The following is a 57,671-nucleotide window of genomic DNA, read 5'->3' as shown; positions in this document are numbered from 1 at the left end:
CGCTGATTTTTTAGGATAATATTCATTTAAAATTTGCTTGAAATGAATGATGTTTTCTTCCCTAAAGTCCCCATCATCATTGACACAAAGCAGTTTTTTACGTCTATCTGTAAAGATAGATTCCAGCTTATCCACTTGATTTAAACCAATTGTTTCTCCGAAATTTTTAGACATAGGATAAAACTGATTACTTTCAATTTGCCAATTAGAACAAACTTATTGATTGACGTCTACTCCATAGTCTCTAATTTTATTTCGTGACGTTTTATCTAATGTTGCTCCCTCAATTTCCCACAAATGTGCCAAAGTACTCTTCTTCATTGGAACAGGTAAATGTTGGTTCACGTATCCTGTCGGACCCCAAGGCAAGAGTAACAAGTTTTTCAAAACCAAGGAACCATAACGGAAATTAAAGAATTTCCAAGGCGAAGATTTCAAAGCCTTCTTATTAGGAAAATGCCGATAGATTAATTCAACGTTATTGTGATAAGTGTTCGTAAATGGTGACCATGGAACTAAAGCATCGTATACTGCTAAAAGCTTGGGTTGACCATTTTTATAAAAATCTGAAGGTTGACTATCTCTAATCAAGTACATATCATCATTGAAATACAAATAGTTCTCCGACAATCCTTCAATCCGATGAAGATTAAGCTCAATAGCCGCTGAATTATAGGTAGGTAGATATTCATTAGGCATAAATTCCTTATGAGTGACCAATTTAAGTTTTGGATGCTCCAAATTTAACCAGTCAGGCTTTTGCCCGTTGGTAATTAGATAAACATTATTCACCCAAGGAGCATGCTTTTCAATCATTCGAAACCAGTAATTAAAAATACCGTAATCACGATAACGTTGCTCTCCGTCGATTTCTTGGTCTATTTTTGACATTTGACCTGTCACGGCTTGTTTCTCGCGGATAAACTCAGTATCACTTCCGTCGACCCAAAGAACCACGATATCAATTTTTTCTTGTGTCATTTAATAAATTCTTTCTCAACGACTTCTAGAGCACGCTCAATAACCACATGCATATCGTAGTATTTATAGTCTGCTAGGCGTCCACAGAAGATGACCTTGTCATTTTTGGATGCTTCTTCTTGGTACTTGGCAAACATCGCATTATTCTTTTCATCATTGATTGGATAGTAGGGCTCATCGCCTCGTTTCCAATCAGCTGGGTATTCACGGGTAATCACCGTCTTCGGTTGAGTCCCATACTCAAAGTGCTTGTGCTCGATGATCCGAGTGTATGGAATTTCACGCTCGGTGTAGTTGACCACAGCATTACCTTGATGATTTTCCTCATCCAAAACTTCGTGTTCGAATCGAAGGCTACGATATTCCAACTCTCCATGCTTGTAGTCAAAGTACTGGTCGATCATCCCTGTGAAGACAATTTTTTCAGCTGAAGCTTCCAGTTCTTCACGATTAGCAAAGAAATCAACGCCAAGCTCTACTTCTACATCACCCAGCATGTTTTCAATGATGACATTATAACCACCAATTGGAATCCCTTGGTAACGGTCGTTAAAGTAGTTATTATCAAAGGTCAAACGCACTGGGAGGCGCTTAATGATGAAAGGAGGCAGGTCTGTTGCAGAACGTCCCCATTGCTTCTCCGTATAGCCCTTGATCAACTTTTCATAGATGTCCAGACCAATCAACTTGATCGCTTGTTCTTCCAAGTTCTTAGGCTCAACATCTTTCATATCCGCCGTTTGCTCCGCAATCTTGTTTTTGACTTCTTGAGGAGTCTTTGTCCCCCACATGGCATAGAAGGTATTCATGTTGAAGGGAAGATTGTAGAGTCTGCCCTTGTAATTAGCTACCGGTGAATTGATATAGTTGTTAAATTCAGCAAATTGGTTGACATAATCCCAAACCTTTTTGTTTGAGGTATGGAAAATGTGGGCACCGTACTTATGAACATTGATTCCTTCAACTTCTTCACAATAGATATTACCACCAATGTGGTCCCGTTTATCAATCACTTTTACTTTTTTGCCACGTTTGGTTGCCTCATGAGCAAAAATTGCCCCCGATAGACCAGCACCAACAATCAGATAATCGTACATAGTTGTCTCCCTATTTTTTTATTAATTGCTGTTTCAACTCTTTCACATTCACTACTTTGAGGAGCAAAATCAAGGTCCCATAGATGACCCCACCTAGGCCAGCATACAGAACGACATTCAGCGTCGGCGAAAGGTGGACGATGGACTTGACTAGTAGCAAAAGACCATACATGAGGCCTGAAGCGAACACAATCTTCATCATTGAGCCCATAATCGGCACTTCTTTAAGATACGTTCGTGTGAAGTAGAGTTGAATCCCCCATACCAAAGCTTCTGTCAACACTGAAACAATCGAAGCTCCAATAAAGCCCAGTTTTGGTAGGAAGATTAGGTTCAATCCGACACTGACAATGGCAGGAACAGTTGTCGAAATCATAAATTCTTTATTTTTATTATGAGGGATTAGAATTTGAATCCCCATGATATTGGTCCATCCGATAAAGAACATTCTAAAAATCATGATGGCAATGGCATAACGTGCATCCTGGAAATCCTTCCCTAGGAAGAATTGAACAAAATCATCATTGACAATCAGCATGCCGGCAATAATCGGGAAAATGACCAAATTATAAATCAAAAAGGACATTTGATGCATCTTGTTAACCGCTTTGTGGTCCCCTGAGGATAAGAGGCTCGATACCCGAGGCAACATGACACTCCCCAGTGAAGTCACCAAGGTTAACAAAATATTGACCAATTTTAAGGCCTGGTCATAGATCCCTACATCCTTTGTAGATGCGAGAGCCCCCAGCATGGTTCGGTCCAAAGTGACATACAAGGAAATGGCAATCTGCGGTAAAAAGAGCAGAATGACCGGTTTTAAATGCACCCGTGCATAAGCTAAATCAAAATGTGCTTTCCCAATAAATTCACGAGCGGGTAGCCACATACTGAGCTGACCTAAAAGCTCAAAGATCGTTAATAAGAATACATAGAGATACAGATCATTGGCAGATTTGACAAACAAGAAGATGGAGGTGACTCCAACCAGTTTGACCGTGATATTCCGAATCGTAATCTTACGGAAATCCTCTAATCCCTGAAAGAGCCAGGAAATGTCGAGTCCCTTAGAAATCAAGCTAAGTCCTAAGATATAAGCGACAGGATTTTGCATAGAAGATAGAGTTACACACAAAAGAACATAGAGGGCAAGAGATAAAATCGTAGCCCCCAACTGGAGAGTATAAATCCCCCAGAAATTCTTTTGGATGTCTTTTCGGTGTCCTGAAATCTCCTTAGTTCCATAATTAGCCACTCCTAGCGTCGCCAAAAGGAGAAAATAAGTAACAATGGAGTTGAAATAGCCATAGGTCCCCAAGTCATTTGAACTAAAGACCCGCGTCACATAAGGGGTGGTGATAATCGGCAAGATAATCACCAGTAACTGGTAGGAGAGATTATAGGCGTAATTTTTAAGAACTTTCATGATCATTCAATTCTATCTTTTATTTTGTATTGAACTGGCACAAGGCTAGCAAAAAGTGTAAAAATAAAAATATTATATCCTGGTCTTATCCAAAAAGCTTCTATCATACAATTAATTGTAATAAGCGATAATAAAGCTAAGAATAGGAACATACCCTGTTTATAAATTCTCTTTGATGCAAGTACATAAATCAATACCAGTAATACTACAGGAACAACTCCGTAGTAAAATAACATTTGAATATAAGAGGAATCTACATAGTTATAACTGTATACTGATTCTGTTGTGCCACCATATCCTATAAACTTAACCCCGGTTGCTCCAAACAAATGTAATCCATAGGTCTCTATTGCATTTTTCCCTAAAAATAACCTCATACTGAATAAGTTGTTCAAACTCACAAATAATGAAGAAGACCAGGTAAAGAAGTACGATAAGTAAAACATTAAGAAAGAAAATATAGCTGCAAAATAAGGTAGGATCCCATAAATTTTAAATTTTCTTTCTTTAGTAACATACATAACAATAAAAATGAAAGTTGCTACAAGTACAGAAAGGGCATTTAACCTAGCATCACAAAATTTGATGATAAAAAATGCTAAACTAATACCTACCAAGGTTCGTAGTATGATGAACCTTTTCCGTAGTACATATCCCCAAGCAATAAATAAATAAAAACAGTGAGACGCAAAGTCAGTTGGATAAATGAAACCAAAGGAATTTCTAATCACAAGGCCAGACGAACGGACCTGAGCAAATTGTAAATTAGGAATAACTCCCAGAATTGAAAGTAAGAACACTCCGAACACTATCGTTCCTGACACAATAACGTATGTTTTTAAGATAACATCAATATCTGCATCATATAATAACAAAATCAATAATGAATAAAGTAGGAAATTAGTCCCGCCCGTATGCATGAATACGATAGAACTTGTTAGTAGTAATAAAATAGCAGTTAAGATATAAAAGAACGTGAATTTTTTTATATACAAAAATCTAAAACATAATAATAATGAAAAACAGATTAATAAAACAACCGGAAGGTTTGGGATTATTCTGTTTAACATTGTTGTCATAAGAGTATCGTACCCAACAATGAGAGTCAATACTAGAATAACCAAAAGGTTCTCAAACTTAATTTTTAACATAATCCCTTTTTCTCTTAATAAAATAGCTACACCTATTTAAAAGCAATTTTACGTAAAATTGGATTCATTTTCATTTTTTCAATAAAGATGACTGTCCGAAATTTTTTTTGGGTGAGAAGATCAATACTCAATCTTCTAAGAAAAGAAGAAATATCTCGCTGTCTTAATAAGGTCTTATAAGACCCAATCATTTGATTCCTATTTCCTGAAAAAATATGATCAAAAGCTTTATTAGTAATAATAGATTGCAGTAATTCTATCTTTTCTTTCCTTCTCGCATTTAAATTAGAAATTTGAAAGGCTGCACTTACAATAATTTTTGTCTTAATTTCTTGAATTAATGTGGCATCTTCTATTTGGAACTTTTCAAGTAATTTTTGCAATGCTTGAAGTTCATCTAATTGTATTTCGATTCTTCTAGGATGAAAACTGGTCAATGCTGAACCGCTTCTACCAGCAATATAATTATAAAGAGTCGATTCAATAAAAAGAATGTTATCTAAATGTCGATAAACTTGAAAATTGAATGAAGTATCCTCTCCTATTGGTTTACTAGGAAACTGAATATCGTGTTTTAAAATAAATGACTTGTTATAGATTCTTGACCAAACATTATACATCATATCAGTTTTGAATAACTCTATAAATTGATTTCTAAATTCATTCTTTCCAAGAAGACCACAATGCGTATACAAATGAGGGCGACAAGACAAAATAGTGTCCTTATTTTCTTTAATTTCGTTGTAGCCAAAACAAAGAACATCCCATTTATCATTGAGGTTAGGAAATATTTTTTCAAAGAAATCCTCAGATACGAAGTCGTCAGGATCCATAAAAAATAAATAATTACCTCTCGACAAAGAAATACCTAAGTTCCTAGCTTCTGACACTCCGTTATTTTCAATATGCCTAACACAAACGTTAGAAAAATTATTTTGATACTTATCACAAATCGCACCGCTATTATCACTTGAACCGTCATCAATTAACACAATTTCATAATTGATTGGCGACGATTGCATAAGTATGGAATCTAGGGCTCTTTTTAAATAACCTTCAACATTAAATACTGGAACAATAATACTCAAATCTATATTATTCATTACTCTTCATCCTTAATTTATGACGAATAAATTCTAGTGTCCATTTTTCTTTTTTTAATTTCTTTAACATTGTTGATCTAATATATTCCCAATAGAATTTATTTCTTGTTACCTCTACTAGCTCTTGCTTAGAAATTTTCTCTCCAATAACTAATTGATTTGGTATAACATAAAATGAATCAACCAATTTAAACTCAGGACATTTAATCATCCTCTTTTGGAAATGTGCATATAGAGGACGCTTAACCACTATATCACCATCGATTAAATTTATCGATTCCAAACCATTTTCCTCTGACCAAAAATAATAGCGTTTCGGTTCATTTTCACCATATTCCCTAAATGAGAAATGACTAATATCAATATCATCAAAAAACTTATCTTGCAGTTGTTTGAAATGACATTTTTCAAAAAGCTTTTGGATGCCTTCTGCCTCATCAAAAATAAAATTTTGTTCACTAGTATAGACATTGTGATAATCTAATCGATAGTATGAACCTTGCCCAGACATAAAAACACGATTAACTTCTCTTGAATTCTTAAAAATTTGAAGATGACCTAAAAGACCATATCGAGCATAGTCATTCTCAAAAAAGCTATGTTCTTCCAGAAATTGATAAATATCACCAAGTAAGACGTCTGTATCACAAAATCCCCAGTAGTCGTATCCCTTCAACTCCTCTTCAAAGATAAACCCATAAGCAACTTTATAGTCACATAATTTATAAGGTGTTTTGAGAGAAATTTCAAAATCAAATTTAGACTGTACTTTTTTTCTTAAATCATCAAACGAAAGAGTCTTAAATTCAATATTCTCAGCGTTCAAAATTTCCAATTGGTCAATATTTTGATCCGTATAAATTAAGAAATCAATCTTTTGATTACGTTTGGCGGTCAACAAAAAATATGGGAAAAATTTTGGAAGTCTTCCGAAATATGGAATAATAAGTCTTATTCTTTTCATTTAGTTAGATCCTCTCCACCCTTATTCAACCAAGTAACAGCATTAAAATAACGGTGGTACGTTTTCAAATCGATGCCAACGTGTCCTTGCTTTTCAGCTGATTTAAAGTGGACCAATGAAGGTAGGTCACTATAATTCTTTGAAGAGAAAATCACCTTACTCTTGTATGGAAGCTCTTCAAACTCTTTCATCAGCTCATAAGTACAAGCATCATTGTCATTGAACTTGAAATACAAATTATCCCAATGCATTCTCTTCAAACGACGATTCCATTTTTTAGTAGCTTCTTCTTCATCTGCATAATGCAAGAAATGAAGTTCAATATCATCAAGGAGTGCTAGAGGATAGGCATTATCAAAGTCTTTGATATATTTTGATTCCTTAACAAATTTCAAAGGGATGTTTCCGCTCAAATAATGTTTTAAATTCTTAAGCATCTTAATGTAATCAGGTGAAAAGATAAACATCCCTACAAATGGCGTTTGGTAAGGCAAACCCAATTCTTGATAAACTTTTCCTGCCCAACAATTATCACAAATAATCGTGAAATTCTTATTCTTGAGTCTTCGCCGAGGAATAAAGTTAATGATTGGATAAACGATTGGTTTTAACTTGTTCTTAATTGTTTCAGTATTCATCTTAATAGTTCTTATACAACTCCGAAAAATTCCGAATATAACTTTGTAATGAGAATAGTTCTTTTTGGCGTTTAACAGATGCCTTTCCAAATTGTTCTCTCTTCTCAGTGTTCTCAGCCAATTCTTGAATAGCCTTGGATAATTCAGAAGGTTGATTTGGTGTGGCAAGAAGGCCGTTTTCGCCTTCCTTAACCATTTCACAGACACCACCATGACGGTAACCGACTACAGGTTTACCACAAGCCATCGCTTCTAGTACGACTGTTGGTAGTGGATCTGGATTGGTACTTGGCAAGACAAAGATATCAAACATATTATAGAGTTCTGTTGTCTTGCTATAATAGTCAATTCGCTTGATTTGTCCAGCTACTGGTGAGTCTGATATAGCCTTCTCCAACTCCTCCACGCGCCACTCTTCACCTTCAAATGCACTTCCTGCCAAAAAGGCTACTGCTTTTGGATTAGCCTGTAAGATTGGCGTCACAGCTTCTAGGAAGTCGCCTTGACCTTTCCAAGCATTCACTCGACCAACCATTCCGATCACCAAAGCATCCTGGGCGATACCAAACTGATCACGGACCGCACTAGCATCCATCACCTGATAAACAGCATTGTCAACACCATTATAGATGACTTGAACTTGGTCATCTTTTACAAAACGAGACTGCTTGACATGATTAGCAACAGCATTTGAAACTGTCACAATCGTATCCGCATAGCGCCCCATCAAAAAGTTGATGAAATCAGAGATTGCTTTTGGTTTGACGATAATTTCATGCACATGCCAAATCAAAGGTAATTTCAACTTACGTTTAAGATAAATCCCCTCAAGTACCGCAGTCGTATTATTGTGAATAAGAGTAATGCCATTCTCCTTAGCGTATTGAGCAATTTGTTTGGAGTAACGGTTATAGGAACCAAAGTACTCAAGGATTCCTTTTGGATTAAAATATTTCCGGCGCAAGATTGGGTAATCAATGACTTTAACCTTAGCACCGACCTCTTCCAATGCACCAACTAAGACACCATCATTGGGTAAGATAACGTGTGCCTCAAAAGCATCTTTATCCAAACCCTTAATAAGCTCCAACAAAACCTTGTCAGCACCATACATTTCGGCACCAGCGTGAAGATATAAAATTTTCTGCATTTCTATCCTTTAAATACTTTCTCGTAGTCTGTAACAATTTTTTCCCAAGTAAAGGCTTCAGCAATCCGTTGACTTGATTTTTGATTGAGATCTTCGATTGCTTGAGTATCCATTTGTTCAGCCTGATCGATGACATGTGCCAATTGATCTTTCTTCCAATAGAGCGCCCCATCTTCACCGACTTCACGGTTAAAGCCAACATCCAACAAGAGATTGAGCTTAGTAGACTCAAGAGCCTCAAGAAGGGATGGATTGGTACCACCTACTTCATGACCATGGAAGTAAGCAAAGGCATTCTCACGGATGTATTTGAGCAATTCTTGATCATAGACCGTCCCGACAAACTTCACTCGAGGATCTTGATCAAATCCTGTATCTTTACGCAACTGTTCATAGAACTTGTTTTGTTCTACATTGGTAATTAGAACAAAATCTTTTTGGGAGTTTGACTGCATAAAGCCACGAATCATGGCCTCATAGTTGTTTTCCGGTACAAAACGTCCCACGACAAGGTAGTAATCTCCTTCAGTAACTTGCTTATCTGCAAACCAAGTCCGTACTTTCTCGTCTTCTTTACTCAGGATAGACTTGCTTGTATCGGTTCCATAAGCAATATAGGTCGTCTGTGGCTGATACTTAGCATAATCCTTCTGAATATAAGCTTCGATGTTCTTACTATCACAAATCAAAAGATCAGCATGTTTGACCATGAGTTGCTCAGAAAACTTCCAATACTTGCGGACTGGAAGACTCCACTTGGCACGAAGCCACTCATGACCATCCGGATTGACCATCAGAGTTCCTCCGATAGCCTTGATTTTCTTTTTTATCCTTGAAATAAAGGGACCAATCCGACAAGCCAAGACATAAAAGATTGGTGCCTGGTCCTTGTTTTCCTTTGCGATTTCAATCGCCTTATTAAGTGCTGCAATATCGTAAGCAATGGCACGTGCAGGACCAATATTAGGGACATCAATGTTGTAGCAAATTGCACCGTTATGTTCAAAAGTATCTGCAGTAATCCCTGATTTGGCTGAATTCTCCCGCATACAAGCTACATAATACTGGATATCTTTATCTTGTTGGAATTCTGTCAACTTTTCAACAAAGGTCTCAAAACCACCATATTTTGCTGGAATCCCTTTGGAACCAACGATATAAATTGATTGTGTCATTTTTCTCCTAACATGGAAAGGACGAAGTAGGCATTTTCCTACTTCGCTCCTTCTTTTCTAAGTACAACCTTCACGGTCTTGAGCAGGATCTGAATATCTCTCCAGATCGTCCAACCATCCATGTATGCAACGTCGAGTTTGACCACTTCGTCAAAATCTGTAATCTCACTGCGTCCGCTCACTTGCCAAAGGCCTGTAATCCCGGGCTTGAAGCTGAGGCGGCGTTTTTGGGCTGGCGTATAGTCTTGGTATTCGTCTACCGTTGGAGGACGAGTTCCGACTAGACTCATATCGCCGATCAGAACATTGTAAAATTGTGGCAATTCATCCAGACTGGTCTTACGGATAAAGCGTCCGATTGGTGTTACCCGTGGATCGTTTTCCATCTTAAACATCCCACCAGTCATGGTATTTTGCGCCATCAGATCTTTTTTAATCTCTTCGGCATCCACGCGCATAGAGCGGAATTTATAGAAGTTAAAATACCGTCCGTTCTTTCCGACCCGCTTCTGTACAAAGAAAGCAGGTCCACCATCTTTGCGGATTAGAGGGACCAAAACGATACTCACTAGTCCACAAATCAAGAGACCAAAGAGGGCGCCTACAACATCTAAGAGACGTTTAGCAAAGACGTGACTTGGTTTATAGAAATTGGTTGAGAAAGTGACGACACTTAGTCCCCCGACTTCTCGAACCCGTTTATTGCCCAAGGAAGCGAAGTTAAAGGCATTGAGATTGACCGATACATCGATCCCCATACTCTCAAACTCCGAGACGAAATCACTAATATTGTAGTCCTCACTTGGCAGATTGATAAACACTTCATCCACCACTTCCTTGGTCACAAAGTTCATCATTTGATCTGGCTGCACCACCCGTACACCTGAATGAGCAAAATTCGTATCGTCCATGACAGTGACACCGATTAGTTCTCCATGATAAAGGCTAGGCGAATGCAAAATATCAAATACCTTTTCCATCCGGCTAGTCGCTGTAATCAGGAAAATCTTTCGCGAGCTTTTCCGCCGTGGTGAAACAGACTTCCGGTATCTCTTGAGCAAGAGATCCATGACATAGACAGAAAACGTATTGAAAAGAAAGAAGTAGATCATCCCCCGACGAGAGATGGAAAAGACCCCATCCAGCATAAAAGAGGTAAAGGTGATCCCAACAGCGAAAAATACATTGTATTTCAAGACCTGAAAGAGCCCATCTAGATAGCCTCTGCTGTAAAAACGATAGGCAGTATTGCTAATGTAAAAGGATACAAAATGTAAGAGATAGAGAATAGCGATTGTCTGCGACGTGTATTCTGCATCCTTAAAAAGACTCACAATGTAAGCTGAAAATAGGACAGCCAAACTTTGAAAGAGAACAATATTTAGTTTTTCCAGTTCGATTCTTTCTTCTCCCATTTTCCCTCAATCCTATTCTTTACTTTTTCCCATACTCTCCGTAAGATCCATATCCACCATACGAACCATATTCAGCAGCTTTAATGTTGAATTTGTTAAGCACTACTCCCAAGAAAGGTGTGCCTGTTTGTTCTAATTGGTCCTTAGCCTTTTGGACAGCCTTGCGTCCATTGGCGCCAGATTCTGTGATCAAGACAGTTCCATCACAGCGTTGGGCGATAATGGCCGCATCGATCACGACCCCGATTGGAGGCGTGTCGACAATGATGTAGTCAAAATGCTCACGCAGGGCATCCATCATCACGGTGAAGTTCTTGCTTTGCAAGAGACCCGTTGGGTTTGGCGCTACCTGTCCAGACTCGATGATATCCAAGTTTGGAAAATCAGTCGCATACAAAATGTGGTCCAATTGGCTACGACCAGATAAAAAGTCGGTCAAGCCTTGGATCTTAGTACGACTACGGAAAATCCCTGTCATGACAGAGTTTCGGATATCACAGTCGACCAAAAGGGTCTTGTAACCCGCACGCGCAAAGGCAACGGCCAAGTTGGTTGAAGTGGTTGATTTCCCTTCATTTTCTTGAACAGATGAGATGGCGATGACTTTTAAGTCTACCCCACTCAATTGGATATTCGTCGCCAGGGCATTAAAGTACTCTTCGACCTTCCGAACTTCTTGCAATTTGTTTTTTGAAATTTCTAACGTATTCATGCGATCCCCAGTCTACAGTTTCTTAATATCTGGCACAATACCAAGTAAGGTTAAGCCCATCAACTCTTCGATATCTTCTGGTCTCTTAACACGATCGTCCAAGACTTCTACTACGACCATGAGCACCACCATGAGGCCTGCTCCAGCAATAAAACCAAGAAGGACATTGCGTCGGATATTTGGTGAAGAAGGTGTTTGAGGCACTTCTGCTTCATCCAAGGTCGTAACATCTGACACCTTGGTCACAGCAATGATCTTTTCAGCTGCTACATTTCGAAGGCCATTGGCAATACGAGCCGCTTCTTTTGGATCTCCGTCCTTAGCCGTGATCGAAAGGATACGAGTATCTGTCGGAACGGACACACTGATCTTTTTCGACAATTCAGCAGGTGTCAGATCGAGTTTCAATTCTTCGATGGCTTGGCTCAAGACATTCTGAGAAAGAATGATCTCACGGTAGTCCTTAACCAAGTAAGAACCCGCCTGCAAATCAGAGTTTGTCAAGGCATTGTTGTCTTGGTTTTGACGACTGACCACGTAGATCCGGCTAGTACTTTGGTATTCTTTCTTGGCTAAAAAGGCACTGTAGCCAAATGCTGCAATGGCAAAGACAAGAGCGACCAAAACGATCGAAAACTTGCGTTTCCATAGGGTCTTCAGCATAGCGAAAACATCAATTTCCACTGCTTGATTTTCTTGATTGTTCATTTCCTAATTACTCCTTCATGTGGATCTCTCCACCTGTTTCCTGGTTAGATTAATTCATCCGCTAACAAGAGTTCTTGATTGCTGACAAAGAGAGCTTGTGCTCGTTGTTCTCCGTATTCTTCCTTGATCAAGCGATAGGCTTCTGCCATATAAGGCGGTCGTTTATCCACATTGTGCATATCACTGGCCACAAAGTGCACTAAGTCTTTTTCTAAGAAGTACCGAGCTCGTTTTTTGAGTTGTTTTTGCTCATCCCCAAAGAGGCGAGGCTTGAGAACGCTGGAACTATTGATCTGCATGTAGCAGCCCATGTCAATCATCTCTTGCACGCGCTCCTCATTTTTCTCCAAGCACTTGTAGCGCTCAATATGGGCCACCACCGGTGTCACACCTAGATGGAGCAAACGGTCCAAGGCCGTATGGATGTCCTTGTAAGGCGTTCCCATACTGAATTCAATCAGCGCAAAGCGCGTCTCTGCCAAACGTGGAATGATCTTTTCTTCCAGTTTTTTCAAGACATCATTGGTAAAGTAGATCTCTGCCCCGTAATGAATCGTTAAATCTGGCGCGACCTCTGCCGCAATTTTTTTCACTTCTTGAAAATTTTCAGAAATCTTTTCTTCTGGAGTTTCAAACATTCCCTTGCGACGATGAGAAGTGGAGATAATGGTCCGTACCCCTTGGCGATAGCTTTCTTCCAATAAGGCACGCGTATCTTCTCTTGTCTTTGGTCCATCATCCACATCAAAGACGATGTGCGAATGGATATCAATCATTTTTCTTTTCCTTCCATTACTTTTTGAATGGTTTCCTTAGCCTTGGTCAAGCTGGCTTGATCCAACTCCATGACATAGAGGTTGTAACCAGGCATAGCATAAGACGGCAAGTCATTTCGTCCTTGACCGGTGATCGCTTGAGATGTCACCTCATAAGAACCACCCGTTTCTAGCTGGGTATTGATCAAGTTCATCATAGTTGGCAACTGCATATTGGTTTGGACAGAATCTTGGAGGTTTCCGATAATCTCGTTGTAGTTGCTTAAGACCTTAGTAGAGGTCAACTTTTTGATAATGGCCGCAATGACTTTTTCTTGGTTTTTCCCACGGTCATTGTCACCACCTTGAAGAGAGTAGCGTTCTCGGACAAAACCGAGTGCTTGCTCTGAATTCAAATGGACCTTTCCTACTGGGAAATGGAACTTCCCGTGCAAGCTCGTGAATTCTTGGTCATTTTCCACATCGATCCCCCCTAGAAGGTCAATCAACTTGAGGAAGGATGTGAAATTGAGACGAACATAGTAGTTGAGCTTGATATCATACAGATTCTCAAGGGTATGAATGGAAGCATCCACACCGTAGATCCCCGCATGGGTCAACTTATCATTTTGGTTGTTCCCACCATCTGCAATCGGTACATAGGCATCCCGCGGCGTCGTTGTCAACAGAACTTGCTTGGTCTTCCGATTGACGGTCATGATGATATTGACATCTGATCGAGAAACCGAAGTTACTGGGCCATAGGTATCGATCCCGCTGACATAGATGTTAAAGACATCCGCATTGGCAGACACCTTGCTCGTCGCTGCTACTTCTTTTCGAATCTTGTAGGAATAGATTTTCTTCAACTTCTTCGCATAGTCGGCATCTTCAGCAGCGATAGTATCTTCAAAGGTACTGTTGAGCACCATGGCAGAAGCATTCCCTTCTTGCAGGCTCTTATAGGCATCTAGATAAGTCGGTGCATCCACTACAGAAATTTCCTGACCCTTAGTCTTTTTGATATTGTCCAAGAGGGCCGTGAGATTGGCTTCATTATTGTTGCCCTTTGGTGCCACCACTTCCTTGATTTCTTTGATGTCTTTGATGTCACTGTCTTTCTTGACATAGACAGCCATCTCAAACTCTGTATAGTTAGAGTGGCCATTGACATTACTGGTCAGATTTAGTAGCTGTTGACTAGCAAATAAAACTCCTGAACTCGCCAATAAGCCGACAAGAAGCAGGACCAAAGTTGTCTTTTTGGCCTGATTTTTGATCACAAACCAAGCTGACAAGAGCAAGAGAACAACTAGTAGTACCATCACGAGAACATTAACATAGCGAAAAGCCAAGATGTTATTGGCCAACATGGTATAGGTCGCCCAACTTGCAGTCATAAGCAAAAAAATAAGCAATACGGAATTAATGATTCGCAATTGCCCCCACTTATGCTCTGAACGACGACTCCGTCTCCTTTGTGACATAAATACCTCCAATTAGTCCTAATCATATTTATTGTAACATATTTTTAGCAAAAAATGCATTAATTATCACTTTTTTGTCCATTATGGACATTTGAAAAGTAAGCGTTTTCTGAAATAAGCAAAATCCCTTGTATACTTATGCAGAGAATCCAAAAAAACCGGGTGAAAAACCCGGTTTTTTGAAGATCCTACAAAAGATCATCTCGCTTGACCTGCTCAAAGCTTTCCTCGCCGTCATTGAGCTTGTCCCAGATGACGACTTTTCCTTCTTTGAGGGATTTTTGAACATCAATGATCCGCTGGTTAGAAGACCCTCGGAACTGCAACATGAGGTTGCGTTTGCTCTTATCATAGCGGCCATCGACCAGAATATCAATCAGCGAGAGAAGCTCTAGTTTGTCTGGTGTCTCTAGCATCATTTCTTCCCAGGTGTATCCTGTCCAAGACCAAATATCTTTGTCGGGCAACTCTTTTCTCACGCGCTTGACCAAGGGCAGAAGGATGCCAGTGTTGAGAAAGGGTTCCCCCCCAAGTAGGGTCAAGCCCTGGACATAAGGTTGGGCCAGATCTGCCATGATCTGCTCTTCTAACTCTTTGGTATAGGGAATGCCTGCATTGAAAGACCAGGTCGCTACATTGTAACAGCCCTCACAGTGAAACATGCAGCCGGCCACATAAAGGGAGTTGCGGACTCCTTCGCCATCGACAAAGTTAAAAGCCTTGTAGTCGATGATGCGCCCTTGACTCAGTTCCTCACTCTTCCATTCACCTGGTTTAGGTGTATTCCATGTCATCCTTCTACTCCACTTCTATCCAATAACGCTCCGTTCCATTTCGAACATCTTCAAATTGACCGCCATTAGCTAAGATAACCGCTCGGCTGGCAGGATTTTCCGTGCTACAAGTCACCAGAGCACGATGGATGTTCTTTTCTTTAGCTACTTGCAGACCTTGACGGAGAGCTTCCTTGGCATAACCTTTTCCCCTTTCAGAAGGACGGATGGAATAGCCGATATGGCCACCCTCCTCCAGGAGATAAGCACTCAGGCGCAAGCGGAGATTAAGAAAGCCAACCGCTTGACCGTCTCTTGCAAAAGCGACTAACTGAACAGCAGGCACCCAACCTTCCGGAATTCCTAGCCCCATTTCCATGTCACGATTACTTTCCAACCAGGCTTCGTAAACAAAAGCTTCCGCATCCCAAAAGCCACCGTTATGGGCTGATCGGGTCTCTTCGAACTCTGCCATCATCTTTAGAATGGTTTCTTTATCTGCTAAAGTTGGTCTGCGTAATTCCATCATTCCCTCCCCATAAGAGAAAAGCGAGAGCGGACTCTCACTTTTTCTTATTTTTATTTAAAAATTGTTCTCTCAGGCTGGCTACTCGGTCTTTTTTATTGATTCCACCCTTTGAATGCTTCTCGTGGAATCGTTGAACCTGAGCCTTACCCTTATCATCTAATTGGTATTTTCCCATAATATCCTTTTCTAATCTGTCACTTGGTGCCCAGCTGATTTGATCGTAGATCCATTCATGTGTTTGACCCGCGCAGCGATTTCCTTATGACGGCCATTGACCATGGGACGAGCTTGTGGGTTTCCGAGATAACCACAGGTCCGTTTGACCACATCAACCGTCTTAGGATCGCTATTGCCACAGTTTGGACAAGCAAATCCGCGCTCAGTCGGCGTGAAATCTCCCTCAAAATCACACTTGTAACAACGGTCAATCGGCGTATTGGTTCCGAGATAACCGACCCGGTCATAGGCATAATCCCAAACCGCCTCAAGGGCTTTTGGATTTTGTTGGAGCACAGGGTATTCACAATAGTGGATAAAGCCACCAGACGCCCCAGCTTCAGGATAAACTTTTTCAAAATCTAACTTCTCAAACGGCGTTGGGTTCTTACGAACATCGTAGTGGAAACTATTGGTGTAGTATTCCTTGTCTGTGATATCCGGAACCTTGCCAAATTTCTCCGTATCCAGGCGACAGAAGCGGTCTGTCAAGCTTTCTGACGGTGTCGAATAGATGGAGAAGTGGTAATCATACTGGTCAGACCATTCTTCCACGCGCGCTTTCATATCCTTGATGATATCGATCGTGAATTGTTTGGCTTCTGGATTGTGTTCCCAATTTGGCCCATAAAAGACGGTTGCGACTTCATAGAGCCCGATATAACCAAGAGAAACGGTTGCTCTGCGATGACGGAAGAGCTGATCTACCTGGTCATATTTACCCAAGCGTTTCCCGAAAGCCCCATATTGATAGAGGATCGGCGCATTGGCTGGTGTTGCTTCTTCGGTGCGTTCCACCCGGTAAACCAAGGCATCTTCAGCGATGTTCATCCGTTCATTAAAGATTTGCCAGAACTTCTCCTTGTCTCCGCCAGATTCCAAGGCAATCCGAGGTAAATTGACTGTCACAACCCCTAGGTTCATCCGGCCAGAATTAACTTCCACACCATTCTCGTCCTTCCAACCTTGAAGGAAAGAGCGACATCCCATCGGCACCTTGAAGGAGCCTGTCAACTCGACAATCTTGTCATAAGACAAAACGTCTGGATACATACGCTTCGTTGCACATTCCAAGGCCAATTGCTTGATATCATAGTTAGGAGTTCCAAGTTCTAGGTTGAGCCCCCGCTTAAGGGTAAAGATCAGTTTTGGAAAGATAGCGGTCCGATGTTCCGATCCAAGTCCCTTGATTCTGATTTCCAAAATCGCCTTTTGGATTTCCCGCTCGAAGCGATTGGTTCCAAGACCAAAACCAAGCGAAGTAAAGGGAGTTTGTCCGTTCGAGGTAAAGAGGGTATTGATCTCATATTCCAGCGATTGCATGGCATCATAGATGTCTTTTTGAGTCTTGCTCCAAGCATAGTCCTCTTGCTTTTCAGGAAGCACCCACTCTTTGGCATCTGCCAAGTGTTTTTGGTAGTTCTTTTCTGCATAAGGGGCCAGGACCTCATCGATCCGGTCAGCTGAACAGCCCCCGTACTGACTAGAGGCTACATTGGCAATAATCTGCGAGATTTGAGCCGTCGCAGTTTGGATGGACTTAGGACTTTCTACTTCTGCATTCCCAATCTTAAAGCCATTTCTGAGCATGCCTTCAAAATCGATCAAACAGCAGTTGGTCATCGGTGTATAAGGGCTATAGTCCAAATCATGGTAGTGAATGTCCCCTTTTTGGTGGGCATTGGCTACGTGTTTGGGCAACATTTTGAGACCAATAGACTTACCAACAATCCCTGCTGTCAAGTCCCGTTGCGTGTTAAAGACATCACTGTCCTTGTTGGCGTTTTCATTCACGACGGCTTGGTCCTTATTGAGGAGTTTGCCAATCGTAAAGTTGATATCCGTCGCTTTTGAGCGCTCAAAATCACGCTGGGTGCGATAAGTAATGTAGCTCTCTGCAATCGCATATTCATTAGCTTGAAGCAATTCATGCTCGACGACATTTTGAATCTCATAGATCTTCACGCCATTTGGAAAACGTTCCAAAATCTCTGCGATCACACGATCGACAATGGCTTCTAGTTTGGCTTCCATCACGGGAGTGAGAGAAGTCACTTCTTCTGTTGCCTTCAACAAGGCTTTATAAATTTTTTCAACATCGAATGGAACACGACGGCCATCTCGTTTTTCAACAAAAATATCCGGGGCCATTCTCAGTTTTTCTTCTCTCAAGGTGATCATACCAAACATGCCTCTCTTCATTTATTTACATACAAGTTGTATTATACCACTCCAAAAATAAAAATCAATATCTTGTGGAAAATTTTATAAAAAACTTTCTAAAGCACAAGATATTGATTTTCTTAAGAGCGTTGATAGAGTTTGAAATGACGGTATTTCTTCTCAACGAGATGATAATTTTCTTTGAGCAAGTCCTTCATATTGGAGGTCAATTCTACCTGATTGTTGACCACAATATACTTGGGTTCAGACCGATCGATTTGTTGGATCACATTGGTCCGATTTTCATTAATTCCCAGATAAGACGTTGGGGTCAATAAGGCAGAAGCTGCCAAACGATCGCTTTCTTGATAGAGAGTAGCTGTCGTATCCCAAGCATAGATGGTATCTTGCGACTTGGTGTGATGTTTAATGTAGCTGGCAATAGCGCTCCGTTCACTCGATTGACCAGACTGAAGCACGACATCTTGAACCACTGGATTCGCCAACAGATAGACAAGGGCTACTAGCGGTAAGAAAACTTGGCTCGTAAAGTAAGCGGCCCAAACTTCCTTGTTTTTCTTCTTCCGACCACGACGTTCGATCCCATCGTTTTCTTCCCCATCTCGTGAGAACCAGATCGCAAACAAAGGAAGAACAAATGGCAACATCGGTAACAATTGGTAAGCGCCTTGTTCAGGAAGACCAATCGACACAATGAGGACCACCAAGCTACCTGCCCATCCCATAAAGCGGAAGATCCGGCGAGCACTGCTATTTTGCTTCGTAAAAGACATCAAAAAGGCAGAGACTAGGCCAAAGGCCAGCGCCAACAGTCCATAATAAATGGCATTACTGAAGGTCTGTCCATTGCTAAAATTCAAGGCATTAAAGACATAGGTTACTTGGTTAATGGCATAGCCAAAAGTCTGATTCAAAACGGTGATATAGCCAATTGGATAAAAGACGAGTGAAAAACCAAGGAGAGCTGCTAGCAGTTGATAAAAGCCACGCGCCCATCTCTTCTGCTTGATGTTAAAGGCTGTTAATCCAAGGAAGGCCAACAAATAAAACAAGGCACTGGTCATCGGATCAATCAAGAAAGCCACAGCTGCAATCGCACCATAAAGGATAAAGCCTTCATCCTTACGATGCCCAATCAAATAAGCCAAAATGAAATTCATGCTGGCAAATAGGATTGGAAGGCTAAAGAGAGTCACGTAAGTCCCTCCAAAACCAAGGCCTAACACCAAGAAATAAAAGAGTAACTGGACATTCTTCGCTGTATCTTTATCAGACACCAGCAAGCGCACAACCCGATAGAGGTAAGTACCCGCAAAGAATAGGGCAATCGCTTGGAGGATCATCAAGATCCAATGTCCACCAGCTAAACTTCCCAACCAGTTGATTGCATAATAGAGCAGACCATTGGTTCCGTAAAAATCACCAAACGGTACTTGACCCTTGGTCATTGCCCAGCCAGCATACAAGTTTTGCGATTGTTGATTGGTGGCAAAACGGGTTAAAAATGGCACCCCGACATGCAGTAAACTAATCAAGAGACTCAACACAAAAGGAATCGCTAGGGGCACTGGACGCTTGGAGTGACGACGGATCGGCTCAACTGCCACATCTGCTTCTAGCTCTTCCGTATTCTCTTCTACCTTGGATGCTTCCGCTTTTGCCGCTTCAACTCCCGCCTTACGCGAACGACGACTCATCCGACTAAGAGGTTGCTCCGCTTCCTGTTCCGATTCTTGTGTAGGTTCTGCTACTGCTTCTGGCTTGGCATCACGAATTTCCTCTGATGCCTCCATTGCAACCGGCTCCTCCAAGACTTCTGCCTGCTGGCTATGAGTCGGCTCTTCTTCACGAAAGACTGATTTATCTAGCACTTCGCGAATTTCACGTGTATCCTGAAAACTATCTCCCACGTGAATCCCTAATTTTTTCGAAGTCATTTCTTGCTCTTTTTCGCTCATTCTGTTTCCTTTTTCTAGATCTTTGCTCTTTCCTTTTAGAAAAAAGCCCATTATCTTCTCTAGTATACCAAATTCTGCTGACCCTGTCAGCCTCTTATCACATAGTCCTATGGAAAAAGAGTCAGATCTCTCAGCTTCTGACTCTTTCTTCTGTATTCCCACACCTATTACAACATCGGTGCGAACAATTGCATAATTTCCTTGATTAAGCTTTGGTGCCATGTAAAGCGGAAGGTATCCTCTGTAATTTCTTGAGACACTTCAAAGATATGGTCAAAGTCCTCCCGAATCTTTTTCAAGGCAGGCGTCCGATACATCCAGACCGCATTTTCATAGTGATGGACCAAACTGCGGTAATCAAAGTTAATCGACCCTACAACCGCCATTTCATCATCGGCAAGAACTTGCTTGCTATGGACAAAACCAGGCGTGTACTCATAGATTTTCACACCAGCATCCATCAGATCCAAGTAAGCCCCACGCGTAACAATTTGGATCAATTTTTTATCCGGAATATGCGGGGTCACGATGCGAACATCCACCCCACGAAGGGCTGCATTGCGGATATCCTCTGTCAAATCATAATCGATGATCAAGTAAGGAGTCGTGATATAGACGTAATCTGTCGACTGGTTGATCATATTTTGATAGACCGTCTTTCCAACCTGCGACTTGTAAATCGGTTTAGGACCGCTTCCATAGGGAATGTATAATCCTTCACCTTCGACCGCCTTGTTTTCAATATGGTAACGGTCAAAATCTTCTATTTCTCCACGGTTGATGTACCAGTTCATGAGAAAAAGTCGGGTCAAGGCCTTAACAGCTCGTCCATCTAAACGGATGGCACTGTCCTTCCAGTGACCAAACCGCTCAATGTGATTGATGTACTCGTCTGCCAGATTGACCCCACCCGTATAGCCGATCTGCCCATCAATGACCAGAATCTTTCGGTGGTCTCGGTTATTATAAGCCACCGTTAAGCGGGGAATCACCTTGTTAAACTTATGGGCATCAATCCCCATCTTTCTCAATCGTTTGGTATAGTTTCCAGCCAAGGTTGCCATACAGCCGATATCGTCATAAAGGAGTTTGACTTCGACCCCCTCTTTCACTTTCTGCTCTAAAATTTCTAGGATACTGTTCCACATCAAACCCTCATCAATGATGTAAAACTCGATGAAGATAAATTTTTTCGCCGCTCTCAGATCCTCTAGTAGTTGCTCATACATCTCCTCCCCTAGAGGGTAAAAGGTTGATGCCGTCCCATTGTAGAGATCCGCATTGTGGTCCATGGATAAAATCGACTTGACCAAGCCATAAACCGCCTTGCTTTCTTGCTTGAGCTCCTTACGCAACTGATGACTATTGTCCTCTCGAAACTTCATGGACTCCATATTTTTCAGCTGGATCATTTCCTTTTTGGACAAACGCCGCTCGCCAAACATGAGGTATAAAAGCGATCCAAAGACAGGAATGACGGCAATCAAGAGCCAGGTCACCTTATTTTCAGGCGGGGTATTTCGATTAACAATAGCTAAGATTGTAGACACATATAAGAGCCCAATGACTGCAACAGATAGCCAATGAGGGAACCATCTATTAAGCCAGAAGAAGGCCGCAAAGGATGCCCATAGTTCAAAGCCCATAAACAAAATACTAAATCCATATTTGGACATTAATAGACGTAATTTTCGAAAGGTCACAGCATCCTCCTTTTTTCTTTCTACTAGTATACCAATTCTTTTTACCCGTTGCAACGACCAACCAAACCCCTTCTAGACAAACAAAAAGAGAGTGGGACAGAAGTCCTAGCCTCTCAATTATTTTTGGATTGTCGAGCAAGACGCAGTGGTTGAGTGGGCTCTACTACGCTGATTTCATCAGCTTTTACAGCCCTACTCAACTGTGCGGAGGTGGGACGACGAAATCGAATTCTAACGAATTACCGATTTCTGTCCCACTCTCTCTTGTTTCGTCCCTTATTGCTTGGTCAAAACGATAATCCCTTGATCATCCTCTGCTTGCTCTAGGTCTTCTAGCGACAACTGATCTCCTTCGATCCGATAGCGATAAGGCTCATCCCCGATACGCATGGATTGATTGACCGGATCAATGCTGACCTCTTTGGTCTCTTCTTCTCCATCAGCATCTTGTACCGTAAACGTGCCTTTTCGCCCCGTCACAACTAAGAGAATCGTATTTTCCTCGTCCTGTCCTCGATAACTGCCATCTATGGACACTCCTTCTTTCTGTTCTTCACTCGCCGAAGTCATAGTCTGTGATGAAGTAGACGTCTGTTTGCTCGAAGTCTGTGTTGCTTTTTCTTGCTGGCTACAAGCAGTCAGGAAAAGAGCTACCGCCAAGGTCAGTATAGACATGATTTTTTTCATTAAGATCGACTCCTTTCGCCATAACCGTATACTATCTACCACCAGTATACGCCAAGAAAGTCTTTAGGTCAATTGTTTACCCCTCTAATAAAAATGCCCTTACTTCTGCAATAAAATACAAGGAACCTGTCACAAATAAAACCTCATCTGGATGGCTCTGATCCATAAACTCTTTGATATAGGCCTTGTAGTCAGCCACATAAGGCAGGTCTTGTCGATCACCCTGCGCCACCACTTCACCGTAATGAAAGGTCGTCAAAATCAATTCAGCTTCTGGCAATCCCGCTTGAAGCGTTTGGAGCATCCCACTATAATCTTTTCGTTTGAGAGCACCGAATAAAATCTTCACGCGCTTTCCTGCTAAGCTATTGGCAAACTCGATCAAGCGCAACATAGCATGAGGATTATGAGCGCCATCCAGATACACCTGGTCGCCAAATAACTCTAGACGGCCCGGCCACCTTGTCTCTTGCAAGGCGTGTTTGACCTGCTCCATATCCACTTCTTGATCTAGGCCCTCCATATAGAGGAAAAAGGCCTCCAAAGCTACTGCAGCATTTTCCCGTTGGTAATCACCCTTCAAACCCAGAGACGGCAAGACAAGTTCCACGTTTTCATTCCAAAAACGATCCTGCTCTAAGCCAAAATCGTTCTGGAAGGCGTAGAGATCCACATCCAATTGCTTCGCTTTTTCTTGACAAACAGTTATAGCATCATCCGACAAGGGACCCACAACAGCTTTCTTGCCCTTCTTAAAGATCCCTGCCTTTTGCTGAGCAATTGCCGCAATAGTCCCTCCTAGCGTTTCTTGGTGATCCAGGCCAACCGAAGTGATCACTGCAATCTCTCCTGTCACTACATTGGTCGTGTCCAGAAGCCCACCAATACCTACTTCCAATAAGACCACGTCCACAGCTTGTTCCTTAAAATACAAAAGGGCCATGAGACAGATAATCTCAAAATAGGAGAGTTGGTCCTGGGTTTGGAGTAGGGTCTGCTCCATCTGCTGCACCTCTTGACCAATCCGAGTGAAATCTTCATCTGAAATTGGCTGATCCCCAATACAAATCCGATCATGGATACTGATCATATGAGGAGAAGTAAAGGTCCCAACTTTCTTCCCATGAACCATCAACAATTGGCGCATAAAGGCGATCGTCGATCCCTTCCCATTGGTTCCTGTCACATGAAGGATCGGATAAGACTTATCCGGTCTCCCTAAAAGGCTCAGCGCCTGCTCCATACGATCCAGTCCTGATCGGAAATTCAGACCGATCCGACTATTCATCCATTGCTCAATCTTATTCACATCTTCCTCCTAAAAGAAAAAAGCGACAAAACCTCTTCTGACGTTTGCGCTCCTTTCTTTTGTAGTTATTCTTTCCGTTCATCTTTACAACAAGTCCATTGGACTTACTTGCAATCTTGCTTTCTAGCGCAAGGCTAAAAACGTCCCCCGGACTTCCAACTCTTTCCAATTTCTGGGAGTTGGGCTGATACAGTCTCCCAGACTTCCTGCTTTTTCTTATTTCTTGAAGCAGGGCTAAAAACGTCCCCCGGACGTTTCAACTCTTTCTAGTTTCTAGGAGTTGAGGTGATACAGTCTCCCAGACTGTATCACTCCTCCATAAAGCTGTTGAAGACTTCTTCGATCATATCCCATTCTGCATCTGAGTCTTCTGGGATTGGTTGAAGGTCGCCTTCTGTTCCGTCTTCGTTTTCTGTAAATGAATAAGCTTGAATTTCAACTTCGCCATTTTCATCTTCTTCTGCATTTGCAGGGATCAAAAGGACATAGTTCTTTCCAAACTCTTCTTTGCCATCGATGGTCAAAAGAATTTCAAACAAGGTTTCATTTCCTTGTTCATCCACCAATGTGATTAATTCACGTTCTTCATGGTCGTGGTTATGATCATGTGCCATACTATTCTTCCTCGTTTTCTTTCTAAAAATTACGATCTAAATAATTTTGTAAAATGAGCTGCGCCGCTAACTTATCAATAACTTTTTTGCGTTTGCTACGGCTAACGTCTGCTTGCTCAATCAACATCCGCTCTGCGGCAACTGTTGTCAACCGTTCGTCTTGGTAGTCGACTGGCAAGCCAAACTTTTCAGCAATCATCGTGCCATACGCCTGACTGGCTTCCACACGCGGTCCGCTTGTGTTGTTCATGTTTTTCGGCAAGCCTACAACAAAACGGTCTACCTTGTATTGAGCTACTAATTCGGCTAATCGTTCTAAGCCAAATTCTTTTTTGTCCTCATCAATTTGAATGATTTCAAGACCCTGAGCTGTAAAACCGAGAGGATCACTCACAGCAACCCCGACGGTCTTTGAACCGACATCCAATCCCATAATTCTCATTAGAGGTCTATTCCTTGCCCTTTCAAATAATAACGTACCAATTCTTCCACGATCTCATCTCGTTCATATTTACGAATTTGGTTCCGTGCATTATTATAACGAGGTACATAGGCAGGATCACCACTGAGTACGTATCCTACGATTTGATTAATTGGATTGTAGCCTTTTTCATCCAGTGACAAGTAAACATCTTTCAAGGTCTCGCTAATTTCCTTACGATTTGAATCATCAAGATTAAAACGTACTGTTTCATCTGTAAATCCCACAAGAACACCCTCTTTCCTTAGAATATTACTATTATACCATAATTAAGAGTTTTCCACAACGGCCAAGCCCTTGATTTTACGGCTTTTTCAAGCATTTTTGAGCTATTTTAGCTAAACTGTTTTTTTATTTTTGCTCACTCGCTCCAGCATTGATAAGATTATCCGCAAATTGACTCGGTGTCAGCTTCAACAACTCTGGTAAGTGATTGTTTTTGAAGTAGGTCATGCCTTCAGCCTTCTTCACATCCATTGCTTCAAAATCATAGGTGATGGTTACCTTGTATTCATTCTCATTTTCCAAGGTTAAATCAGCTGTGAAACCTGGCACTGTCAAAGCTTCCTTAAAGGCATCGTCCTTGTTAAAGGATTCTCTCAATTGCTTTTGCGCTTCCTCGACTCCAACCTGTTGGATCCCTTTTTTCAACTCCTCATCGGTTGCCGTCACATTGATGGTCTCCAATTTTTTAAAGGTATCCCCCACATAGGTGACGATTTGCGTTTGTTGTGTCCCCTTGTCATCTTTTGGAAAAACAAAGGTTCTAGTGATGACTTTATTTTCTTCAGCTTTTTGCAAGATACTCTTATTATCCTTTTGCAGCTGCTCTGCTTTTGCTTGGATTGCCTTTTGTTCACTTGAAGTTGGCGTTTTCACTTGCTTTTTTTGACCGCATCCCGTCAAACACAAGGCAAGTACACCCAATAAGAAGATTTTCCTTTTCATTTTCCATTCCTTACTAGTTATTGTTTTCTAAAATATTGTATCATAGATTTCGTAAAATGGCGCAGTAAACTGCTTTTCATTCCAATTTTTAAAAAGAAAAAATCAGAAACAAATTGTTTCTGATTTTCAATCACTTTAAAGGGCTGCACGCATCCGCGCTTCTGCATTTTCTACATTTCGAACTGATCGTGGCAAGAAGGCACGAATATCATCTTCTTTGTAGCCCACTTGGAGACGTTTGTCATCTACCAAGATCGGACTTTTAAGAATACGAGGTGTTTCCATGATGATGTCAATGACTTCATTGACACTCAAGTCTTCAATGTCCACTCCTAGATTTTTAGCGTATCGATTTTTTGAAGAGACAATACTTGCCACTCCATTTTCAGTCTTTGTAAGGATATCCAATAATTCTTCTTTGGTGATCCCTTCTTTACCGAGGTTTTGTTCTTTATAAGTTAGCTGGTGAGCATTGAGCCAAGTCTTTGCTTTTTTACAGCTGGTGCAACTTGACACTGTATAAATTTTAATCATGCATGCACTCCTTTCGCTACACGATAATACTATCGTATTAAATTATAACACAAAAACCATCAGTCTAGCGACCTATTTTGAAAAAAATTAATCTTCAATTTCAATCGCATCATCTAAATCTAGAGTTACTTCTTCTACGACAGGAGCTGCTTCTTCAGTTTTATCAAGGGTTTTCACTGCTTCGTCTTCTTCGATCAAACCAAAATGAACCCGAACCTTGTGGTCGATTTCGTCAAAAATTTCTGGGTGGTCAGCCAAGAATTTCTTAGCATTTTCAGATCCTTGACCAATTTTTTCGCCGTTATATGAGTACCAGGCACCAGCTTTTTGGATGATATCCAAATCTGTTGCAATCTTCACCAATTCACCTGTACGTGAAATTCCTTCCCCGTACATGATTTCAACCATGGCTTCTTTGAACGGTGGAGCTACCTTGTTCTTCACAACCTTGATCTTGGTTTCCTTACCAACGTTGGTATCTTTTTGGTCCCCAGTCCCCTTGATTTGAGTGTTTCCACGAACATCTAGACGGACAGAAGCGTAGAATTTAAGGGCACGACCACCAGGTGTGGTTTCAGGGTTCCCAAACATGACCCCAACTTTTTCACGCAATTGGTTGATAAAGATGGCAATGGTCTTGGTCTTATTGATCGAAGCTCCGAGTTTACGCATCGCTTGGCTCATCATCCGCGCTTGCAAACCAACGTGGCTATCCCCGATATCTCCATCGATTTCCGCACGTGGTACCAAGGCTGCAACAGAGTCGACAACCACCAAATCAACCGCACCAGAGTCGATCAATTTACCAGCAATTTCAAGTCCTTGTTCCCCTGAGTCTGGTTGAGACAAGAGAAGTTCGTCGATATTGACCCCAAGAGCTGCTGCATAAGATGGATCCAAGGCATGCTCGGCATCGATAAAGGCAGCAATGCCCCCTTCTTTCTGTGCTTGCGCTACTGCATGGAGGGCAACGGTTGTTTTACCAGATGATTCTGGACCATAGATTTCGATGATCCGACCTTTTGGATAACCACCAGCACCCAAGGCAATATCAAGCGCCAAGGAACCAGAGCTCATGACTTGTACTTTTTGCTCTGCACGTTCACCCAAACGCATGATCGATCCCTTACCAAAGTCTTTTTCGATCAATTTCAGGGCATCATTGAGCGCTTTTTCACGCTCATCTCCAAATTTCTTAGAGATATCATCTAATTTTTTCTGTTTTTTCGCCATTCTTTTCTCCTATTTTTTACTATACAGGAAATGCATGCAACTCACTGACGTTTTCCGGTCTTTGAAAGGCTCATTTCCTATCCATTTTTAGAATTATTCTTCATTTGGCACAAGCTTCATTATACCAAATTTTCACCATTTAATACAGCCAAGCGTACCAAATTAAAGGCATGAAGAACTGCAATTTCGCGGACATCCGCCCGGCTACGTCCAGCGATATTAACTTGAACACTATCCACTCCGTTTGGAGTTGCAAGTCCGATAAAGACAGTCCCTGCTGGGTGCCCTTCTAGACTATCTGGCCCCGCAACTCCGGTCAGGCTAACACCATAATCGGATCCTGTTAACTTACGGGCCTGTGAAGCCATGGCTTGAGCTGTAAAATGAGACACCACTCCATGTTGCTCCAACTCTTGAGCTGGAATAGACAACATCTTGCTTTTTTCTTCCAGACTATAGGTGACAAAACCACCTGCAAAGATGCTAGACGCCCCTGAAAAATCTGCCAAAGTCGCTTGGAAGAGGCCAGCCGTCAGGCTTTCTGCAGCTGTAATGGTCTTACCAGTCCGTTTCAAGAGATCAAAGGCCACCTTGGCCATCGAATTGTCATCCCCATAACCGTAAAACAACTCTTGCAAAGGTTGATGATCCAGGGTGTGGCGTGATAAGATTTCCTTTTCTAAGACATCGAGCTTAGCATCTGCTGAAGCTTGATCCTTCGCCTTTGTAGACAGACGCAAGGTCACTTCTCCCGTCTTGGCATAAGGAGCCACCGTCGGATCACTCTGCTCCTCAATGATATCTGCTAGGATCGTAACCAGCTGGCTTTCCCCAATTCCAAAGAAGCGCAAGACTCTTGAAAAGAGCTGTTCCCCTGTTGTCAAATGAGGCACCAATTGTTCATTGACCATGGGTTTTAACTCACTTGGTGGACCAGGTAGAACGACATAGGTCACACCGTCGACTTCAATCAAACCTCCAACCGCGAGACCTGTACGGTTTTGAAGGGGGATTGAACCGGCAATCAATTGTGCTTGCCGCTCATTATTGGGCGTCCGGACATAATCAGGGCGACTGGCAAAGAAGGTGTCGAGTTTGGCAAGCGCTGTTGGATCAAAAACCAGTTCTTTCCCTAAAAACTTAGCAAGGGTTTGCTTGGTCAAATCATCCTCTGTTGGCCCAAGTCCACCACATAAAATCACCAAATCACTGCGTTTTGAAGCTGTCTCAATGGTCGAGAAGAGACGACCTTCATTGTCTCCTACCGCCACATGATAATAGACATCAATCCCTAAACTAGCCAATTTTTCAGACAAGAATTGAGCATTGGTGTTCACAATTTGTCCTGTTAGAATTTCTGTTCCAACTGCAATAATTTCCGCCTTCATGGTGCCTCCTACTTATACTATTCGTAATTTTCATTTCATTTTAACACAATTTCCTAAATTATTTAAAAATCAAATTGAAGATAAAGTCCATTTTGGACAACTTTCTTCAATCTTTTATTTTAGAGTATAAAGTAAAGGCTCTTAGAAATACCATTACATCAGCATGCCTAAGACTTTTAACTATGTGGCGATCAACTTCTAAAAGGGCTATTTTCTATTGTTGATAGAGCTTATCTCTATTCTGAAGAAACCATATCGAGTGGTTGCTTTTTTACTACTTTCTTGATCTAAAAGCCTTCTTCTGACTCTAATTCTTGTTGTTTTCCCTCATCTTTTGTGATACAATAGTATCAATTTTTTCTAGGAGGATAATATATGACTTCTACTATTGGTATTATAAGTTTATCTAGTGGGATTATCGGAGAAGACTTTGTCAAACACGAAATGGACTTGGGTGTCCAACGTCTCAAGGGCCTCGGACTCAATCCTATCTTTTTACCCCATTCGCTAAAAGGCTTAGACTTTATCAAAGAACATCCTGAAGCTCGTGCGGAGGATTTGATGCAGGCATTTTCTGATGAAAGCATCGACATGATCTTATGCGCCATCGGTGGAGACGATACCTATCGTTTATTGCCTTATCTTTTTGAAAATGACCAACTACAAAAGGTTATCAAACAAAAAATTTTTCTTGGCTTCTCGGATACAACTATGAACCACCTCATGTTGCATAAACTAGGAATCAAGACTTTTTATGGTCAATCCTTTTTAGCAGACATTTGTGAGTTAGACAAAGAAATGTTGCCATACAGCCTCCACTACTTCAAAGAATTGATTGAGACGGGAAGAATCTCGGAAATTCGACCTAGTGACGTTTGGTATGAGGAAAGAACTGACTTCAGTCCCAAAGCTTTGGGAATACCTCGTGTCAGCCATGCAAATACAGGTTTTGACTTGCTACAAGGAACTGCCCAGTTCGAGGGAAAAATCCTCGGTGGTTGCCTCGAATCCCTCTACGATATCTTTGACAACTCTCGATATGTAGACAGTACAGAACTCTGCCAAAAGTACAGACTCTTCCCTGACTTATCCGACTGGAAAGGAAAAATCCTCTTGCTAGAAACAAGTGAAGAAAAGCCTGAACCTGATGATTTCAAAAAAATGTTGCAGGCTTTAAAAGAAACTGGGATATTTGAAGTCATCAGTGGACTCTTGGTCGGAAAACCTATGGATGAAACTTTCTATGACGACTATAAAGAGGCACTATTGGATATCATTGACAGCAATACCCCGATTGTCTATAATCTAAACGTTGGTCATGCCACACCAAGAGCAATTGTTCCCTTTGGAGTCCACGCGTATGTAGATGCAACGGAGCAAGTCATTCGCTTTGACTATAACAAAGAAAGCTGAGATGAATTTCTCAGCTTTTTCTATATTCTCAAATACTTTCGCTATCTGTACTCACTACTTACCGCTTTTCCATTCACAATCATTCTCGTGGTCATCAACCAGACCTGCAGCTTGTAAAAATGACAAGATGGCGACTGGGCCTGTGAACTTGAAGCCTCGTTTTTTGAGATCTTTGGATAATTTCTCAGATAGACCTGTTTTGGCAGGCGCCTGGCTGTAATCAGGCACATCATTCACAATCGTCTTCCCACCGACAAAAGACCAAAGATAGGCATCAAAAGAACCATAGTCTGCTTGCACTTGTAGAAAGGCCTGGGCGTTGGCACGTGTCGCAAAAATCTTAGCTCGATTTCGGATGATCGCTACATTGTCCATTAAATCTTCCAATTCAGAGTCACTCATCTCTGCAACACGATGAACTTGGTAACCATGAAAAGCTTCCCGAAAGGCTTGGCGTTTATTGAGCACCGTTTCCCAAGACAGACCAGTCTGATAGGTCTCCATGCAGAGCAACTCAAAAAGAGCCTGGTCATCATGAAGTGGCTGGCCCCACTCTTCATCGTGGTAGGCTACATATAGAGGGTTGTTCATTTTAACCCAGCCACAACGTTTTGGCATAGACTTCTCCTATTTCACCAACATCTTAAGGGCAGACTTGATATAGTTTTCAGCAGTATCAGAAGTTCCTTCAAAGAATTTCTTGATTTTCTTGAGTTCCGTTGCCTTGTAGCCCAATGCCAACATGGCTTCCATGGCTTCTTCAAGGGCTTGGTTTTCTTCTACAACTTTGGCTTTGGACTGAGCCGGTGCATCTTCTAGATCAAGATTGATCTTACCTTCTAGGTCCAAAACCATCTGTTGGGCTGTTTTCTTGCCGATCTTCGGAAACTTGGTCAAGTAAGTGATGTTCTTGCTTTCGATGGCTTGGACAAGGCCTGCATTGTCATCTGCAGCAATGATAGCCAGAGCTGAGACAGGTCCAATCCCAGAGACTGAGATCAAGTTTAAAAAGAGCTGTTTCTCTTCTTCGGTCGCAAAGCCATAGAGAAGGTGAGCGTCTTCCCGAACCACTTGGTGCAGATAGACGTGCACCTCTTGATTCATTTTACCAGAGTAGGCATAGGGATTGGCCACATGCAAGAGATAGCCGATCCCAGCTGTCTCCACCACGATGTATTTGGCGGTGATTTTTGTTAAAATTCCTTTAATGTATTCGTACATAATCTTCCTTTATTGTTTGATTAATATTTGCCCAATTCCCGTAAACTGGTGTGATTTTCCTGAATGCGTCGGAACATCTTTTCCATATCTGACTTGGTAAAGTTAACCAAAACCGGACGGCCATGAGGGCAGTTATAAGGGTTGTCACATTGGGACAGTTGGTAGATCAGATCGCGTGCGGAGTAATCATCCAGCGTGTGGTTGGCCTTGATGGAGCGTTTGCAGGACATCATGATGGCCAACTCAGCCCGGTATTTCTTGATGGACACTTCCTTGGTCAAAAGGAGCATATCACACATTTCATAGATGCCCGACTCGATCTCTTCTTCCTTCATCCAGATCGGATGCTCCCGTAAGATCAACTGGTTAGCTCCGTATTCTTCTAAGTAGACGCCCACTTCTTCTAAGAGGTGCTTGCGCTGTTGCAGGCGGATCAGATCGTCTGTAGGGAACTCAAAGATATAAGGCACCAGCAGTTGTTGCTGACTGCCGTCTACGTCCCCGATGCTCTCCCGGTATTCTTCGTATTTGACCCGCTCTTGGGCTGCATGCTGGTCAATGATGTAGAGGCCTCCATTGCCTTGAGCAAAGAGATAAGTCCCATGCATCTGACCAAAATATTCCAACTCTGGGAAGGTCGATGCTTCCTCTCCCTCCAGCTTGTCATAGGCCTTGTCTAGGCTAGCCAGATCCAACTCTGGGTGATCCAGTTCATCGTATACCGCAGCCTTTCTTTCCGCAAACTTGATCGCACTTGTCGGTTTTTCTACTGGATTTTCTTGGCTTCTGGCTTCAGTAGTATCCTCATCTGTTAGAGGAAGTTGAGGATCTGCCACCTCTGGTCGAAGTTTGAAATCTTGACTTTCGCGGTCATAATAGAGGCGGTTTTCTTTCAAAGGCAAGGTCGTCTGAACCGGCTTTTCTGCTCGACGAATGGTCGACTTGGCTAGATTTTCTAGAGCATCCGGAATTAGATCCTGCTCTTTCAGAGCATTCGCAATGGCTTGGGAAATCAAGGCCATCAGTTCTCGTTCTTTGGAGATACGAACCTCTTGCTTGGTCGGGTGAACATTGACATCCGCTAAGTAAGGGTCGATCTGGATGTGAATGATCGCAAGTGGGAAGCGACCCACCATGAGTTTACTACCGTAGCCGTCTAAAATAGCCCGATTGAGCAAGAAATTCTTGATGTAGCGGCCGTTGATAAAGAGACTGATGTAGTTGCGATTGGCACGAGTCAATTCAGGCAAAGACACAAAGCCCGTCACTTCAAAATCTAGGTCACGATTTTCAATGGCAACCATCTTCTTAGCAGACGCAAGGCCATAGACACCCGCAATCGCTTGCCGGAGATTGCCAGTCCCCGCTGTTTTGGTCATTTCTTTTCCATCATTGATCAAGGTAAAGGCAATCTCAGGATGGGCCAAGCTCAAGCGATTGAGAATATCCACGATATGGGATAGCTCTGCCTGCTGGCTCTTTAAATACTTGAGACGAGCAGGAGTATTAAAAAAGAGATCTTCTACTGTAATCTTGGTCCCGACAGGGCTTGTCGCTGGCTCCAATTCCTCAATTTCGCCACCCTTTGCGACCAATTTGGTCCCGTGGGCAGCTCCTTCTTGAGCCGTTAGAAGGGTTAGAATACTAACAGAAGCAATGGAAGGCATGGCCTCGCCACGAAAACCAAGCGTTCGAATGCGAAAAAGATCCGCTTGATTCTTGATCTTACTGGTCGCATGTCGACGAAGGGCCAAAGCGACCTCATCATGCGCAATTCCTTCCCCATTGTCTGTGATCCGAATCGACTTCAATCCTGCTTCTTCGATTTCGACGACGATCTGGCTAGCTCCAGCATCGATCGAGTTTTCAACCAATTCCTTGACCACACTAGCAGGTCGTTCAATTACTTCACCTGCCGCAATCTGGTTGGCTAGGACTTCTGGCAATTCAATAATCTGTGACATAGCTGCTCCTTTACCTTTTTTCACCGATACATGTAGCTCTATTATACCACAGATCCACAGGACTCCCTTTCTTAAAAAATGGAGGCTGGCCCCATCTTTTTTCCTAAAAACCGCATAGGCAAAGAAAACGACCACATAAACAAATCCCCTTGTCTTCCCTTTGGAAAAAGTGTTTAATAGTAGTGTAAAGAAGGAGCCGAGCTAGCAGGCTAACCGACTTTACCTAAGGAGGGAGAAAATATCTTATGAAAGTAGAAGTACACATTGATTCCCACTTCCAAGAAGAAGCGGTGACGATTACAGCACCTACACTATCTACGCGTGTAGAGAGAATCCGTGACTTTGTGGAAGAATTGGATCAAAAAGGGCGCTTACGTGCCAAAAAGGATGGGGAGGCTTACCTGATCGAAAGCCAGCTATTCCAACGTTTTTACATTGAAAATCGGCAAGTGATTGGTGAGACCATGACAGATCAATTTATCCTGACTGGACCACTCTATCAGCTATCTGAAGACTTACCGACCTTCTTTCTCAAAATTTCCCAATCTGAAATTATCAACACAAAAGAAATCGATCACCTGCACTTCACTAGTGGAGGATCGGTTCAAATCCATCTTAAAAATGGGAGCCTGACCTACTCCTCCCGTCGTTATTTAAAAGCCATTAAGGAGAAATTATCATGCTAAAACAATCATTTTCTGACGCCCTAAAAGGGATTCTCATCGGGCTCATTCTATCCATCTTCTTTTCCTACCAATTCTCACCTGAGTTGTACCTTCCCTTAAGTCCCAACTCTGCAGTCGGCCGCTGGATGTTCTTGCATCATGTTCACGGCTCACTGGTCATGCTCTATTGCGTCCTCGTTTGGGGTGCGATTGGGGTCCTCTTTAGCTTGGGAAGTCTCCTCTTTCAAAAAGACTGGAGCCTCTTGCGGGCTACTCTGAGCCATTACCTACTCATGTTACTTGGGTTTATTCCCCTAGCTACCTTGGCCGGCTGGTTTCCAGCACGACTCGGATTTTACCTCTCGCTCATTGTCGAATTCACCCTCGTTTACGTGATCATCTGGTTGGTCTCCCATCATTTTTATAAAAAACAAGTCCAAGAAATCAATCAAAGCATTGCTAACCACTAAGCAAAAAGATCCTCAGTGCTACGAGGATCTGAAAATGGAGATAAACTGTTCCTTTATACAAATCTAATAAATTCTATAAAAATTATACTCGTTATAGTTATTCAATCATCTACTGAAACTTTCCGCTGTGAGAAAAGTGCCTGAAACAATTGTGTTTCAGGCACTCGGGAGTTTTTAGAGTAAAACAGTTTAGGAAACTGTTTTAGCCTGAGCCCAGAAATTAAAGAGCGAAGGGGCTCAATAATTAGTCATGGAACTTCTTAGAAGTTCGCTGACGTCCAGACTCACCTAAGGAAAGTTTCTAAGATGACTTTGTCTTCAATCTGAGATCCTCGCCGTCACGAGGATCTTTTTTTACAATTTCTTTTTCAATTCGGCGACTGCCATCATGACTTCCATCGGAGTCATATTGTAGAGATCCAGATTCTTCAATTCTGTGATCACTGTACTTTCTGTTTCTTCCTCAAAGAGGGACATTTGTTCAGCAACCTGCGAAGACACTTCCTTTTTAGGAGTTGCATCCGCAAGCGGTACTTGCTGGGCTTGTCCTTCGAGCTTGGTCAAAATCGCATCCGCCCGCTTCAGCAATTCTTCTGGCAAACCAGCGATCTTGGCCACGTGAATCCCATAGGATTTATCTGCTGGGCCGGGTTCAATCTTGTGCAAGAAGGTAACCTGACCATCTCGCTCCAAGGTCGCAACATGGACATTTTCCAAACGGGTCAAAGTCTCTGAGAGAGCCGTCAACTCATGGTAATGGGTCGCAAACAAGGTTTTGGCACCAGTACGATCGTGGATGTATTCGATGATGGATTGGGCGAGGGCCATCCCATCATAGGTCGCAGTTCCCCGCCCCAACTCATCAAACAAAATCAAGGACTGGGGCGTTGCCTTGCGAATGGCGTGATTGGCTTCCATCATTTCCACCATAAAGGTAGACTGACCCGATACCAGGTCATCAGCAGCTCCGATCCGGGTATAGATCGCATCAAAGATTGGCAACTCAGCCTTTTGCGCTGGAACATAGGAGCCAATTTGCGCAAGAATCACAATGATCGCCAATTGGCGCATATAGGTAGACTTCCCGCTCATGTTTGGCCCTGTAATCAACTGAATATCCCGTTCTTCATCCATAAAGATGCTATTAGGAATATAGGTCTGAGCGCCCATGACTTTCTCGACAACTGGATGGCGACCTTTGTCGATTTCAATTCGTCGCTCTTCATGAAAAAAGGGGCGATTCAACTGTTGCGACTCAGCAACACTGGCCAAACTTTGTAAAACATCAACCGTTGCAATCGCCTGAGCCAACTGTTGCAAACGCTGGATATATTTGCCAACTTCTTCACGAATCCGCATAAAAATCGTATATTCAAGATTAGCAGACTTCTCACGCGCCTCAAGCATATCTCCTTCGATGCGTGCCAATTCTTCCGTACCAAAGCGTTCTGAATTTTTCAAGGTCGCCTTGCGGAAAAAGTGAGCAGGAACGTGACTCAATTGAGAATTGGTGACATGGAAATAGTAGCCATCCTTCTTGTTGTAATCGATTTTTAGACCTGTAATGCCGCTGGCTTCGCGCTCCTTGGCCTCAATCTCAGCAATCCAACCAGTACCATCCCGAAGAACGACACGGTACTGGTCCAATTGCTCGTCAAACCCAGTTCGGATGATATTTCCCTCTGTAATAACAGCAGATGCTTCCGGAGCAATAGCTGAGGTAATCAAGCGATGCAACTCAGGAAGTTCATCCAAGCGTGCAATCAAGACATCTAAGACTGGATCGCCAATCCCCAGTAGAATCGACTTAATCGTCGGCACATGCCCCAGAGTATCTCCTAGTTGCAAGAGATCCTTAGGATTGATCTTGCCAAAGGAAACCCGACTCGCTAAGCGTTCAATGTCATAGACTCCTTTGAGGCTGTCGGTCAAATCGCTCCGTTCAAAGAAATGATCCATAAAGACCTGAATGATGTCCTGGCGCTCTCGAATCCGTTTCAAATCGACTAAGGGTTTCTGAATCCAGGACCGCAACAAACGACCGCCCATGGCCGTCTTGGTTTCATCCAAATACCAATACAAGCTACCATGTTTCTTCCCAGTCCGCGCATTCTCTGTCAAATCAAGACTAGCCTTGGTCGCAAAGTCCATCTGCAAGAAATCGCAAATCTCATAATGATGGGCTTTTTTGAGGTGGCTCAATTCCCGCATTTGTGTCTGGTAGACATACTGGAGAAGTTTTCCAGCCGTTTTCTTTTCTAGCTCACTCAACTGATCCCCTAAGAGTTGAACATCGTCGAGCGCCGTCTCTACATGTGACAGCAAGAGATTCATCTGGCTCACAAACACACGCTCTTCCTGTTCTGGCAAGTCATAACCCAGGACCACCTCACGCGCACGTAAATTGCGGATTTCTCCACAAACCATGCTAAAGTCATTGAGGGTCGTCACCTGAAACTCCCCTGTCACCAGATCCATATAGGCTAGCCCATAATCATTTCCTGAACGATCCAAAGCAACCAGGAAGTTATTCTCACTATCTGGCTTGGTCGAATCCACCACTGTACCCGGTGTAATCACCTGTACGACTTCACGCTTAACGACCCCCTTGGCTTCTTTGGGGTCTTCCATTTGTTCTGCAATCGCGACCTTATAGCCCTGTTCAATGAGAACATCAATATACTGCTGGGCCGAGTGGTAGGGAACACCCGCCATAGGGATCGGATTCTCTGCATTTTTATTCCGTGAGGTTAAGGAAATCTCTAAAATTTGAGCCGCATTCACTGCATCTTCATAAAATAATTCGTAAAAATCTCCCATTCGAAACAGCAAAAAGGCATCCGGATAGTCTTTTTTGATATCTAGATACTGCTGCATTCCAGGGGATATTTTCTCTACTGCCATACTTCTTTATTCCTTACTCTTGCATCATTTTCTGACACAAGCTCCATAGATGAAAACAGGAGTAGATAGCTCACTATCTTCCTCCTTTTGACATCTCTCTTTCTCTCCAACGGGGCTTGATTACTGCATCATCCCTAAAATTTCATTTTGAATTTCAATAGCTGCCTCTTGGTCACGGCAGACAATCAAGAGGGTATTGGCCCCTGCTACTGTTCCCAAAATACGCTCATCTGCCATTTCATCTACACCATTGGCCAAGAGAGCTGCTTCTCCCAGCTCTGTCCGCAAAACCAAAGTGAATTCTGCTCGTGAGACAGATTTGGCATGGCTGGACAACATAATATAAATCTCTGCTACCTCAGGCTCATTGGGCAAAATATAATACAACTGGTCTTTTCGTTTCACCTTGACTAGACCCAGATCGCGCAAATCTCGTGACAGAGTTGTTTGCGTTACAGCAATTCCTTTTGCTTCTAATCGATCCTGAATCTCTTTTTGAGTCGACAATTTTTCATTTCGAATCATTTGTTGAATCAAAAGGTGACGTTCTGTCTTTTTCATTGGACCTCCACTTTTGAATAAATATACTTTAAATTATACCAAAAAAATTGAAAATTCGCTCAGAATTGTGTTAAAATAATAGTTAAAAGGACTAAGGAGCTAATATGAACAATAAAGAACTCATTGCTAGTGAATTGGCCAAAGTGATTGACTCTCTTGACCAAGATGCTATTTTAAATTTGCTTGAACAACCAAAATCATCTGATCTTGGCGACATTGCTTTTCCAGCCTTCTCACTTGCAAAAGTGGAACGCAAGGCTCCTCAAGCAATCGCTGCAGACATTGCTGAAAAAATCGACCAAAGTGCCTTCGAAAAAGTCGTTGCAACTGGACCTTACGTAAACTTCTTCTTGGACAAATCTAAGATCTCTGATCAAGTGATCAAATCTGTCATCGAAGCAGGTGCAGACTATGGCCAACAAGACGAAGGTAAAGGTCAAAACATTACCATCGACCTTTCAAGTCCAAATATCGCAAAACCATTCTCAGTTGGTCACTTGCGCTCAACCGTTATCGGGGATGCTCTTTCGAACATCTTCCGCAAAATGGGCTACAACACGATTAAAATCAACCACTTGGGAGACTGGGGTAAACAGTTCGGTCTCTTGATGGTGGCCTACAAAAAATGGGGTAGCAAGGAAGCTGTCGAAGCCAACCCAATCGATGAATTGCTAAAACTTTACGTTCGAATCAACGCTGAAATCGAAAACGATCCTGAGCTTGATGAAGAAGGACGTAAATGGTTCAAAAAATTAGAAGATGGGGATCCAGAAGCAACTGAATTGTGGCAATGGTTCCGTGACGAAAGCTTGGTGGAATTCAACCGTATCTACAAACTCCTCGGTGTTGAGTTTGATAGCTTAAACGGGGAAGCTTTCTACAACGACAAGATGGATGAAGGGGTTCAAATCCTTGAAGACAAAGGCTTGTTGAAAGAGTCTAAGGGAGCTAGCATCGTTGAGCTCGATGATGTCAACCTTCCACCGGCTATGATTAAGAAATCAGACGGTGCCACTCTTTATATCACGCGTGATATCGCAACCGCTATCTACCGTGCACGGACTTACAACTTTGTGAAAAACATCTATGCTGTAGGTCAAGAACAATCTAACCACTTCCGTCAATTGAAAGCTGTTTTGAAGAAAATGGGATTTGACTGGAGCGATGATATGGTTCACGTTGACTTTGGTTTGGTGACAAAAAACCGCCAAAAATTGTCAACTCGTAAAGGAAATATCATCCTTCTCGAACCAACTCTTCAAGAAGCCATCTCTCGTGCCAAAGCTCAGATCGAAGAAAAGAATCCTGAACTTGAAAACAAGGAAGAAGTGGCACATGCAGTCGGTGTTGGTGCGGTTAAATTCTACGACTTGAAGACAGACCGCCGCAATGGGTATGACTTCGACCTCGAAGCCATGGTATCCTTCGAAGGAGAAACTGGACCTTACGTTCAATACGCTTACGCTCGTATCCAATCAATCCTTCGTAAAGCCAACTTCACACCATCTACAGATGCGACTTACAGCTTGAGCGACCCAGAAAGCTGGGAAATCATCAAGCTTCTCCAAGACTTCTCTCGTGTTGTCAAACGTGCCGCTGAAAACTATGATCCATCCTTGATCGCAAAATATGCTATCAACTTGGCTCAAGCCTTCAACAAATACTATGCACACACTCGTATCTTGGATGAAAGCCCAGAACGCGAAAGCCGTCTTGCTCTTAGCTACTCAACTGCAGTAGTCTTAAAAGAAGCCCTTCGCTTACTTGGTGTCGATGCCCCTGAGAAAATGTAATTTCTTATCTAATGATTGATAAGTAGAACATCTCATATGGGAGTGAGAGGAGAAACTAAATGCGATTCAATTTAGTTCTTTCTCACTCCTTTTCTCATGCCTAATGCCCTTCATTCTCTACATTTTCAAATCCTTTATATACAGGAGAAATCTATGAATCAAACCGTTTACATCTTAATCCTCATCAGTTTAGTGGTCCTCTTTTTATTCAACAAGTACGAAAGAGAAAAACTACAACGGCTCTTACAAGAACAACTCTTGAAAGATCAATTTTTCAAAGATAGCATCAAGAAAAAAATCCAAGAGACCGACAATATCAACGATGTCATCCATGCCATCAATAAAGACTATCGATTAGGGCTCCTACTTGCTAAAGAAATCACTGAAAAATTAAAATAAGCCATAGAAGAGGAGTCATATAAAATGTGACTCCTCTTCTATTCAGTCGCAACAAATAAGAGGCTGGGACAAAAGTCCTAGCCTCTTATTTGTTTTTGGATTGTCGAGCAAAACGCAGTGGTTGAGTGGGCTCTACTACACTGATTTCATCAGCTTTTACAGCCCTACTCAACTGTGCGGAGGTGGGACGACGAAATCGAATTCTAACGAATTACCGATTTCTGTCCCACTCTCTTTATTTTAAAGATGATACAACTCTTCTACAATGGCAGCTACTTTTTTAATATCTCCCAACATCCCCCGCATTTCAAAATCGGCTAACATGGGGAAACCAAAGCGTTGGCTGTATTGCTTAGCGGTTAAACAATATTGATTGTTAAAATTCCGATTGCCTGATCCAACCACTCCTAAGCACTTGCTGGCATTGTCTCCATAAGCAATAAAATCCGCGACATCTGTCGTCAAAATTTCCACATCGCCATTGTCGACACCATTTCCACCCTCCAAATAGGTTGGCAAAAAAGTGATAAAAGGGTTGGTCATTTCAAAGAAGGGCTGGCCCTCTTTGACCAGGTCTTTCACATGCACTTTCTCGATTTCAAGTCCGGGATGAGCTTCCAGCAAATAGTCACTTAAACGGCGGACAAAACTCTCTGTATTCCCACTCAGACTAATATAAACAAAGGATACTTTCATCTTTTTTCTCCAATCAAGAAACTCTCTTATCCTCTAAGAGAGCTCCATTCAAACTTATCTATTATGCCCTAGCTTGAACTTTTCTCAAACGCAAGGTTTTATACAAAACAATTCCAAGGAAGAGAAGGGATAAAGCAGTCAAGAGTAACAAAGCAATGGACGAAGATGCCAGATATCGTTGGCGAAGCGCTGAGTTTGAAAAACTAGCTAATAGTGGACGCCCTGCAAAATAATTATAGCAAGAGAAGGCTTGACTTAACAAAATCTGTCCCATATAAGTATAATGAGCTGTTAACAGATCCTGCTTCATAAAGAGGAAATAGAAAGTTGCCAGTAAGGCAATCAGAATCAAGGAAACAAATAAAAAGGTTAGTGGAGACTGATTGAGTTGGGCTGATTTCTCATAATATGTCACATAGTCAGCCTTGTCTTGAGCCGTTGTTAAACCAAGTTGTTTCGCAAAATCATCTGTCAGCTCAAAACTCTTTGAAGCTCCAAAGGTTGAGACAGCTGAAGTCAGGGTTCCAACCGTAGAGAAAAATAACAGGATATAAAGATAGATAGGTTTCTTTTTCATACAAACTCCTTTTCATTTCTTACACCCTATTATATCGCGATACAGATAGAAAGGCAAGCGCCTCAAAACCGTGGAGGCACTTGCCTGATCACTGATACGTTCAAATGAAATTCATTTGGAAAAGTAATGTGTGCAAAAGATGAAAAGCCATCGCAACTGTATCATTGGAATGATTAGAGATATAACGGAGTCCTATAAACTTTCATTCGAACACCACCAGTATACCTCATTCTCTTCTTCTTGTGTCATCCATTTCTATTCTGCTTCATTTCGACACGATTTGGTCTATAAAAGCCATTTCCTCTCCTCATCCAAAAACTATTCTGTTCTATTTCTCAACTATTTGGTCATCACTCCATCAAAAAAGCCAGAAGAACTTGCCTTCTGACTTTCTTTATTTAGATGAATGAACGACAGAAATAAGAATTAATCTTCTTTTTTCTTGCGTGCAAGACCCAATCCAAGCAATCCAGCCATCGCACCTGCAAGAACAGCTGCAGTTGAGCTTTCTGTACCTGTATTTGGAAGCGTAGGTGTTTGTGGTTGCGCAGGTTGTACAGGCTGTTCCGGAACTTCAGGAGTTGGTTCGGTTGGAACCTCTGGAGTTGGTGGAACGATTGGTGTAGGTGGAACAATTGGTGTAGGTGGAACAATTGGTGTAGGTGGGTTGTATGGAGTTGGTGGAGTTGGAGGAACTGGTGTTGGTGGGGTTGGAATATCTGTTTCCGTTACCACTTTATTCTTATGCCATTTCACTTCAGCTTCCGGTTTCACCGGATTCGTATTTGGAACGACTTCAGGAGTTGGTGGGGTTGGAGCTTTTGGTGGAGTTGGAGCTTTTGGTTCCTCCACATCGACCGTAATCACAGTGTAGTTAGGTGCTGTTGGCGGAGTTGGTGATTTAGGTTCTTCAGGTTTACTTGGCTCTGCTGGCACTTCCACAACTGTTGGTGTTGGTGGAGTTGGAGCCTTTGGTTCTGTTGGTTTTGTTGGCTCTTTCGGTTTTTCTCCTGGCTCTTTAGGAAGACCTACATTTGAGTTGATGGCAAACCAATAAACCGTTGGTTGACCAGCCGCATTGGCACCATTAGCCGTAAAGACTAAGTGTCCATCTGACATCTTCAAGCCTGCTCCACCATAATAGAGGTATGGAGAAGATGGATTATCCCAACCTTCAAGAGTTGTTGAAGATTCACCGTTAAAGACAGAGCCATGTTCAATATATTGGTTATCTTTAAAGGAGGTTACTTCTTTAGTAGCAGCATCATAAGAAACACTTGAGTTTGGAATTGGAATAAATTTATTATTTCCAACATTTACAGACTCTTGGTGTTCCACGTTTTCAAATTTCTTCTTAGGCGTGAACGTAATTTGACCTGTAGTTGCATCTACTTTGTATGATCCGATAACATCATCCTTACCTTCAAAGGTAAATTCTTCTGTACCAATAGAATGAACACTTCCTGAACCCGAAGCATTTACAGTTAACGCATCCGTTACTTCTTCCTTCTCAGGTGTCGTACCAGGAACCCATTTACCTGTGTCATCTTTAACATAACCATATTTCTGAGTCACAATTTTGAGAGGGTTGTCTGCTGAAATGGAAACAGTTGCAGTACCAAAGTCTGCTTTTCCTGTTTTAACCTTCACTTCATTGTTTTCAATGCTCATGGATGAACCATCTGCATATGGATCCCAAGTTCCACGAACAGTGTTGCCATCTTTATCTTTGGCTTCTACTGTAAGGGCACGAGGTTTGTCTCCACTATCGACATAGGAAGCACCTGTCCAGTGGTTGAGCGAGTTCAAAGCGACAATGGCATTGCGTTGAGTCAAATCAAATTTATTGCCATCACCATCATAGAATTCAACATCGACAGCAACCTTAACAGGTTTGTCTTGGTCTGTTGAAGCACCCACTGTCATGGTTACCGTTGGATCTGCGTTGACTGCTGCAATCCCTTTGCCATCATTTGATGGAAGACTTAAAATCTCATAACGGTAAATCACACGTTTGATTGGATGCATATCCGTATTTTCACGCATGCTGGACTGATTCAAGTTATCATAAGTAACGACAAATTTATCGCCTTCTTTCACTTGAATGTACTCAGTTTCATTATTGGCCCAAGGACTAGTTGCTACAATATCTGAAGCTTCCAATTTATTAGAATCATATTGATGGACATTGCTTGTATTTAAACGAGCTTGAGCATCACGAGTAAGATAAGTGCTGATGCCGTCAATGGTGTGAGTTGCACCACCTTCACGTTGGAAGGTCAAATCTTGAACAGTTGAAACATTTTTAAGGTCAGCATACGCATTGTCTGTCATATATTTGTCGTATGCTTGTTTCGCGTCCGTATATTGTTTTTTGGCAACTTCGTATTCAGCTAATTTCTTTTGATAAGCAATATAATCATTTTCGTACTGTACTTTTTCTACATTGTATTTTGCAAGATCAGCTTCGTATTGAGCCTTAGCAGCATCTTCTTCTGCCTTCTTCGCTACCAATTGATCATAAGCTGCTTTATCTTTATCGTATTGCGCTTTCTTAGTTTGGTATTCTTGTAAATCTTTATCGTATTGCGCTTTCGCTGTATTGTAAACAGCCATTTCTGCTTCATACTTAGCTTTTGCTTCTGCATTGGCCTTATCTGCTGCTGCTTTTTCTGCTACTTTAGCATCGTAGGCTGCCTTTTTAGCATTGTACTCTTCTAAAGCTTTATCATAAGCTGCTTGTTGGGTTTTGTAGTCTTCTACTTGTTTCTTGTAAGCCGCTTCTGCTTCTGCATTTCTCTTTTCAATCAATGTGATTTCTTGAGATTTTGCTTCATACTCCGCTTTTGCCTTTTTGTAGTTATCAACTACTGTGTTGATTTCAGCTGTTTGAGCTTTATTATCTGCTTCTGCTGCTGCGATAGATGGTTGGACTTTTTCAGCTTCTTCTGTAACGGTCACACCTTCTGTAGCCGCATCAGCTTTTGCTTTTTCAAGTTCTGGTGATTCTACATAAGTCGTCGTAACTGTTTTATTTCCTTCTGTCACAGTTGTAGATGTCAACTTAGAACTTGTTGAAACAGCTGCATCGCTTGTTGCTGTATCCGTAGTAGTCGCTTCAGTTGCAGGCGCTGTTGCTTCATCTGCTTTCACTTCTGCTCCGTAGGTATTAACAGTAGCCAATCCAGCGATGGCCAATGAAACAACACCGACTGATAACTTACGAATTGAAAATTTTTCCTGCTTCGAAACATGTTCACGATAGCTTTTCATTTTCAAAACTCTCCTTTTTTGTTTAAAAAAATCTCACTGTAGAGGCAAAAATATGCTACTTCCAGTTAACTTCATTGTATCACAATCAACCATTTTTATATATTTGTCAATTTAATTTTTTATTTTACTTTAAATATATAACAACTTGAATCCCCAAACTTTCCTTGCCTTCCCCATCTTTAGTTGAAAATATATGCAAATGCCTGTGAAAAAATCCTTTATTTTCAAGGGTTTTTAAGACACTTTCTCTTTTTATAAATTTCACCGAAAGGCTTTTTAAAGGGAAGTATTTTTTTATACCAATAAATTAGATTTGAAGACTGAAATAAAAATTATGTAATTTTTCCCTTTAGGGGTTGCAAAATTCAAAAAAACAACACTGTTTACAGAAGTGTCCATTCTTTAAATTCCTTCCTTTTTCTTCCCAAATAACAAGAAATGAAAAAGACCAGGGTCCTAAGAACCTTGGTCTAATATCGGGTGATTAGTTTAAGTGCCAGATATCTTCATTGTACTGAGCGATCGTACGGTCAGATGAGAAGAATCCTGCTTTAGCAATGTTTACGATAACTTGATCCAACCATGCATCACGGTCTTCGTAATCAGCCAACATGCGTTCTTTGGTTACAATGTAGTCTTCCAAGTCAAGAAGAGTCATGAACCAGTCTTTGTTGATCAATTCCTTGTGAAGACGAGTCAAGCGTTCCTTGTTACCAACTGCAAGAACGGCATCGCTGATAATGAAGTCTACCAATGGTTTGATAGCTTCACGTTCATAGAAGTCCGCTGATTTGTATGCTGATTTCTCATATAGATCGATTACAGTTTCTGAATCTTCACCGAAGATGTAGATGTTGTCACGTCCAACCAATTCAGCGATTTCCACGTTTGCTCCATCCATAGTACCAAGTGTTAACGCACCATTCAACATGAATTTCATGTTACCAGTACCTGAAGCTTCCTTAGAAGCAAGGGAGATTTGCTCAGAAATATCGCTAGCTGGAATCAAGTAGCTTGCAGCAGTCACGTTGTAGTTTTCTACCATAACGACTTGCAAGTGTGGAGCTACTGCTGGATCGTTTGCAATCACTTCAGACAAGCAAAGGATCAAGTGGATAATATCTTGTGCAATGGTGTAGGCAGGAGCTGCTTTACCACCAAAGAGAACAGTGATTGGGCGAGCAGGGATATTTCCAGCTTTGATGTCCAAGTATTTGTGGATCACATACAAAGCGTTCATTTGTTGACGTTTGTATTCGTGGAGACGTTTGATTTGGGTATCAAAGATAGAGTTAGGATTGATTTCCACACCTTGATGGTCTTTCAAGAAACGAGCCAATTTCCGTTTGTTGTGAGACTTGATGTTTTCCAATTTTGCTTTGACTGCATCTTTATCTTCATAAGAAAGAAGGTCTTCCAATTTAGATGCGTCATGGTGCCAGTCACGTCCGAGGATATCATCCAAGTAGTGTGACAAGGTTGGGTTGGCATGCATGAGCCAACGACGGAAAGTGATACCGTTTGTTTTGTTGTTGAATTTTTCAGGGTAAATGTCGTAGAAAGCTTTCAACTCAGAATTCTTCAAGATTTCTGTGTGAAGTGCAGCAACCCCGTTTACGCTAAATCCATAGTGGATATCCATGTGTGCCATGTGTACGCGATCATTCTCATCGATGATTTGAACAGCTGGATCTTTGTATTCAGCGCGAACACGGCGGTCCAATTCTTCAATGATTGGAACCAAGTGAGGAACCACTTCTTGCAAGAATTCAAGTGGCCATTTTTCAAGGGCTTCCGCAAGGATTGTGTGGTTAGTGTAAGCCGTCATGCTACGAACGATAGAGATGGCTTCATCCATTTCAATACCACGTTCTGTCAAAAGACGGATCAATTCAGGGATGACCATTGATGGGTGAGTATCGTTGATTTGGACAACAGCATAGTCAGCAAGGTCATGCAAGTTGCTTCCTTTTTCGATGGCTTCGTCGATGATCAATTGAGCACCGTTTGACACCATGAAGTATTGTTGGAAGATACGGAGCAATTCCCCTTGACGGTTACTATCATCTGGGTACAAGAAGAGGGTCAAGTTGCGAGCGATATCTGTCTTGTCAAAGTTAATACCATCTTCAATAATAGATGAATCAACTGAATCCAAGTCGAACAAGCGCAAACGGTTCTTGGTATCAATCTTGTAACCAGGAACATCAATGTCATAAAGGGTAGAAGTCAATGTGAAGTGTGCAAATGGCACTTGGTAGCTACGGCTTGAACGAACGAGCCAGCTTTGGTCAGTTAACCATGCGTTTGGAATGGTTTCTTGTTGGTTGTTTTTTAATACTTGTTGGAACAAACCAAAGTGGTAGTTCAAACCAACCCCATCCCCTGTCAAACCAAGGCTTGAGATAGAGTCGATAAAGCAGGCTGCCAAACGTCCCAAACCACCGTTACCAAGTGATGGTTCCAATTCCACTTCTTCGACTTCGATCAAGTCTTTACCAGCATCTGACAATTCTTTTTTGACATCGTCGTAAAGACCCAAGTTGATCAAGTTGTTAGACAAGAGTTTACCGATCAAGAACTCAGCTGAGATATAGTAAACTTTTTTCTTACCAGTATTTAATTTCTTTTGGGCACTTGCTTGCTTGGTGTAATTAAGCAAAGCAAGGTACAATTCTTCATTTGAACATTCAGCAATTGTTTTTTGATGATGATCAATCACATATTTTTGTAATGATTCCATGTTTTAAAGTCTCCTTTGTTTCAACAATTTTAATAAGGGGGAAAGATTATTTTTCTGCTTTCTTAACTTCTTTTTTCAAGTCTTTGTTTTCACGACGATAGATCGTTGTGAAATCAAGCAATTCTTGCTCGACAGCTGGAGTCAATTGATCCGCTGTCATCCGCCATGACCAGTTACCACCGAGAGTAGATGGGAAGTTCATCCGAGCTGAACCATCCAACTCAAGCAAGTCTTGCATCGTAGCAATAGCCATGAAGCTGACAGAAGCAAAGACGGTACGAAGCATAGCATGTGGAACAGATTCATACTCTTTCCGGTTGGTATAACGAGCAAGGTACTCACGAGTTGGATCGTCGATTTCATTGCGGTACCATCCAAGAACTGTGTTGTTATCATGTGTTCCAGTGTACATCACAGAGTTGTTTGGTGCCAAGTGAGGGCTATCGATACTTTCATCGTCAGGATTGAAGGCAAATTGAAGAATCTTCATTCCTGGGAAGCCAGTACGTTCGCGAAGCTCAATAACTTCATCCGTCATAAAGCCAAGGTCCTCAGCGATGATGTTCAAATCACCGAGTTCTTCCTTCACGGCTGCAAAGAGTTTGTAGCCAGGACCTTTGACCCATTTACCTGGTGCTGCAGTTTCAGAACCAGCAGGGATTTCCCAGTATGATTCGAAACCACGGAAGTGGTCGATCCGAACGATGTCATAGATCTTGAAGCTTTCACGCAAGCGTTCAATCCACCATTGGTAGCCATCTTTGTCCATTGCTTCCCAGTCATAGATTGGGTTCCCCCAAAGTTGACCAGTTGCTGAGAACTCATCTGGCGGGCATCCTGCAATGCAAGTTGCTTTTCCGTTTTCATCTGTTTTGAAGAGATGAGGATTAGCCCACATGTCGCTTGAATCTTCCGCTACATAGATTGGCATATCTCCCACAATTTCAATGTGGTGGTCGTTGGCATAAGCTTTCAAGGCCAACCATTGTTGGAAGAAGAAGAATTGAGTTACACGATGGTAAGTCAATTTATCAGCCAATTCTTCACGGTATTTAGCCAAAGCTTTTGGCTCACGCGCACGAATAGCTGCATCTGGCCACTCTGTCCAAGCTTTCAAATCAAAGTGTTCTTTAATAGCCATGTATTCTGTGAAGAGCTCCAACCAAGAAGCATTGGCTTCACAAAATTCTTGGAATTCTTTTTGATCACTTGATTTTAAGAAATTCGCAACTGCTTTTTCAAGCAAGGGACGACGTTGTTCGAAAACCTTTGCATAATCCACTTGAGTAGGATCTTGACCAAAGTCCACTCCTTTAAGGTCTGCTTCTGTCAACAAACCTTGTTCGATCAAAAGATCGAAATCAATAAAATGAGTGTTCCCAGCAAAAGCTGAGAAAGATTGGTATGGAGAATCTCCATAACTGGTTGTACCAAGCGGCAAGATTTGCCAGTAACGTTGCTTGGTCCGAACGAGGAAATCAACAAAATCATATGCTGATTGTCCGAATGATCCGATTCCGTATTGTCCAGGAAGGGAAGAAATGTGCATCAAAACACCACTTTGACGTTTTTTCATGGGTTACCACCTCTTTTTATTTCTTTGAAGCCTGCGATTCGGTGCACGGTATGGGTATCGTTGCAGAGTCGTATCCAGCTCTCAAGCGGCTCTACTCTTTGTTAAAATCGAACAGGCGCAACTCAGTTTACGCAATTTTTGCGAAAACGTTTGCGTACCATGTCATTATAAACTTTTTCCATATTTTCTGCAAGGGGTTTCTTAAAAACTTTTTAACTTTTTTCAGAATGTCCTCACCCCCCTAGTGTATTCTTTCCTTTGCCTAATGTCAACAAATTTAATGTATTTTATAGAAGAAAGTTCGGAATTAAAATATTTTTAAAAAATTTTCTCAAAATCACTTGCAAACGTTTTCGCCTTGTGATATACTTAAGTCGTTTTAGGAAAACGTTTGTCTAAAACGGTTTCTAATTATTATCTTTTTTTATTCTTTAGGAGGAATAAATCATGAAACGTACAATTTTACGTAGTGCTGCTGTACTTGGTACAGTTGGTTTTGCCGGCTTCTTACTTGCTGCTTGTAGCAATAACTCATCAGGTTCTTCTGAGGCAAGTAAAGAAATCAACGTCTATGTAGACAAAGGCTACAAATCTTATGTTGAAGAAGCTGCAAAAGCTTTTGAAAAAGAAAATGGCGTAAAAATTAACATCAAGACTGGTGATGCTCTTGGTGGATTGGATAACCTTTCTCTTGATAACCAATCTAAAAAAGCTCCAGACGTTATGATGGCACCATACGACCGTGTAGGTGGTCTTGGTAGCGATGGTCAATTGGCTGAAGTGACATTAAACAAAGATAGCCATACAGATAAAACAACTGAAGCTCTTGTAACAAACGGTGGTAAAGTTTACGGTGCACCTGCTGTCATCGAAACATTGGTTCTCTACTATAACAAAGATCTTGTAAGCGAAGCTCCAAAAACATTTGGTGATCTTGAAAATCTTGCAAAAGATAGCAAGTACGACTTCGCTAGCGAACCTGGTAAAACAACTGCCTTCTTAGCTGACTGGACAAACTTCTACTACACTTACGGTTTACTTTCAGGTAACGGCGGTTATGTGTTTGGTAAAGACGGTACAGATCCTAAAGATATTGGATTGAACAACCAAGGTTCTATCGATGGTATCGAATATGCAAAAACTTGGTATGCTAAATGGCCAAAAGGTTTGCAAGATACAAAAGCTGCTGCTAACTTCATCCAAACACAATTCCAAGAAGGTAAAACAGCTGCTATCATCGATGGTCCTTGGAAAGCTGCTTCATTGAAAGAAGCTAAAGTAAACTACGGTGTCGCAACGATTCCAACTCTTCCAAACGGAAAACAATACTCTGCCTTTGGTGGTGGTAAAGCTTGGGTTATCCCTGCAGGTGCGAAAAACCTTGATGGCGCTCAAAAATTCATTGACTTCTTGACAAGTACTGACCAACAAAAAGCTTTGTTTGACAAGACCAATGAAGTTCCTGCCAACACAGAAGCTCGTAAATATGCGGTTAGCAAAAACGATGAATTGACAACTGCCGTTGTTGATCAATTCAAGAATGCTCAACCAATGCCAAATATCTCAGAAATGAGTGCTGTTTGGGATCCAGCTGCTACTATGCTTTTCGATGCTGTAAGTGGTAAAAAATCTGCAAAAGCATCTGCTGACGATGCAGTGAAATTGATTAAAGAAACCATCGAACAAAAATTCGGTAGCAAATAAGACAGTTTTTAGGTGTGAGTAAGAGGTTGGAGACAAAGTCCCAACCTCTTATGTTCAATTTTCAAGCACAACTTACTGTCTGACTTGTCTTCTTGCTCTCTAGCAAGGACATTATAAGGAGATTTGAATGACTACAGAACAAAACCCTAAAAAGGCTATGTGGCTCTCTTTGATCCCGGGTCTTGGGCAAATTTATAACAAACAAAAAACCAAAGGCTATATTTTTCTTGCCGTAACCATTCTCTTTCTCGCCTATTTCCTAGGAATTGGAGCTGGAGAATTAGCGAAATTGGTTACACTTGGAACCGTCCGTGGACAAGATAATTCTCTCTTTATCTTGATTCGTGGCGCCTTCCACTTGATCATCACTGTTGTTTACTTCCTATTTTATGCCTTAAATATTAAGGATGCTGGAACAGTTGCTAAACGCATCAACAACGGGATTGCCGTTCCAAAAACCTTGAAAGAAATGGTTCAAGCCATCTATGAAAATGGCTTCCCATATTTATTGATTATTCCTTCATACATTGCTATGACATTTGCGATTATCTTCCCAGTTTTAGTAACTTTGATGATCGCCTTTACCAACTACGACTTCAAACATACCGCTCCAACAACCTTGCTTGATTGGATCGGGTTCCAAAACTTCACTAATATGTGGACCTTGAGTACCTTCCGCTCAGCCTTTACATCGGTTCTTGGCTGGACCTTGATTTGGGCCCTCGCAGCTTCTACTCTTCAAATCGTACTCGGTATCTTGACCGCTATTGTTGCAAACCAACCATTCGTAAAAGGAAAACGAATCTTTGGGGTTATCTTCTTGCTTCCTTGGGCTGTTCCAGCCTTCATCACTATCCTAACTTTCTCAAATATGTTTAACGATAGTGTCGGTGCTATCAATGCACAAGTTATCCCATTGTTTGCGAAGATCTTCCCATTCTTAGATGGCGTTTTGATTCCTTGGAAAACAGATCCTACCTGGACAAAAATTGCTTTGATTATGATGCAAGGTTGGCTCGGCTTCCCTTACATCTACGTCTTGACTTTAGGGATTCTTCAATCTATTCCAAACGATCTTTACGAAGCTGCTTATATTGATGGTGCCAACGGTTGGCAAAAATTCCGCAGCATCACTTTCCCAATGATTATGGCTGTTGCAGCTCCAACTTTGATCAGTCAATATACCTTCAACTTTAATAACTTCTCCATCATTTACTTGTTTAACGATGGGGGACCTGGTTCTGTCGGAGGAAACGCCGGATCTACAGATATCTTGATCTCATGGATCTACAAGTTGACAACCAATTCTTCTCCTCAATATTCAATGGCTGCAGCGGTAACCTTGATTATCTCTGTGATTGTGATCTCAATCTCTATGGTTGCCTTCAAGAAACTACATGCATTTGATATGGAGGATGTATAAAATGAAAAATTCAGTTCAATTTAAACGCCGCCTCAATCATTTCTTGACTTACCTGTACATGGTGGTTCTTTCAATCGTTATCATTTATCCATTGTTGATTACGGTTCTATCAGCCTTCAAATCAGGGAATGTCAGTGCCTTTACACTTGATTTTAGTGGCAATCTTAGTTTTGATAACTTCTCAAAACTTTTCTCTGAAACCCATTATGGCACTTGGTATATGAACACCTTGGTTATCGCCATTATCACCATGATTGTACAAACAAGTATCGTTACCTTCGCAGGTTACGCATACAGCCGTTACAATTTCTTGGCGCGTAAACAAAGTTTGGTCTTCTTCTTGATTATTCAAATGGTCCCAACCATGGCAGCCCTCACAGCCTTCTTCGTTATGGCTTTGATGCTGAATGCCTTGAACCAACCTTGGTTCTTGATCTTCCTTTATGTTGGTGGTGGTATTCCAATGAATGCCTGGTTGATGAAGGGATACTTTGATACTGTTCCAATTTCCCTCGATGAATCTGCGAAATTGGATGGAGCTGGACACTTCCGTCGCTTCTGGCAAATCGTCCTTCCTCTTGTTCGTCCAATGATTGCCGTTCAAGCACTTTGGGCTTTCATGGGGCCTTTCGGAGACTATATCTTGTCTAAATTCTTGCTTCGTGACGAAGTGAACTATACGGTAGCCGTTGGTCTTCAAACCTTTATCAGTGACCAAAAAAATCAAAAAATCGCCTTCTTTGCAGCCGGTGCTATTTTGATCGCGGTTCCAATCTGTACCTTATTCTTCTTCCTACAAAAGAACTTTGTTTCAGGCTTGACAGCTGGTGGAGATAAAGGATAAAATAGAACCTTATTTCAAACACATTTTATTTTTAAGTTGAGGGTAGTATGGTGGATGCTTTACTACCCTTCGTTAAGAATAAAATCAATGCAAAGAGATTTCTCTTTGCATTTCTGATACTCTTATATTTAGAAAGGTCATCTTATGCCCTATCCTTTTAATTATTTCGCAAGTATCTTCAATTTCCGCTCTTCTTTTGCAAACCGCAAAAAACTGAGCTGGTTCCAAATGATTTTTACTTCTTTCTTTCTAATCTCTATCACACTATTACCTGTGGCTCTGCAAAATGCTCAACTCAAAACCTATCCTTTGACAACCTTTGTCAGCGATGTGTTTGATCCTTTATCAACAGACGTTATGAAAGATATCCAAGAACACGTCGTGATCAAAGACCAAGAGCTCACCTATACAGGGACTAACCCTGTACACAAGACTTCAAAAGGACAGGTTATCTTAGGCCAAGAGGCAAAGGCTAGTGAAGGCAAGGAGTTAACACTCCATTTTGATCGCAAACAATTGATTATCTCAAAAGAGAATAAAGAACTCGCTACAGTCTCATACCAGGCTATTAATCAAGAGAGCCTTCGGGATAAAAAAAGCCTCACTCAAGCTATCTCTAGCGATTGGTTCCGCGACAATCGACTCCCTGTCAGTCTCTTTCTCGTGATTTTCTCTGGCTTCTTGTCGACAGTCAATTATTTGATTCTCATCCTAGGGGCCTCTTTCTTCCTCTACTTGACACGAAAATCTCGACTCTTTTCACTACAAACTTTCAAGGAATGTTTCAACTGTATTCTGAATTGCCTAGGGCTCCCTATTTTACTAAGTGTCCTCATCAGTTTACTATTCCATCAAGTATTTACTACGACGATCATGATCCAAAATGTCTTATTTGTACTCTATCTTGCTATGGTATTTTATAAGACCCACTTCCGTGATCCAGACTATCACCGCTAGGAGGTTTTCTCATGCGTGTTACCATCAAAGATGTGGCGAAACTCGCTGGCGTCGCGCCTTCAACTGTCACGCGCGTCATCCAAAACAAATCCACGATTAGTGATGAAACAAAAAAACGTGTCCGTGAGGCCATGGTCGAATTGGACTACCATCCCAATCTTAATGCTCGCAGCCTTGTCAGCCAATCTAGTCAAGTCATTGCTTTGGTCCTACCAATCGACAGTGACGTCTTCTACCAGAATCCTTTCTTCCCAACTGTTTTAAGAGGGATTACCCAGATCGCGTCAGACAATGACTATGCCATCCAAATCTGTACAGGTCAAAACGAAGAACGGCAGCTCGACAACCTCAAGCAACTCATCTACGGAAACCGTGTGGATGGTTTAATCTTCCTTTATTCCAACCCGAATGACCCCCTCGTTGAATTTGCACTGAAGGACAAGTTTCCCTTCCTCATCCTTGGAAAGGCGGTCTCTCCTTTTGTTTCGCTAGTCGATAATGACAATATCAAGGCCGCATTTGATGCAACAGATTATTTTATTCAACAAAACTACCGAAAAATTGCTTTTATCGGGGGAAACAAAGAGCTGTTTGTGTCTCAAGACCGCTACCAAGGTTATAAAGAAGCCCTCCAAAAAGCAGGGATTCCTCTCGATGAAAAACTCGTTCATTTTTCATTTGGGTTTATGTTAGAAGATAATTCTTATCAAATGATGGAGAGTCTACCATTAACAGAACTAGATGCGATTATGACGACCGATATTCTCGTTGCTGAAGGGGTGCGCCAATACCTATTAGAACACCAGCTGACAATCCCGATTATTTCCTTTGATTCGATCAAGCCACGACTCGATATTGAAGCCTATATTGACATCAATGCGGTGGAACTCGGGCGTGAATCTGTCCGGACCATCCTTCAAATCATCAAAGATCACAAAGAAGGAAAAACCGTCTGCTACCGTCAATTGATTGACCATACCATTACGAAACTTTAGGAGTCTTTATGTCTACATTTACTGCTTATTTAGATGACCAAGACCTCATTCGTATCCAAAAGGGAGAGGAGCATATCCTTCCTTTTTATTTGAAAACGAACCAAGGTCATCTTGCCTTAATCCCTGTCAAAACGTCAAGTGCAGCGACTGACACAGGAGACTATTTCTTAAGCCCTATTCCACTTGAACTCGGAGAAGAGTACACCATCTACGATGCTACTGGAAATTCTTCTATTCTCCACTATCGTCAAATTGTTCGCAAACCCATTTTTGATCAAACCTTCACCTATAGTGGAGAGGATCTAGGAAGTTTCTACACACCAAGTCAGACGCAATTTAAATTCTGGGCACCGATTTCGCAAAATGTGACCCTTCATATCGAAGATCAGGTCTATCCGATGAATCGTACAGAAAACGGTGTCTGGGAACTCGTGCTCAAAGGGGATTGGGAAGGAGCTGCCTACCACTATGAGTTTCGTGTCAATGGCCTAGAACGTCGGATCCACGATCCCTATGCTCTATCCTCTTTAGCAAACTCTGGAGATAGCTTAGTCGTCGACCGCAAGAAGATCACACGTCCTATCACACGTGCTGCTCGTCAACTAGACCCGACAGAAGCAATCATCTACGAGATGAGCGTTCGGGACTTCTCTGTCCAAAAAGAGGCCGGCTTTAAACACCCTGGTAAGTTTAAAGGCTTGACAGAATCGCCTCAACTCAATGGTCAAATCCTTGGATTTGATTACCTTCAAAAACTTGGCATTACCCATGTACAGTTACTTCCTGTCTATGATTTCGGTAGTGTTGATGAAGAGAATCAATGGAAAGCCTACAACTGGGGTTATGATCCTGTCCAATACAATGTTCCAGAAGGTAGTTATGCCAGTGACCCCAACGATCCTTATGCACGGATTTGGGAGCTCCAAGATGCTATTGCAACCTATCACCAATCTAATCTCAGTGTTATCATGGATGTGGTCTATAATCACGTCTACCAGGCCGATGAGTATGCATTTGAACAAATCGTACCCGGTTATTTCTACCGCTATAATGCAGAAGGAGGGCGGACCAATGGAACCTTCTGTGGGAATGATGTCGCAAGTGAACGTTCCATGGTAAGACACTATATCAAGCAATCCCTCAAGCAATGGGTTTCCCTCTACGGTTTTGATGGTTTTCGCTTTGACTTGATGGGAATCTTAGACATTCAAACCATGACAGAGATTGCAGAGGAGCTCCGTGAAATCTATCCTAACGTCTATCTCTATGGGGAAGGGTGGAAGATGGATACAGGCCTCTCTGAAGACCAGCTCGCTCACCAGTATAACGCTAAACGATTACCAGCCTTTGGCTTTTTCAGTGATAATTTCCGGGATACGGTCAAGAGAACACTCTTAGCCGGTCACCGTTGTGATAGTCAACATCCAGCCAATGATTTTTCTAATATCCTAACAGCAAATGTCGGGAAAGCAGGACCTGCTCATTTCATCCAACCTCAACAAGCCATTCAGTACGTCGAATGCCACGATAATGCAACTGTTTTTGATTATTTCCAACTTGAAAAAGAAGAGATTCGTCTAGAGGAGCGAAAAGCTCTCTCACGCCTCGCTCTTCATTTGGTATTATTATCCCAAGGTGTACCTTTTATCCATGCTGGTCAAGAACGTTACCGCACAAAAGGGCTCGAAGAAAACACCTATAACTTGCCAGATAGTCTCAACCAATTGGACTGGACATCCCTTTCAAAATGCCAAGAAGAACTTGCTTTTCTTAAAGAATTGATTGCTTATCGGAAATCACAGCCACTCCTTCGTTTGAAAAAAGGGCAAGAGATTCGCGACTACTGTGACGTCAAATGGTTGTCTGATCATCATTTGATCTACACGATTGAGAAAGATCGTGAAAAAATAACGATTCTTGTCAATATCGGTGATCAAGAACAGACCTATCAACATCCGAGCGATAGTCAGCTGTTATTTGCCTATCCTCATGCCAACCTAAAAACCCCTATTCCTAAAGGAAAGGAACTTTCTATTCCTGCCCATAGTTGGCTCCTTCTCCATGAAACTGAATCAACAAAATAAAGGTCACCACAATTGTACTGACCCCAAAAAGTTAGACAAATAATTTAAGTTAAGGATTTAGTCCTGTATTGCACAGGACTAAGTCCTTTT

49 protein-coding genes and 1 pseudogene (1 of these 50 running past the window's edge) are annotated in these 57,671 nt (G+C 41.8%); 11 read left to right on the top strand and 39 right to left on the bottom strand.

The features are described 5' to 3' along the window. The 29 genes and pseudogenes from M1G14_RS00250 to M1G14_RS00110 all read right to left on the bottom strand — a co-directional run. Nucleotides 1–981, bottom strand: a pseudogene (locus tag M1G14_RS00250) (stealth family protein); it reaches 12 nt to the left of the window's first position. Then, nucleotides 978–2,078: a UDP-galactopyranose mutase gene (gene glf / locus M1G14_RS00245; protein WP_045760006.1), complete on the bottom strand. Its 1,101-nt coding sequence runs from the start codon at nt 2,076–2,078 to the stop codon at nt 978–980. The pseudogene M1G14_RS00250 and the gene glf overlap by 4 nt, the downstream one beginning before the upstream one ends. 10 nt (nt 2,079–2,088) lie before the next feature. Then, nucleotides 2,089–3,504, bottom strand: coding sequence for a flippase (locus tag M1G14_RS00240; protein WP_070464842.1), 1,416 nt, complete (start codon nt 3,502–3,504; stop codon nt 2,089–2,091). Nucleotides 3,505–3,506: 2 nt separating this feature from the next. Further along, on the bottom strand, nt 3,507–4,655 hold the full coding sequence (locus M1G14_RS00235) for a hypothetical protein (protein WP_049474183.1): 1,149 nt from the start codon (nt 4,653–4,655) through the stop codon (nt 3,507–3,509). A 32-nt stretch (nt 4,656–4,687) separates the two neighbouring features. Further along, nucleotides 4,688–5,758, bottom strand: coding sequence for a glycosyltransferase family 2 protein (locus M1G14_RS00230; protein ID WP_070464677.1), 1,071 nt, complete (start codon nt 5,756–5,758; stop codon nt 4,688–4,690). Continuing rightward, nucleotides 5,751–6,722, bottom strand: a complete 972-nt coding sequence (locus M1G14_RS00225; RefSeq protein ID WP_070464679.1) for a DUF6625 family protein — start codon at nt 6,720–6,722, stop codon at nt 5,751–5,753. The genes M1G14_RS00230 and M1G14_RS00225 overlap by 8 nt, the downstream gene beginning before the upstream one ends. Continuing rightward, nucleotides 6,719–7,360: a DUF1919 domain-containing protein gene (locus M1G14_RS00220; RefSeq protein ID WP_070464684.1), complete on the bottom strand. Its 642-nt coding sequence runs from the start codon at nt 7,358–7,360 to the stop codon at nt 6,719–6,721. The genes M1G14_RS00225 and M1G14_RS00220 overlap by 4 nt, the downstream gene beginning before the upstream one ends. A 1-nt stretch (nt 7,361) precedes the next feature. Beyond that, a complete protein-coding gene (locus M1G14_RS00215) occupies nt 7,362–8,510 on the bottom strand; it encodes a glycosyltransferase family 4 protein (protein ID WP_247926101.1) in 1,149 nt (382 codons plus the stop codon). Between the two features lie 2 nt (nt 8,511–8,512). Next, on the bottom strand, nt 8,513–9,685 hold the full coding sequence (gene cps2T, locus M1G14_RS00210; protein ID WP_061455837.1) for a beta 1-4 rhamnosyltransferase Cps2T: 1,173 nt from the start codon (nt 9,683–9,685) through the stop codon (nt 8,513–8,515). Nucleotides 9,686–9,723: 38 nt separating this feature from the next. Beyond that, a complete protein-coding gene (locus M1G14_RS00205; RefSeq protein ID WP_247926100.1) occupies nt 9,724–11,100 on the bottom strand; it encodes a sugar transferase in 1,377 nt (458 codons plus the stop codon). A 19-nt stretch (nt 11,101–11,119) separates the two neighbouring features. Continuing rightward, on the bottom strand, nt 11,120–11,812 hold the full coding sequence (locus M1G14_RS00200; protein ID WP_247926099.1) for a tyrosine-protein kinase: 693 nt from the start codon (nt 11,810–11,812) through the stop codon (nt 11,120–11,122). 12 nt (nt 11,813–11,824) lie between these two features. Further along, complete coding sequence (locus M1G14_RS00195; RefSeq protein ID WP_247926098.1) at nt 11,825–12,520, bottom strand: Wzz/FepE/Etk N-terminal domain-containing protein; 696 nt, start codon at nt 12,518–12,520, stop codon at nt 11,825–11,827. Between the two features lie 44 nt (nt 12,521–12,564). Continuing rightward, entirely contained in the window at nt 12,565–13,296 is a 732-nt protein-coding gene (gene cps4B / locus M1G14_RS00190) for a capsular polysaccharide biosynthesis protein Cps4B (RefSeq protein ID WP_049492611.1), read from the bottom strand. Continuing rightward, nucleotides 13,293–14,762: an LCP family glycopolymer transferase CpsA gene (cpsA, locus tag M1G14_RS00185; RefSeq protein ID WP_247926097.1), complete on the bottom strand. Its 1,470-nt coding sequence runs from the start codon at nt 14,760–14,762 to the stop codon at nt 13,293–13,295. The genes cps4B and cpsA overlap by 4 nt, the downstream gene beginning before the upstream one ends. A 188-nt stretch (nt 14,763–14,950) precedes the next feature. Continuing rightward, nucleotides 14,951–15,556 (bottom strand): anaerobic ribonucleoside-triphosphate reductase activating protein, encoded by a 606-nt coding sequence (nrdG, locus tag M1G14_RS00180; RefSeq protein WP_227223801.1) that lies wholly within the window; start codon nt 15,554–15,556, stop codon nt 14,951–14,953. 4 nt (nt 15,557–15,560) lie between these two features. After that, nucleotides 15,561–16,061 (bottom strand): GNAT family N-acetyltransferase, encoded by a 501-nt coding sequence (locus M1G14_RS00175; protein WP_247926096.1) that lies wholly within the window; start codon nt 16,059–16,061, stop codon nt 15,561–15,563. 37 nt (nt 16,062–16,098) lie between these two features. Then, nucleotides 16,099–16,239, bottom strand: a complete 141-nt coding sequence (locus M1G14_RS00170; protein WP_003002079.1) for a hypothetical protein — start codon at nt 16,237–16,239, stop codon at nt 16,099–16,101. An 11-nt stretch (nt 16,240–16,250) separates the two neighbouring features. Then, on the bottom strand, nt 16,251–18,461 hold the full coding sequence (nrdD, locus tag M1G14_RS00165) for an anaerobic ribonucleoside-triphosphate reductase (protein ID WP_247926163.1): 2,211 nt from the start codon (nt 18,459–18,461) through the stop codon (nt 16,251–16,253). 122 nt (nt 18,462–18,583) lie between these two features. After that, nucleotides 18,584–20,422, bottom strand: a complete 1,839-nt coding sequence (locus M1G14_RS00160) for an MFS transporter (RefSeq protein ID WP_247926095.1) — start codon at nt 20,420–20,422, stop codon at nt 18,584–18,586. A 167-nt stretch (nt 20,423–20,589) separates the two neighbouring features. Next, on the bottom strand, nt 20,590–22,125 hold the full coding sequence (cls, locus tag M1G14_RS00155; protein WP_129824847.1) for a cardiolipin synthase: 1,536 nt from the start codon (nt 22,123–22,125) through the stop codon (nt 20,590–20,592). Nucleotides 22,126–22,401: 276 nt separating this feature from the next. Then, nucleotides 22,402–22,812 carry an SP_0198 family lipoprotein gene (locus M1G14_RS00150; protein WP_070675840.1) on the bottom strand — a complete coding sequence of 137 codons (411 nt, stop codon included), beginning with the start codon at nt 22,810–22,812 and terminating at the stop codon, nt 22,402–22,404. A 76-nt stretch (nt 22,813–22,888) separates the two neighbouring features. Continuing rightward, a complete protein-coding gene (locus M1G14_RS00145; protein WP_247926094.1) occupies nt 22,889–24,121 on the bottom strand; it encodes a bifunctional folylpolyglutamate synthase/dihydrofolate synthase in 1,233 nt (410 codons plus the stop codon). Between the two features lie 308 nt (nt 24,122–24,429). Further along, complete coding sequence (locus M1G14_RS00140; protein WP_003001941.1) at nt 24,430–24,735, bottom strand: DUF1292 domain-containing protein; 306 nt, start codon at nt 24,733–24,735, stop codon at nt 24,430–24,432. Nucleotides 24,736–24,757: 22 nt separating this feature from the next. Continuing rightward, on the bottom strand, nt 24,758–25,177 hold the full coding sequence (ruvX, locus tag M1G14_RS00135) for a Holliday junction resolvase RuvX (protein ID WP_049486291.1): 420 nt from the start codon (nt 25,175–25,177) through the stop codon (nt 24,758–24,760). Next, nucleotides 25,177–25,443 (bottom strand): IreB family regulatory phosphoprotein, encoded by a 267-nt coding sequence (locus M1G14_RS00130; RefSeq protein ID WP_003002070.1) that lies wholly within the window; start codon nt 25,441–25,443, stop codon nt 25,177–25,179. The genes ruvX and M1G14_RS00130 overlap by 1 nt, the downstream gene beginning before the upstream one ends. A 124-nt stretch (nt 25,444–25,567) precedes the next feature. After that, nucleotides 25,568–26,164 carry an SP0191 family lipoprotein gene (locus M1G14_RS00125; RefSeq protein WP_247926093.1) on the bottom strand — a complete coding sequence of 199 codons (597 nt, stop codon included), beginning with the start codon at nt 26,162–26,164 and terminating at the stop codon, nt 25,568–25,570. A gap of 135 nt (nt 26,165–26,299) precedes the next feature. After that, nucleotides 26,300–26,698 carry a transcriptional regulator Spx gene (gene spx / locus M1G14_RS00120; protein WP_003009108.1) on the bottom strand — a complete coding sequence of 133 codons (399 nt, stop codon included), beginning with the start codon at nt 26,696–26,698 and terminating at the stop codon, nt 26,300–26,302. Nucleotides 26,699–26,785: 87 nt separating this feature from the next. Further along, nucleotides 26,786–27,931 carry a recombinase RecA gene (gene recA / locus M1G14_RS00115; RefSeq protein ID WP_003002082.1) on the bottom strand — a complete coding sequence of 382 codons (1,146 nt, stop codon included), beginning with the start codon at nt 27,929–27,931 and terminating at the stop codon, nt 26,786–26,788. 119 nt (nt 27,932–28,050) lie between these two features. Then, on the bottom strand, nt 28,051–29,319 hold the full coding sequence (locus M1G14_RS00110; RefSeq protein WP_070506004.1) for a competence/damage-inducible protein A: 1,269 nt from the start codon (nt 29,317–29,319) through the stop codon (nt 28,051–28,053). Nucleotides 29,320–29,694: 375 nt separating this feature from the next. Here M1G14_RS00110 and M1G14_RS00105 point away from each other — a divergent pair, with 375 nt between their 5' ends. Continuing rightward, entirely contained in the window at nt 29,695–30,732 is a 1,038-nt protein-coding gene (locus tag M1G14_RS00105) for a S66 family peptidase (protein WP_247926091.1), read from the top strand. Nucleotides 30,733–30,786: 54 nt separating this feature from the next. Here the strand turns inward: M1G14_RS00105 and M1G14_RS00100 are convergent, their stop codons facing one another. The 3 genes from M1G14_RS00100 to mutL are packed head-to-tail and all read right to left on the bottom strand — an operon-like array spanning nt 30,787 to nt 33,917. Next, nucleotides 30,787–31,350 carry a DNA-3-methyladenine glycosylase I gene (locus M1G14_RS00100; RefSeq protein WP_247926090.1) on the bottom strand — a complete coding sequence of 188 codons (564 nt, stop codon included), beginning with the start codon at nt 31,348–31,350 and terminating at the stop codon, nt 30,787–30,789. Nucleotides 31,351–31,359: 9 nt separating this feature from the next. Continuing rightward, nucleotides 31,360–31,953: a Holliday junction branch migration protein RuvA gene (gene ruvA, locus M1G14_RS00095; RefSeq protein WP_070661626.1), complete on the bottom strand. Its 594-nt coding sequence runs from the start codon at nt 31,951–31,953 to the stop codon at nt 31,360–31,362. Between the two features lie 20 nt (nt 31,954–31,973). Continuing rightward, on the bottom strand, nt 31,974–33,917 hold the full coding sequence (gene mutL / locus M1G14_RS00090) for a DNA mismatch repair endonuclease MutL (RefSeq protein WP_247926088.1): 1,944 nt from the start codon (nt 33,915–33,917) through the stop codon (nt 31,974–31,976). Nucleotides 33,918–34,162: 245 nt separating this feature from the next. Here mutL and M1G14_RS00085 point away from each other — a divergent pair, with 245 nt between their 5' ends. Together M1G14_RS00085 and M1G14_RS00080 are read left to right on the top strand one after the other, a co-directional pair. Continuing rightward, complete coding sequence (locus tag M1G14_RS00085; protein WP_049482826.1) at nt 34,163–34,603, top strand: LytTR family DNA-binding domain-containing protein; 441 nt, start codon at nt 34,163–34,165, stop codon at nt 34,601–34,603. After that, nucleotides 34,597–35,052 carry a DUF3021 domain-containing protein gene (locus M1G14_RS00080; protein WP_247926086.1) on the top strand — a complete coding sequence of 152 codons (456 nt, stop codon included), beginning with the start codon at nt 34,597–34,599 and terminating at the stop codon, nt 35,050–35,052. Before M1G14_RS00085 ends, M1G14_RS00080 begins: the two co-directional genes overlap by 7 nt. 354 nt (nt 35,053–35,406) lie before the next feature. Here the strand turns inward: M1G14_RS00080 and mutS are convergent, their stop codons facing one another. After that, nucleotides 35,407–37,956, bottom strand: a complete 2,550-nt coding sequence (mutS, locus tag M1G14_RS00075) for a DNA mismatch repair protein MutS (RefSeq protein ID WP_247926085.1) — start codon at nt 37,954–37,956, stop codon at nt 35,407–35,409. A gap of 120 nt (nt 37,957–38,076) precedes the next feature. After that, nucleotides 38,077–38,517 (bottom strand): arginine repressor, encoded by a 441-nt coding sequence (gene argR / locus M1G14_RS00070; protein ID WP_003002219.1) that lies wholly within the window; start codon nt 38,515–38,517, stop codon nt 38,077–38,079. A gap of 104 nt (nt 38,518–38,621) precedes the next feature. Between argR and argS the strand changes: the two genes are divergently transcribed. Together argS and M1G14_RS00060 are read left to right on the top strand one after the other, a co-directional pair. Then, on the top strand, nt 38,622–40,310 hold the full coding sequence (gene argS, locus M1G14_RS00065) for an arginine--tRNA ligase (protein WP_214260167.1): 1,689 nt from the start codon (nt 38,622–38,624) through the stop codon (nt 40,308–40,310). 153 nt (nt 40,311–40,463) lie between these two features. Next, nucleotides 40,464–40,709 (top strand): hypothetical protein, encoded by a 246-nt coding sequence (locus M1G14_RS00060; protein WP_037608154.1) that lies wholly within the window; start codon nt 40,464–40,466, stop codon nt 40,707–40,709. A 240-nt stretch (nt 40,710–40,949) separates the two neighbouring features. Here M1G14_RS00060 and nrdI read toward each other — a convergent pair whose 3' ends face one another. The 5 genes from nrdI to malQ all read right to left on the bottom strand — a co-directional run bounded on the left by nrdI (nt 40,950) and on the right by malQ (nt 49,574). Next, nucleotides 40,950–41,405, bottom strand: coding sequence for a class Ib ribonucleoside-diphosphate reductase assembly flavoprotein NrdI (nrdI, locus tag M1G14_RS00055; protein WP_049474157.1), 456 nt, complete (start codon nt 41,403–41,405; stop codon nt 40,950–40,952). Nucleotides 41,406–41,466: 61 nt separating this feature from the next. Continuing rightward, entirely contained in the window at nt 41,467–41,982 is a 516-nt protein-coding gene (locus M1G14_RS00050) for an ABC transporter permease (RefSeq protein ID WP_247926084.1), read from the bottom strand. A gap of 426 nt (nt 41,983–42,408) precedes the next feature. Then, a complete protein-coding gene (locus M1G14_RS00045; RefSeq protein ID WP_247926083.1) occupies nt 42,409–45,255 on the bottom strand; it encodes a GbpC/Spa domain-containing protein in 2,847 nt (948 codons plus the stop codon). A 484-nt stretch (nt 45,256–45,739) separates the two neighbouring features. Beyond that, nucleotides 45,740–47,998 carry a glycogen/starch/alpha-glucan family phosphorylase gene (gene glgP / locus M1G14_RS00040; RefSeq protein WP_049474155.1) on the bottom strand — a complete coding sequence of 753 codons (2,259 nt, stop codon included), beginning with the start codon at nt 47,996–47,998 and terminating at the stop codon, nt 45,740–45,742. Between the two features lie 46 nt (nt 47,999–48,044). Continuing rightward, on the bottom strand, nt 48,045–49,574 hold the full coding sequence (malQ, locus tag M1G14_RS00035; RefSeq protein WP_223325493.1) for a 4-alpha-glucanotransferase: 1,530 nt from the start codon (nt 49,572–49,574) through the stop codon (nt 48,045–48,047). A 447-nt stretch (nt 49,575–50,021) separates the two neighbouring features. Between malQ and M1G14_RS00030 the strand changes: the two genes are divergently transcribed. The 6 genes from M1G14_RS00030 (at nt 50,022) to pulA (ending at nt 57,581) form a co-directional block, all read left to right on the top strand. After that, complete coding sequence (locus M1G14_RS00030) at nt 50,022–51,278, top strand: extracellular solute-binding protein (protein ID WP_023919928.1); 1,257 nt, start codon at nt 50,022–50,024, stop codon at nt 51,276–51,278. A gap of 127 nt (nt 51,279–51,405) precedes the next feature. Continuing rightward, complete coding sequence (locus tag M1G14_RS00025) at nt 51,406–52,701, top strand: sugar ABC transporter permease (RefSeq protein ID WP_023919930.1); 1,296 nt, start codon at nt 51,406–51,408, stop codon at nt 52,699–52,701. A gap of 1 nt (nt 52,702) precedes the next feature. After that, nucleotides 52,703–53,545 (top strand): sugar ABC transporter permease, encoded by an 843-nt coding sequence (locus M1G14_RS00020; protein WP_031574714.1) that lies wholly within the window; start codon nt 52,703–52,705, stop codon nt 53,543–53,545. Between the two features lie 144 nt (nt 53,546–53,689). Next, nucleotides 53,690–54,502, top strand: coding sequence for a DUF1189 family protein (locus M1G14_RS00015; protein WP_247926082.1), 813 nt, complete (start codon nt 53,690–53,692; stop codon nt 54,500–54,502). An 11-nt stretch (nt 54,503–54,513) separates the two neighbouring features. Beyond that, a complete protein-coding gene (locus tag M1G14_RS00010; protein ID WP_247923686.1) occupies nt 54,514–55,497 on the top strand; it encodes a LacI family DNA-binding transcriptional regulator in 984 nt (327 codons plus the stop codon). A gap of 8 nt (nt 55,498–55,505) precedes the next feature. Continuing rightward, complete coding sequence (gene pulA, locus M1G14_RS00005; protein ID WP_247926080.1) at nt 55,506–57,581, top strand: type I pullulanase; 2,076 nt, start codon at nt 55,506–55,508, stop codon at nt 57,579–57,581. Nucleotides 57,582–57,671 lie beyond the last annotated feature (90 nt).

The sequence above is a fragment of the Streptococcus parasanguinis genome, assembly GCF_023109675.1.
GTDB lineage: Bacteria > Bacillota > Bacilli > Lactobacillales > Streptococcaceae > Streptococcus > Streptococcus parasanguinis_I.
The sequence above is the reverse complement of the archived record's forward strand: the minus strand, read 5'-3'. Positions and strand labels throughout refer to the sequence as shown.

Coding starts and splice junctions, on each gene's coding strand:
- argR (WP_003002219.1), bottom strand. CDS start 38,517: ATGAAAAAGACAGAACGTCACCTTTTGATTCAACAAATGATTCGAAAT.
- M1G14_RS00085 (WP_049482826.1), top strand. CDS start 34,163: ATGAAAGTAGAAGTACACATTGATTCCCACTTCCAAGAAGAAGCGGTG.
- cps4B (WP_049492611.1), bottom strand. CDS start 13,296: ATGATTGATATCCATTCGCACATCGTCTTTGATGTGGATGATGGACCA.
- cps2T (WP_061455837.1), bottom strand. CDS start 9,685: ATGACACAATCAATTTATATCGTTGGTTCCAAAGGGATTCCAGCAAAA.
- M1G14_RS00030 (WP_023919928.1), top strand. CDS start 50,022: ATGAAACGTACAATTTTACGTAGTGCTGCTGTACTTGGTACAGTTGGT.
- M1G14_RS00080 (WP_247926086.1), top strand. CDS start 34,597: ATGCTAAAACAATCATTTTCTGACGCCCTAAAAGGGATTCTCATCGGG.
- M1G14_RS00225 (WP_070464679.1), bottom strand. CDS start 6,722: ATGAAAAGAATAAGACTTATTATTCCATATTTCGGAAGACTTCCAAAA.
- M1G14_RS00025 (WP_023919930.1), top strand. CDS start 51,406: ATGACTACAGAACAAAACCCTAAAAAGGCTATGTGGCTCTCTTTGATC.
- malQ (WP_223325493.1), bottom strand. CDS start 49,574: ATGAAAAAACGTCAAAGTGGTGTTTTGATGCACATTTCTTCCCTTCCT.
- cpsA (WP_247926097.1), bottom strand. CDS start 14,762: ATGTCACAAAGGAGACGGAGTCGTCGTTCAGAGCATAAGTGGGGGCAA.
- M1G14_RS00240 (WP_070464842.1), bottom strand. CDS start 3,504: ATGAAAGTTCTTAAAAATTACGCCTATAATCTCTCCTACCAGTTACTG.
- M1G14_RS00230 (WP_070464677.1), bottom strand. CDS start 5,758: ATGAATAATATAGATTTGAGTATTATTGTTCCAGTATTTAATGTTGAA.
- recA (WP_003002082.1), bottom strand. CDS start 27,931: ATGGCGAAAAAACAGAAAAAATTAGATGATATCTCTAAGAAATTTGGA.
- M1G14_RS00220 (WP_070464684.1), bottom strand. CDS start 7,360: ATGAATACTGAAACAATTAAGAACAAGTTAAAACCAATCGTTTATCCA.
- M1G14_RS00140 (WP_003001941.1), bottom strand. CDS start 24,735: ATGGCACATGATCATAACCACGACCATGAAGAACGTGAATTAATCACA.
- M1G14_RS00045 (WP_247926083.1), bottom strand. CDS start 45,255: ATGAAAAGCTATCGTGAACATGTTTCGAAGCAGGAAAAATTTTCAATT.
- M1G14_RS00175 (WP_247926096.1), bottom strand. CDS start 16,061: ATGGAATTACGCAGACCAACTTTAGCAGATAAAGAAACCATTCTAAAG.
- M1G14_RS00235 (WP_049474183.1), bottom strand. CDS start 4,655: ATGTTAAAAATTAAGTTTGAGAACCTTTTGGTTATTCTAGTATTGACT.
- ruvX (WP_049486291.1), bottom strand. CDS start 25,177: ATGAGAATTATGGGATTGGATGTCGGTTCAAAGACCGTCGGGGTTGCT.
- glgP (WP_049474155.1), bottom strand. CDS start 47,998: ATGGAATCATTACAAAAATATGTGATTGATCATCATCAAAAAACAATT.
- argS (WP_214260167.1), top strand. CDS start 38,622: ATGAACAATAAAGAACTCATTGCTAGTGAATTGGCCAAAGTGATTGAC.
- mutL (WP_247926088.1), bottom strand. CDS start 33,917: ATGTCACAGATTATTGAATTGCCAGAAGTCCTAGCCAACCAGATTGCG.
- M1G14_RS00200 (WP_247926099.1), bottom strand. CDS start 11,812: ATGAATACGTTAGAAATTTCAAAAAACAAATTGCAAGAAGTTCGGAAG.
- M1G14_RS00110 (WP_070506004.1), bottom strand. CDS start 29,319: ATGAAGGCGGAAATTATTGCAGTTGGAACAGAAATTCTAACAGGACAA.
- M1G14_RS00170 (WP_003002079.1), bottom strand. CDS start 16,239: ATGGGAAAATACCAATTAGATGATAAGGGTAAGGCTCAGGTTCAACGA.
- M1G14_RS00125 (WP_247926093.1), bottom strand. CDS start 26,164: ATGAAAAGGAAAATCTTCTTATTGGGTGTACTTGCCTTGTGTTTGACG.
- nrdG (WP_227223801.1), bottom strand. CDS start 15,556: ATGACATGGAATACACCTAAACCAGGTGAATGGAAGAGTGAGGAACTG.
- nrdD (WP_247926163.1), bottom strand. CDS start 18,461: ATGATCACCTTGAGAGAAGAAAAACTGAGAATGGCCCCGGATATTTTT.
- M1G14_RS00010 (WP_247923686.1), top strand. CDS start 54,514: ATGCGTGTTACCATCAAAGATGTGGCGAAACTCGCTGGCGTCGCGCCT.
- M1G14_RS00050 (WP_247926084.1), bottom strand. CDS start 41,982: ATGAAAAAGAAACCTATCTATCTTTATATCCTGTTATTTTTCTCTACG.
- M1G14_RS00100 (WP_247926090.1), bottom strand. CDS start 31,350: ATGCCAAAACGTTGTGGCTGGGTTAAAATGAACAACCCTCTATATGTA.
- M1G14_RS00195 (WP_247926098.1), bottom strand. CDS start 12,520: ATGAACAATCAAGAAAATCAAGCAGTGGAAATTGATGTTTTCGCTATG.
- M1G14_RS00160 (WP_247926095.1), bottom strand. CDS start 20,422: ATGAGCGAAAAAGAGCAAGAAATGACTTCGAAAAAATTAGGGATTCAC.
- M1G14_RS00020 (WP_031574714.1), top strand. CDS start 52,703: ATGAAAAATTCAGTTCAATTTAAACGCCGCCTCAATCATTTCTTGACT.
- nrdI (WP_049474157.1), bottom strand. CDS start 41,405: ATGAAAGTATCCTTTGTTTATATTAGTCTGAGTGGGAATACAGAGAGT.
- M1G14_RS00150 (WP_070675840.1), bottom strand. CDS start 22,812: ATGAAAAAAATCATGTCTATACTGACCTTGGCGGTAGCTCTTTTCCTG.
- mutS (WP_247926085.1), bottom strand. CDS start 37,956: ATGGCAGTAGAGAAAATATCCCCTGGAATGCAGCAGTATCTAGATATC.
- M1G14_RS00215 (WP_247926101.1), bottom strand. CDS start 8,510: ATGCAGAAAATTTTATATCTTCACGCTGGTGCCGAAATGTATGGTGCT.
- M1G14_RS00205 (WP_247926100.1), bottom strand. CDS start 11,100: ATGGGAGAAGAAAGAATCGAACTGGAAAAACTAAATATTGTTCTCTTT.
- M1G14_RS00060 (WP_037608154.1), top strand. CDS start 40,464: ATGAATCAAACCGTTTACATCTTAATCCTCATCAGTTTAGTGGTCCTC.
- M1G14_RS00015 (WP_247926082.1), top strand. CDS start 53,690: ATGCCCTATCCTTTTAATTATTTCGCAAGTATCTTCAATTTCCGCTCT.
- pulA (WP_247926080.1), top strand. CDS start 55,506: ATGTCTACATTTACTGCTTATTTAGATGACCAAGACCTCATTCGTATC.
- spx (WP_003009108.1), bottom strand. CDS start 26,698: ATGATTAAAATTTATACAGTGTCAAGTTGCACCAGCTGTAAAAAAGCA.
- ruvA (WP_070661626.1), bottom strand. CDS start 31,953: ATGTACGAATACATTAAAGGAATTTTAACAAAAATCACCGCCAAATAC.
- M1G14_RS00105 (WP_247926091.1), top strand. CDS start 29,695: ATGACTTCTACTATTGGTATTATAAGTTTATCTAGTGGGATTATCGGA.
- glf (WP_045760006.1), bottom strand. CDS start 2,078: ATGTACGATTATCTGATTGTTGGTGCTGGTCTATCGGGGGCAATTTTT.